Here is a 47,258-nt window from a genome sequence, read left to right as displayed (position 1 = left end):
GGCGCGGTGCCGCCTCGAATGCAGTGCGAATTATACCGAACTCGCACGCCGTCGCTTGCGCGACCGGAAAATTAATTGAGAAACATCTGTTGCAAGTCGTTCAGGAAACGCCGGCCGAGTTCGGTCGGGCGGATCAGCTTGTGGTCGCGGTACAGCAGGCCCTTCGCTTCCGCCGCGTTGAGCGGCTTTTCGATCGCGTTCAGCGGCACGCCGGTGCGCTCGGCGAACAGGTTCGGGTCGAAGCCGCCGGTCAGCCGCAGCACGTTGAGCATGAATTCGAAACCGAGGTCGCCGCGCTCGATCTCGAACTCTTCCTGGATCGGCGCCCCGAGCCGGACCTGCTCCAGGTAAGCCTTCGGCTGCTTGTAGCGCATCTGGCGCACGATGCGGTGCGGGAAGGAAATTTTCGAATGGGCGCCGGCGCCGATGCCCAGATAATCGCCGAATTCCCAGTAATTCAGGTTGTGGCGCGCCTGGCGCGTCGGTTTCGCGTAGGCGGAAACCTCGTAGTGCTGGTAGCCGGCGTCCGTGGTGAGCGCCTCGACCATGTCCTGCATTTCGGCGCTGGTGTCGTCGTCCGGCACCTGCGGCGGGTACTTCGCGAAATAGGTGTTCGGCTCCAGCGTCAGATGGTACAGCGACAGGTGCGGCGGCGCGAAGCCGATCGCGGTCGCGACGTCCCGGCGCGCTTCGTCCACCGTCTGCGACGGCAGCACGTACATCAGGTCGAGGTTGAAGTTGTCGAAGTTCGCCTGCGCGATCTCGACCGCGCGGCGCGCCTCGCCGTCGTCGTGGATGCGGCCGAGCGCCTGCAGGTGGCGGGCATTGAAGCTCTGGATGCCGATCGACAGCCGGTTGATGCCGCTGGCGCGGTAAGAGCGGAACTTGTCCGCTTCGAAGGTGCCTGGGTTCGCCTCCATCGTGATTTCCGCCGCGCCGTCCAGCGGCAGCAGCGTGCGGATGTCGGACAGCAGGCGGTCGATGCCGGCGGCGGACAGCAGGCTGGGCGTGCCGCCGCCGATGAACACGGTGTAGATCTTGCGGCCCCAGATCAGGGGCAGCGCGTTCTCCAGGTCGCTGCGCAGTGCGCCAAGGTATTCCTCTTCGGGAAAACCGTCCTTCGCTTCATGCGAATTGAAGTCGCAGTACGGGCACTTGCGCACGCACCAGGGGAAATGCACATACAGCGACAGCGGCGGCAGGGCTTTCAAATGCAGCGCGCCCGGCTTGAGGAAGGCGGATGCCGCTTGCACCGGGGTCGCGGCGCTTGTGCCGCTTACGCTACTTGTGCCGGTGACCGGCTTGATGGGAATCATCGCAGTTTCTCGACCAGCGCGCGCAAGGCCTGGCCGCGGTGGGACAGGCGGTTCTTTTCTTCCGCAGTCAGTTCGGCAACGGTCTTGCCGAGGGATGGCACCAGGAAATACGGGTCGTAGCCGAAGCCGCCCTGGCCGCGTGCATGGCCGATGATTACGCCGTCCCAGCGCCCTTCCGCGATCACCGGCTGCGGATCGTCCGCGTGCCGCACGAACACCAGCACGCAATAGTAATAGGCCGATTTGTCCGCATGCGGTTCCAGGTCGGCGATCAGTTTTTCATTGTTGCGCGCATCGGATTTCGGCTCGCCCGCGTAGCGCGCCGAATAGACGCCGGGCGCGCCGCCGAGCGCATTGGCGCAGACGCCGGAGTCGTCGGCCAGCGCCGGCAGGCCGGTCAGGCGCGACGCATGGCGCGCCTTGGCCAGCGCATTCTCGACGAAGGTGATGTGAGGCTCTTCCGCTTCCGGCACGTTGAATTCGCGCTGCGCATGGACTTCGAAGCCGATCGGCGCGAGCATCTCGCCGAATTCCTTCAGTTTGCCGCCATTGTTGGAGGCGAGTACGAGTCTGGTGGTCATGGTTCTGTAAAAGACAAGCGGCGCGAGCTGGGATGCCGGCGCCGCGGTTGGAGCGATTGCCGGCTCAGGCGTTCAGGCCGAGCGTCTTCTTTTGCAATGCGATCAGGTCGGCGATGCCTTGCTGCGCGAGATCGAGCAGCTGGTTCATGGTCGCGCGGTCGAAGGCTGCGCCTTCGGCGGTGCCCTGCACTTCGATGAAATGCCCGGCGTCGGTCATCACGATGTTCATGTCGGTGTCGCAATCCGAATCCTCGAGGTAGTCGAGGTCGAGCACCGGCATGCCGCGGTAGACGCCGACCGACACGGCGGCGACAAAATTCCGCAGCGGAATGGCGGCGACCACGCCGGATGCGGCCAGTTTCGCAAAGGCGTCATACGCGGCGACCATCGCGCCGGTGATCGATGCGGTGCGGGTGCCGCCGTCGGCCTGGATCACGTCGCAGTCCAGGTGCAGCGTGCGTTCGCCGAACGCGTCGAGGTCGAAGGCGGCGCGCAGCGAGCGGCCGATCAGGCGCTGGATTTCCTGGGTGCGGCCGGACTGCTTGCCCTTGGCCGCCTCGCGGTCCATGCGGCTGTGGGTGGAGCGTGGCAGCATGCCGTATTCGGCGGTCAGCCAGCCCTGCCCCTTGCCTTTCAGGAAGCCGGGCACCTTCTCTTCGATACTGGCGGTGCAGATCACCTTGGTGTCGCCGAATTCGACCAGCACCGAACCTTCGGCATGCTTGGTGTAATGGCGGGTCAGGCGCACGGGGCGCAATGCATCAGCGGCGCGTCCGCTGGGACGGTTCTCGAACGACATAAATGGGCTCTTAATTTTTTGAGGTGACGCGCGACGTCTTTTCGATCGCCTCGCGGATTTCTTCGATCGCTTTTTCGATCTCGCTTTCGTCGAACACGTCGGCCTGCTCAAGGTCGGCGTGGCGCGGTGCCTGGATGGTGGTGGTAACACTGCCTACCGGCAAGCTGTGCGTGACGATGGTGGAAGGCGAATCCGCCGTCAGGCCGGTGCCTTCCCACATCACCGCCAGCGCGGTGACATTATCGCTGGTTTTGCCGGCGATGCCAGTAGCCATGGACAGCAGTTCGGGCACGGCGCGCACGACAGTATTGCTGTGCAGGCTTTGCGAGATCACGTGCTCGGGCAGCACCGACCACAGGCCGTCGGAACACAGCAGCAGCACGTCGCCCGGCTGCAGGCTGGCGCGGCGCGACAGTTCGACGATCGGCAGGCTGGGCGCGCCGAGGCAGTTGAACAGCTTGTTGCGTTCTGGATGCGTGTCGCGCTCGGACGGGTCGACCTTGCCCTGCGCGATCAGGGTTTCGATGCGCGAATGATCGCGGGTGCGCGCCAGCACCTGGCCGCGCCGCATCCAGTACAGCCGGGAGTCGCCGCAATGCGCCCAGTAGGCGCTGTTGTGCTGGATCAGGCAGCCGACGATGGTGGTGCGCGGCGTTTCGGGAAGGTTGTTGATCGCGCGGTAACGGTGGATTTCGCGATGGGCAGCGAAGAAGCTGTCCTCGAGGAATTTTTCCGGCTTCTTGATATACGGGTTCGCGTTCTGCTGGAATAGTGCGCCGATCGTCTGCAGCGCGATGGTGGCCGCCATTTCACCCTGGATATGCCCGCCCATGCCGTCGGCCAGCAGCAACAGCAGCGCATCGCGGGTGAAGCAGTACCCCATGCGGTCCTGGTTGTTCTTGCGTCCGCCGATGTGGCTTTCCTGATAGACAGAGAATCGCATGCTGGCCGGTTAGCGAGTGTTGTTTTGAATGGTGGTATTGCCGAGGGAATTCCGTTTGCCGAGCCCGCTGAAAAAACCGCGCACCCGTGACGACAGCTTTTCGACCAGGTCGGGCTCCTTCTGCTCGGGCACCGGTTCGCGCAACGCCTTTTGCAGCGCGAACACGCTTTGCGGGCGTTCGAGCGGATCGACGCGCAGCGCCCAGCGGATCACCTGGATCAGTTCCCGCGAATACATGCTTTCGAGCTTGCGGAAATGGTCTTCCATCTTGTCGTTGGTCTTGCGCTGGTCCGCCGGCTGCGGCGGCGCGCCGACCATGCAGGCGAACATCGAGGCGCCGATGCTGTAGATGTCGGTCCAGGGGCCGAGGTTTCCGTTTTTGGAATAGAGTTCGAGCGGCGCAAAGCCGGGGGTGTACATCGGGTACAGCTTGGACAGGTCGCTCTTGAGCGTCTGCCGTGCCGCGCCGAAATCGAGCAGGATCGGCGTGCCGTCCATGCGCAGGTAGATGTTCGCCGGCTTCAGGTCCAGGTGCAGCAGCTTGTTCGCATGCACCTCGCGCAGGCCGTTCATCACCTGGTTGAACATCTTGCGGATGAAACGCTCCGACACCAGCGGCCGCTCGCCTTTTTCGCGGCGGCGCAGGATGTGGTCCTGCAGCGAACGCCCGGACTCGTAGGCCATCACCATGTAGACGGTGTCGTTGGCGCGGAAGAAATTCACGACGCTCACCACGTTCGGATGGGAGATGCGCGCCAGCGCCCGGCCCTCTTCGAAGAAGCACTTGAGGCCGATGCGGAACACCGACAAGTTTTCCGCTGAAATCGCCGGCACCAGCTCGCCCGGCCGGCGCAGCACCAGCGAACTCGGCAGATATTCCTTTATTGCAACAGCGTTGCCATCTTCGTCATAGGCCAGGTAGACGATACTGAACCCGCCGGACGCAATCTTCTTTACAATGCGGTATCCGGCGATTTCGAGTCCATCGGGCAATGGAGCGTTGTTTTGCGATGCCATGAGTAACCTGGTCGACTTCCCTGATTGACACTGGTTTTTTCACAATGGCATGCTTCCTTGCCATGGTGAAAGGGTTCTACGATTGTGTGGATAAATCACTGATTTGTAAAGCAAGGAAACATCTTGACGATCTCTAGCATGACCGGTTACGCGGTCCACACCCGGGAAACCGCCGCAGGCACGCTTACGGTGGAACTGAAAAGCGTCAATTCCCGCTTCCTCGACCTGCAATTCCGCATCAATGACGAGTTCCGCAGTTTCGAACCGGTGTTGCGCGAAGCCATTATGACGCGGGTGAACCGTGGCAAGGTAGAGTGCCGCCTCAGTTTCGGCCGCAAGGCCGCGACCGGCGCCGCGCAGAAACTGAACGGCGAGCTGCTGGATGCGTTGGCGAAAATGCAACAGGAGGTGCGCGCGAGCTTCCCCGAGGCGCCGATCATGAGCGTCAACGAACTGCTGCGCTGGCCGGGCGTGATCGAGGATGCGGAGGCCGGGCAGGAAACCCTGCAGGCGGACGTGCAGGCCGCAATCGCGGAGGCGCTCGGCGCCTTCATCGAGAGCCGGGCGCGCGAAGGCGCGGCATTGCAGGCGATGCTGCTGTCACGCGTGGACGACATGGAAGCCATCGTCGGCCGCATCACGCCGCTGATTCCGCAGGCGATCGCGCAGTTCCAGCAGAAAGCCACCGACAGGATGAAGGAAGCGCTTGGCCTGGCCGCCTCCAACGGCGGCGCGACGACGGTATCGCGCGAAGAGGCGCTGGAGCGCATCCGCCAGGAAGTCACGCTGTACGGCATCCGCATCGACGTGGCCGAAGAACTGTCGCGCCTGTCGGCGCACCTGACCGAAACCCGGCACATCCTGAAAAAAGGCGGCCAGGTCGGCAAGCGCCTCGATTTCATGATGCAGGAACTGAACCGCGAGGCGAACACCGTCGGCTCGAAGGCGGCGCTGAAGGAGCTGTCCGACGCCTCGATGGCGATGAAGCTCCTGATTGAGCAGATGCGGGAACAGGTCCAGAATCTGGAATGACCGTCACGCATTGCGTTTTTACCATTAAAAGACGAACGATATCCCTATGACCGAAGCCTTCCATTCCTCCGGCAGCCTGTTCATGGTGGTCGCGCCCTCCGGCGCGGGCAAGTCCACGCTGGTCAACGCGCTGCTGGCGCAGGAGCCGGCGATCAAGCTCTCGATTTCCTACACCACCCGCCAGCCGCGCCCGGGCGAGGTGCACGGCCGCGAATATTTCTTCACGTCCGTCGACGATTTCCTGAAACGGCGCGAAGCCGGGGAATTTCTGGAATCGGCGGAAGTCCATGGGAACTACTACGGCACATCGCGACTCGTCATAGAGAAGGATATGAAAGCCGGCAGCGATGTCCTGCTGGAGATTGACTGGCAGGGCGCGCAGCAGGTCAAGAAGCAGTTCCCTGATGCCGTCGAGATTTTCATCCTGCCGCCATCGATCGCCGCATTGGAGGAACGATTGAAGAAGCGCGGGCAGGACGAACCCCATGTGATCACGCGCCGGATCCTGGCCGCCGGCGGGGAAATCGCGCACGCGCCCGAGTCCGAATATGTTATTATTAATCAAGAGTTTGCGACCGCTTTGTCGGAATTGACCGCCATTGTCAAAGCGACCCGTTGCCGCTTTGCACAGCAGGCAGCGCGCAACGCTTCCCTCTTCGCCCAGCTGGGCATCCACGCTACGTTAAGCTGACACCGTTTTTTCAGGAGCATTTATGGCCCGTATCACGATTGAAGACTGCCTCAAGAACGTCCCCAACCGCTTCCAGCTGACGCTGGCCGCCACTTACCGCGCCCGCCAGCTGCTGCAAGGTCACACCCCGAAGGTCGAAGCGAAGGACAAACCGACGGTGATCGCGCTGCGCGAAATCGCCTCCGGCAAGGTCGGGATCGAAATGCTGAAAAAAGTCCCGAGCTAAAGTAGCACCAACAGCCATGCGACTGATAAGCTTACAGTATGAGCCTGACACAAACAGATTCAAGCGTATCAGTCGCCCCGAATAACCGGGCGAATGCCGACCGCCCGGCGTCGAAGAACCCTGATTCCCCCCAGAAGTCCGACCAGAACGTCGCCCAGACTGCCGGCGTCGCGTCCGTCGCCCATCTCAACGCCAAGCTCGCCGAATACCTGACGCCTTCCGAAATGAAGAAGGTGAAGGAAGCCTATCGCTTTTCGGATGAAATGCACCTTGGCCAGATCCGCAAGTCCGGCGAGCCTTATATTTCGCACCCGATTGCCGTCGCGGAAATCTGCGCCGACTGGAAGCTGGATGCGCAAGCCATCATGGCCGCGCTGCTGCATGACGTGATGGAAGACCAGGACGTCAAGAAGGAAGAGCTGATCGAGCGCTTCGGCGCGCCGGTGGCGACCCTGGTCGATGGCCTGTCCAAGCTGGACAAGATCGAATTCCAGAGCCAGATCGAGGCGCAGGCGGAAAACTTCCGCAAGATGCTGCTGGCGATGGCGCGCGACGTGCGCGTCATCCTGATCAAGCTGGCCGACCGCCTGCACAACATGCGCACCCTGGGCTTCATGTCCGCGGAAAAGAAGCGCCGCATCGCCCGCGAGACGATGGAAGTGTATGTGCCGATCGCGCACCGCCTCGGCCTGAACAACATCTACCGCGAGCTGCAGGACCTGGCGTTCTCGCATCTGTTCCCGCTGCGCTACCGCACCCTCACCAAGGCGGTCAAGGCGGCGCGCGGCAACCGGCGCGAGGTGGTCAGCAAGATCCTCGAATCGGTCAACAACACGCTGGCCGCGACCGGCATTCAGGCCCAGGTCTACGGCCGCGAAAAAACCCTGTACGGCATCTACCGCAAGATGCGCAACAAGCACCTGTCGTTCTCGCAGGTGCTCGACGTGTACGGCTTCCGCATCGTGGTCGACAGCTTCGCCAACTGCTATGTCGCGCTCGGCACCCTGCATGCGCTGTACAAGCCGATGCCGGGCAAGTTCAAGGATTACATCGCGATCCCGAAGCTCAACGGCTACCAGTCGCTGCACACCACCCTGATCGGCCCGTACGGCACGCCGGTCGAATTCCAGATCCGCACCCAGGAAATGCACCGCGTCGCCGAAGCCGGCGTCGCCGCCCACTGGCTGTACAAGGACGAGGATGCAAGCCTGACCGACCTGCAGCAGCGCACCCATGCGTGGCTGCAGTCGCTGCTCGACATCCAGAAACAGACCGGCGACTCCGCCGAGTTCCTGGAACATGTGAAGGTCGACCTGTTCCCGGATTCCGTTTACGTATTCACCCCGAAATCCAAGATCATCGCCCTGCCCCGCGGCGCGACGGTGCTGGACTTCGCGTACACCATCCACACCGACATCGGCGACCAGGCGATCGGCGCACGCGTCAATCACGAGCACGCCGCGCTGCGCACGGAATTGCGCAATGGCGATATCGTCGAAATCGTCACCGCGCCCACCTCGCGCCCGAGTCCGAACTGGCTCAGCTTCGTGCGCACCGGCAAGGCGCGCTCCGCGATCCGGCATCACCTGCGCACCATCAATCTCGCCGAGTCCATCGAGACCGGCAGGCGGCTGCTGAACCAGGCGCTGACGGCGGTCCATATCGAACCGCAGCTGCCGGAAGCGCTGGTGGACAAGCTGCTCAATGAATCGAGCGCCAAGTCGCTGGATGAGCTGTATGCCGACATCGGCGTCGGCAAACGCATGGCGACCCTGGTGGCGCGCCACATCCGCACCCTGATGGAATGCGATACCTCGATCGCGCTGCCGCCGCTGGACAACGAAAAGAAAACCAGCAAGCTCGACCCGGTCGCGATCAGCGGCAACGAAGGCGTGTCGGTGCAGCTTGCCCAATGCTGCCATCCGATTCCGGGCGACAGCATCACCGGCCAGTTGCGGCGCGACCAGGGCATCGTCGTGCATGCGGTGGATTGCGACATCGCCAAGCGCCAGCGCGGCAAGGAGCCGGACCGCTGGATCGAGGTGGTGTGGGACGCCGAGCTCACGCGCCGCTTCGACTGCCGCATCAAGGTACTGGTGGAAAATGAAAAAGGCGTGCTTGCGCGGGTGGCCGCCGAAATCGGCGAATCCGACGCCAACATCACCTATGTCGGCATGGACGACGACCGCGACCACCTGATGAAGCAGCTGCACTTCACGATCCAGCTGGAAGACCGGATCCACCTGGCGCGATTGATGCGCAACGTGCGCAAGATCCCGGGCGTGGCAAGGATACTGCGCGAACGGGGCTGAGGCCGGCAGCCTATTGCGCTTGCCGGCGACCTATCCCCCATCAGGGGGAACTCCATACTGAGCATCTTCGATCATCCCCCGCATGGATTCCCGCCTGCGCGGCAGGCCTTCGGCATTCGACCGGCGGCCCGGCATACGTGCACCGGAAATACGCTCCCCTGCCCCCGCGTGCCTGCGGGAGGCCGCGCTTACGGCGCCGGATAACTGACTTCGAGTATCGTGAGCTCGTCCATGCCGGACGGCGTCTTGAGCACCACCGAATCGCCCGCGCGCGCTTTCGTCAGCGCGCGCGCGACCGGGGAGATCCAGCTGATCTTGCCGTTGAGCGGATCGAGTTCGTCGATGCCGACAATCGTCACCGTGTGCTCTTCGCCGGCCTGGTTTTCATAGGTGATGGTTGCGCCGAAAAACACCTGGTCGCTGCCGTGGTGCACGCTCGGGTCCACCACCTCGGCAAGGTCGAGACGCTTGGTGAGGAAGCGGATGCGGCGGTCGATTTCGCGCAGGCGGCGCTTGCCGTAGATGTAGTCGCCATTCTCCGAGCGGTCGCCGTTGGAAGCGGCCCAGGAGACCACCCGCACCACTTCCGGGCGCTCGACGTCGATCAGGCGCAACAGCTCCTCCTTCATGCGCTTGTGCCCCTGCGGCGTCATGTAGTTCTTCGTGCCCGCGGGAATTGGGGGCGCACCGGCGTCGAGGTCGTCGTCGTCGCTGTCGCTTTCTTTGACAAATGCCTTGTTCATAAGCGCCTATTGTAACGGCGCGCCGGACGCGGCGGAATCGTCCGGCGGCTATCCGATTGTTTAACAGCCGGAAACAATTCAGGCGGCCACCGGAGTGGAAATGGCGTCGCTCCATTCGAACGCCTCGAGCTGGAGCGCATACAGCTGTTCCGCCGACAGCCCCAGTTTCTGCAGCAGCGGCGCAAGCTGCGGGCGGGCGCTGTCGATCTGCTCGATGCATTCGGCCAGATTCAGCATGTCGCCATACATGCCGGCGCGCGCAAGCAGCGCGTCGCGCACCGGGTCGGCGACGGCGAGCTGCTTCAGGATCTCTTCCAGCGGCAGGCCGAACAGCGCATCCATGAGCGACATCATGCCGACGGTGAATGCGATGCAGGCCATGTTGCGGTCGCCCGGGCGGATTTTTTCGGCCATCAGTTCCAGCAGGCGGCCCCGGCAAGCGGCGAGCGCCAGCAGAGGCGATGCCGCCGTGCGCGACTTGTCGCATTCGGCATACAGCAGGATCTGCAGCCAGCGCTGGATCTGCTGCCTGCCCAGCACCTTCAATGCCTGTCCGAGCGATTCGATGCGTTCGGTCACCCCGCCGCTCGGCGCGTTCGCCAGGCGCAGCAGGCTCAGGCCGAGCGACGCATCCTGCTTGATGCTCTGTTCGATCTTGGACAATTCGGCATCCGACGCAAGCTGCGCCATCAGCTGCATGATCGCGATCTGCGAGGGCGTCAGCCTGCGACCGGCAAGGATCGTCGGGCGCGCGAAGTAATAGCCCTGGAAGTAGTCGAAACCGAGTTCCAGGCATTGCCTGAACTGCGCGTGCGATTCGACCTTCTCCGCCAGCAGCTTCTTGCCCGCCCGTTTGAATTTCCCGCTCAGCTGCGTCAGCTCGCCGGGGGTGAGCTCGCCGATGTCAACCTTGATGATCGCCGCCAGCGGCAGCAGTTTTTCGACATTGGCGGAATCGGCGACGACATCGTCGAGGGCGAAGGTATAGCCCGCGCGGCCGAGTTCTTCCACCCGCGCGACCAGTTCCTCCGTTACCTCCACCGTTTCGAGGATTTCGAGCACGACATGGTGCCGCGGCAGGAACTGGATGAAATCGCTCATCAGCACGGCGGCGTCGACATTGATGAAACCGAGCGAGGTGCCGATCACGTTGCCCATGCCAAGCTCGGCCGCATGCGCGATCACCGATGCGGTGGCGGAGAGATCGTTGGTGACGTTGGCGTCACCGGTGCCGGCAGCGCGGAACAGCAGCTCGTATGCATACAAGTCCTGGTTCCTGTCGAGGATAGGCTGGCGGGCCAGAAAAAAGTCCCGGAAGCGCCTGCCGCCGTCTGGAGCCGGCTGAGAAACATTCCGAGCGAGATTCTCCATTGATGGATCACCGTTTTCCTGATCGACACCACGCGGGCACGCGCCGACGCTGCATCGCTGTGTTGATGGCACAACCGTACCGCGTCTCGTTGATTGTACGAGGCGCAGGCCGGGGCCGCTTGGCTAAACTTCAAACTGATACATCCGCGCGACACCCGGTGACGTAAGGAAAACCGGGATCAGGCGCGGCGTGGACCTTGGGAGGATGCAATCGGCGTGCCTGTTTCGAGAGTGAAGCGGGCGCCGTCATCGCGCGCCAGCGCCTTTACCAGAAACGGCATCAGTTCGCGCAGCATCGGCTCCAGCGTCCACGGCGGATTGAGCACGAACATGCCACTGCTGTGCAGACCGAAGCCATCCGGCGCGGGCGTACCGATCGACAAGGTCACATGCAGCCAGTCCTTGCATGGCAGGCGCTTGAGTTTGGCCGGGAACTCGCGCGATTCCATGCGCTGCAATACCGGATACCAGACCGCATAGGTGCCGGTGGCAAAGCGTATCAGCGCGTCGGCGAGTGTATTTTTGACCTGCCGGTAATCGTCCTTTACCTCATACGGCGGGTCGATCAGTACCAGGCCGCGGCGCGACGGCGGCGGCAGCAGGGCCTTGAGGCCGCTAAAACTGTCCGCCTTGGTGATCATCACCCGCTTGCCGCGGGCGCCGGCGCGCTCGCCTTGCGCCGCCGCATGCGCTTCCAGCTTGCGGAAATTCTCTTCGAGGATCTTGCTGTCGCTCGGATGCAATTCGAACAGGCGCAGGCGATCCTGCTCGCGCGCGATCCGTTCGGCGCAATACGGGGAACCCGGGTAATAGCGCATCTTGCCGCTTGGATTCATGTCCTTTACGAGTTGCACGTACTCGGCCAGCGGCGGCGGCAGGTCGTCACGCTCCCACAGGCGCGCGATTCCGGTTTCATATTCGCGGCTTTTGTCCGCGTAGCCGGTATCGAGCGCGTACACGCCGGCGCCCGCATGGGTGTCGATGTACATGTACGGCGTGTCCTTCTGGCCGAGGTAACGCAGCAATTGGATCAGCACGACGTGTTTCAGCACGTCGGCATGGTTGCCCGCGTGAAAGGCGTGGCGGTAACTCAGCATGGGATCGTTTCGTGATGGTTGGAAAGGGCGGTCATTTTACCGCGCCGCCCGCATGTGAATGACTTCCATGGCACACGCAGCCGCTTTCGTTGGCCGCGCTTTCGAGATTGCGCAGGATGCCGCACTGCCGCGCGCTCAACTGCGAGTGACAGGTATTGCGCAGCATCTGCAGCTGTTCCTGCAGGCGTTGCAAGGACGCGATCTGCTGCTCGGTCTGTTCGAGGTGGCGGTCCAGCATCGCATTGATTTCATCGCAAGCCAGCTCCGGCTGCGCCTGGAAATGCTGCAAGGTGCGGATATCGTCGAGCGACATGCCAAGCGAGCGGCAGTGACGGATGAACAACAGCCGCTCCGCATCCTGCTCGCTGTAGTGGCGATAGTTCCCTTCCGTCCGCGGCGGCATCGGCACCAGCCCTTCCCGCTCGTAGTAGCGGATGGTTTCGACCTCGCAACCCGTCCTTTTTGCCAATTCGCCTATCTTCATCGCATTCCTTTCACGCTTCACTTGACCCTATACTAGCTACAGGGTCTGTAATAGGCAAACTTCTTCAGGAGATTTGCCATGTCGGACCATTGCTGCAGCCACGGCTGCTCATCCAATTCGGCGCCGGCGCCGCGCTACCGCCGCGCGCTGTGGGTCGCGCTGTTTGTCAATGCGGCCATGTTCGGGGTCGAGATCGCCGGCGGCATGCAGAGCGGGTCCGCCTCGCTGCTCGCCGATGCCGTGGATTTTTTCGGCGATGCGGCCAATTACGCGGTCGCGCTCGCGGTACTGTCGATGGCGCCGGTCTGGCGCAGCCGCGCCGCCCTGCTCAAGGGCGTGTGCATGGGGGCCTTCGGTTGCTTTGTGCTGGCCAGGGCGGCCTGGAGCATCGCGGCCGGCGTGGCGCCGGAACCGGTAACGATGGGCGCGATCGGGATGCTGGCACTGTGCGCGAACCTCGGCGTCGCGGCGCTGCTTTACGCATTCCGCAGCGGCGATGCCAACATGCGTTCCGTCTGGCTGTGTACCCGCAATGACGCGATCGGCAACGTCGCGGTCATGCTGGCGGCAGCCGGCGTGTTCGGTACCGGCAGCGGCTGGCCGGACTGGATGGTGGCAGGCCTGATGGGCACGCTGGCGTTGAGCGCCTCGTTCAGCGTGATCCGGCACGCGCGAGCGGAGCTGGACGGCGGAGAAGCAGCCATCGGCGCGCATGCCGGCCATCGTCACTGATCCACACCTTGCGCCGCGCGCAAAAAAAAACCGCACCCGAGGGTGCGGTTTTTTGTGCCTGGAAGATCAGTGGAACTGTTCTTCTTCGGTCGAGCCGGTCAGCGCCTTCACCGAAGAGGAGCCGCCCTGGATCACGGTGGTCACTTCGTCGAAGTAGCCGGCACCGACTTCCTGCTGGTGCGACACGAAGGTGTAGCCCTTTTCGCGTGCTGCGAATTCCGGCTCCTGCACCATGTTCACATAGTGCTTCATGCCTTCACCGCGTGCATAGGCATGCGCGAACTGGAAGGTGTTGTACCAGTTGATGTGGATACCCGCCAGCGTGATGAACTGGTACTTGTAGCCCAGTTCGGACAGCTTCTGCTGGAATTCGGCGATGGTCTTGTCGTCGAGGTTCTTCTTCCAGTTGAACGACGGCGAGCAGTTGTAGGACAGCAGCTTGCCCGGGCACTTCTCATGCACCGCCTGCGCGAACTCGCGGGCAAAGCCCAGGTCCGGCGTACCGGTCTCGCACCACACCAGGTCGGCGAACGGTGCGTAGGCGACGCCGCGGCTGATCGCCTGCTCCAGGCCGTTCTTGACGCGGTAGAAGCCTTCGTTGGTGCGCTCACCGGTCAGGAAAGGCTTGTCGTTGGCGTCGTGATCGGAGGTGATCAGGTTGGCAGCTTCTGCATCGGTGCGTGCCAGGACGATGGTGGGCACGCCCATGACGTCGGCAGCGAAGCGCGCAGCGGTCAGCTTCTCGATCGCTTCCTGGGTCGGAACCAGCACCTTGCCGCCCATGTGGCCGCACTTCTTCACGGCAGCCAGCTGGTCTTCGAAGTGCACGCCTGCAGCGCCGGCGGCGATCATGTTCTTCATCAGTTCGAAGGCGTTCAGCACGCCGCCGAAACCGGCTTCCGCGTCGGCGACGATCGGCAGGAAGTAGTCGATGAAGTTTTCATCGCCGGGGTTGATGCCACGCGACCACTGGATTTCGTCCGCGCGCTTGAAGGTGTTGTTGATGCGGCGAACCATGGTCGGCACCGAGTCGTATGCGTACAGCGACTGGTCGGGATACATGGTTTCGGAGGTGTTGCCGTCGGCGGCGACCTGCCAGCCGGACAGGTAGACGGCTTCCAGGCCGGCCTTGGCCTGCTGCATTGCCTGGCCTGCGGTGATGGCGCCGAAGGCGTTCACATAGCCCTTCTTCGCGCCGCCGTTGATCTTCGACCACAGTTTCTCGGCGCCTTCCTTTGCCAGCGTGTACTCGATTTGCTTGGAGCCGCGCAGACGAACGACGTCTTCTGCGGTGTAGTTGCGCTTGATGCCCTTCCAGCGCGGGTTTTCGGCCCACTCTTTTTCCAGTGCTTTGATTTGCTGTTCGCGAGATGCCATGTCGTTCTCCTGAGATAACGCAAGTGAAAAGAAAAATGAAAAGTCGATGGGTGAATAATATGACGGTTTTTGCGGGGCAACAAGGTCTTATATAAGACATATAACCGATTTTTTCACTTTTATTTTCAAATACTTATACATTTGATTTTGCGATCTGAAATGATTTTTCTCAAAATGAAACGAATCGATGATGCTGTGCGTCGTGATTTTTCACAATACAAAACGCAAGTTCCGGTATATGAAAATGCTTAACCATCGGCAAGAGGAACATGCACCAAGCGCGATACGACCCGGGCACCATCAGAACGTTCCTGTTGCGCGCCAGCCTTTTCCCCGATGCCCCATTCCATCACTTATAAGTAGATGTCGTAACAGTATTTGTTGATATCACTTCCCGGGCTTAGAATCCGGACCATGGAAAATGCGAGCACCCCATGGCTGCTGTTGATCGTCAGCCTTCCCACGACAAGCAATGCCGGTCGCATGCGCGTGTGGCGCGCACTGAAGGCTTGCGGCAGCGCCGCCTTGCGCGACGGCGCCTACCTGCTGCCCAACACTCCGGTCAACCACCAGTTGATGCGTGAACTGGCGGACGATACCCGCCGCGAGGGCGGCAGCGCGTGGCTGCTGGGCATACAGCGCGGTCATGCCGAGCAGCTTGCGGCGTTGCGCGCACTGTTCGACCGCCACGCCGAGTATGGGGAACTGCTGAAGGCGCTCGCCGAAGCGCGCGCAGCGCTGCCGGGACTCGAGCAGCAGGCGATTTCCCGTCTGCTGCGGCGGCTGCGCCGCGACTACGAAACTGTGCGCGCGATCGACTATTTTCCAGGCGCGGCCAGCATCAGCGCGGAAGCGGCATGGGCCGAATTCGAGGGCGCCGCGGAAAAAGCCATGTCGCCTGGCGAGCCAAGCACCGTAGCCGGCATCATCCAGTTCCTCGACAAGAATGACTTCCAGAACCGCGTATGGGCCACCCGTCGCCGATTATGGGTGGACCGTGTCGCCAGCGCCTGGCTGATCCGGCGCTTCATCGACCGGGAAGCGCGGTTTCTGTGGCTGGATTCACCGGCCGACTGTCCCGCCGGCGCGCTCGGCTTCGACTTCGACGGCGCGGCCTTCACCCACGTCGGCGAACGCGTGACCTTCGAAGTGCTGCTCGCCAGCTTCAGGCTGGAACAGGACCCGGGCCTGCAGCGGATCGCGGCCATGGTCCACGCGCTCGATGTCGGCGGCCGGCACGTGCCGGAGGCGGCGGGCTTCGAAGCGATGCTGTCGGGGGCGCGCCAGCGCGGACTTCCGGATGACCAGTTGCTGGCGGAAGCCGGCATCCTGCTCGATTCGCTGCACGCGCATTTCTCCAGCCAATCCCAAGCCTGACCCCATGGAACATCCGCAGACATTGCCCGCCGCGCCCGGATACACGCTCTGGCAGCTCGTGCTGTACATGCTTCGCCTCGGTGCCCTTGGCTTCGGCGGCCCGGTGGCGCTGGCCGGCTACATGCACCGCGACCTGGTCGATACCCGCCAATGGATCACCGAAGCGGATTACAAGGAAGGACTCGCCCTCGCGCAGCTTGCGCCGGGGCCGCTGGCCGCGCAGCTGGCGATCTATCTCGGCTATGTCCATTACCGCGTGCGGGGCGCGACGCTGGTCGGCATCGCATTCGTGCTGCCCTCCTTCCTGATGGTGGTCGCACTGGGCTGGTCGTATGTGCGCTTCGGCGGCATCGGCTGGATGCAGGCGGTCTTCTATGGCGTCGGGGCGGCGGTGATCGGCATCATCGCGATGAGCGCCCACAAGCTGACAGTCAAGAGCGTCGGCCGGGACAAGCTGCTGTGGGCGATCTACCTGCTGCTCGCCGCAGTCACGGTCGTCACCGAGTCGGAAATCGCCTGGCTGTTCCTTGCGGCCGGCATCCTCGTCTGGTTCCTGCGCGCACCGCCGAAATGGCTGGGCGGCGCCGGCATGCACGCGGCGGCAGCAGCCCCGCTTTCGGTTCCGGCGCTGAACGGCATGGACGCCTCGCTGCTTGTCCAGATCGCCGTATTCTTCGCCAAGGCCGGCGCCTTCGTGTTCGGCTCGGGACTGGCGATCGTGCCCTTCCTGTATGGCGGCGTGGTGACCGAGCACCAGTGGCTCAACGACAAGCAGTTCGTCGACGCGGTGGCGGTGGCAATGATCACGCCGGGCCCGGTCGTGATCACGGTCGCCTTCATCGGCTATCTGATCGCCGGATTGCCCGGCGCCTGCGTCGCCGCGCTGGCCACCTTCCTGCCCTGCTATCTGTTCACCATCATCCCCGCGCCCTACTTCAAGAAGTATGGCCGCCTGCCCGGCATCATCGCATTCGTCGACGGGGTGACCGCGGCGGCGGTCGGCGCGATCGCCGGCGCGGTGATCGTGCTGGCCAAGCGTTCCATCACCGACCTGCCGACCGCGCTGCTGGCGCTTGTCACCGTCCTGCTGCTGTGGCGGTTCAAGAAACTGCAAGAACCGGTGATTGTCGCCGGCGCGGCCGCGGTCGGCCTGCTGGTGTATCCGCTCCTGCACGGCTGACAAAGGACAACGGCGCGGCGCGGCTGCTTCCACTCACGAAGAGGCCGTTGTTTCTATTTCTGCGGGGGGTTGGGAAAACGCTTGCAATGCTCACATCCGCGCCTATACTGCCGATGTGAGCATTGATTACATAAAGACCATGCCAACAGAAATGACTGCCGGAAGCACTGCCTTTCCATTGGAAACCTCGATCCGGCACTGCTTTTCCCGCACCGACCTCGCGGACGCATTCTCGATCCTGCTGCCGGCGGGAGCCTCAAGTGATCCCGAGCGCCTTGCTCACGTCGTGTTCGGCGCCCAGGCGCCGTGGGTAGGCGCGCTGATGCGCGTGAGGGATCTGGTGATGGCGCGCTTCGGGGTGAAAACGAGTGCCGAACTGCAGGCGGATGCAGGCAGCAGCGCCGGCCGGCGACTCGGCATTTTTCGCATCTACCGCAGGAGCGACACGGAAATCGTGCTCGGGGAAGATGACGGCCACCTGGACTTCCGGCTCTCCGTGCTGGTCCGCGCGCAGCCATCCGGCGCAGTACGTGAGCTGGTGGTATCGACCGTCGTGCATTGCCATAACCGGCTCGGGCGTGCCTACCTCGCGGTCATCAAACCCTTCCACAAGCAGGTCGTCCGCTCGTCGCTGAACCGCGCCGCGCGTGCGGGATGGCCGGCATGACTAGCGCCGGCAGGTGTTGATGCCGAACAGCGTGTACAGCGGGCACCAGTTGATCAGTCCGGTGACGAGCGGGATAAAGCCCGCCAGCGCGAGCCAGCGTTCGTCGCCCGGCAACAGGAAAAACAGGCTGAACAGGGCCAGCGCGAGGATCAGGCGGACGATCTTGTCCACGGTTCCGACGTTTGCATTCATGACGCTCTCCATGGGTTGAATGAACGGCGTCAGGATAGCCGGGCACCGGCACGAGGTATGTAACCCCGGTTACATAACCGCCGCTAGCGCTGCGCCGCGAGCGCTAGCAGCTTCGCCTCGTCACAGATCTCGATACGGCCGCGTCCGGGTTTCAGCATGCCCTGGCTGGCGAAGTCATCCAGCACGCGGCTGATCATTTCGCGCACCGTACCCAACTCGTCCGCCAGCTCCTGATGGGTGATCGGGATCACGCATACGCATGAACCATCCGGTGCCGGCACGGCGGTCTCTCCGTGGGCAAGCAAGGCCTTCGCCAGCCGCACATCCAGGCGCAGGGTGGCGACCTCTTCCACCAGTTCCATCGTGCGCACCAGCCGGTCGCCAAGCGAGCGGAATACCGCCGTGCGAAAGTGTTCGTCGCTGGCCAGGCAAGCATTGAACAGCGCCGGCGGCATCACCACCAGGCGCGTCGGCCCCAGGGTGACGCCGTCGGCCGGATACTGGCCGTCGCCGAGCAGGCATCCGAGCGAGAGGATGCAAACCTCGTCCGGCGTGACCCGGTACAGTTCGATGCGCCGGCCGTTGGCAAGGTAGCGGAAGACGCGGACCGCGCCCGACAGGATGATCGGAAATCCGGGGCAGCGCGCACTGGCAGCGAAAACCGGCGTATTGGCCGGCAGTTCGAGCACCGGCAAGTCCTCCAGCTGCTTCCTGATCGCCGGCGGCAGCAATTGCAGCACCGTCGCCCCGGCCTGCTGCGCATCGGTACTCATTCCGGGCCCGCTCAATCGAGTTTCTGCGTCGAGACAAGAACGCCGTCCGCGTCCGCGTAGATCCAGTCGCCCGGATTGACCGCGACGCCGGCGATCGACACCCGCAGTTCGCGCTCCCCCACCCCTTTGCGCACGCTGCGCTGCGGATGCGTCGCCAGCGCGCGCACGCCGATGTCGCAGCCATTGATTTCCTCGGAATCGCGAATGCAGCCATTGACGATGATGCCCGCCCAGCCGTTCTTTTCCGCGAGCACGCCGAGGTTGCCGCCCACCAGCGCGCAACGCAGGCTGCCGCCGCCGTCGACAACGAGGACGCGGCCGTTGCCCGGCGTTTCGAGCGTCGAGCGCACCAGGACGTTGTCCTCGAAGACCTTCAGCGTGGCCGCCTGGCCGCAAAAGCTCAGCCGCTTGCCGTACTTCTGGAACACCGGCGGCAGGACCGCCAGCGTGCCGTTACCCAGCTTGTCTTCGTTCGCATCGCAGATGTCGCATGTCGCAAAAGTCATGTTGTCTCCCCCCGTCAAAAACCAGCATTGTAAGCCCGCCGGAAAAAACCGCGGGCCGCCGCCGGGAGGAGCCAGGATCAGGCTACCTGTGCGGCCGTGCTGCGCGCCGTGTTGCTTCCCACGCCGACCGCGGTCAGCAGCGCCATCACCTGAAACACGCCGATTCCGATGAACACCCAGGCTGGATGGTTGTTGTCCATCAGCGCGCCGAACAGCAGCGGCGCAACCGCCAGGCCGATATCCAGGCCGGAATACACCACGCCGTACACCCGCCCGGTGGCATTTTTCGGCGCGGCGGCACGGATCAGCAGGTCGCGCGACGGCCCGGCGACGCCGGCGCCGAAACCGACCGCTCCCATCAGCGCCACGGCCATCAGCGGCGCCACCCATCCGGTCGCCAGCAGGATCGCCATCAGGCCCGAGGCGGTAAACGCAACGGCGATGGTGTAGTCATGACGCGCCGCCTTCGCGGCGAGGAAGCCGCCCCATACCATGCCGCAGGCGGAAGCCAGCATGTAGGCGGAATAGCCGGCGGTCGCCCAGGCGAGGGACATGTCGTACAAGGCGCGCAGGCTGGCCGTCGAAAAGCTCTGGATGCCGCCGAGCGCCATCGAGGTGATGAAGAAGAACGCGAAGCACATCCACACCGCCGGCAGGCGCATGAAGGACAGCACGCTGCCGCCGGCGGCGTTCGCCTTGTGCGCGCTTGCCGGCGATGCATGCACATCGTGCGTATGCAGCAGGTCCCGGTTCAGCACCAGCAGCAGCAATACGAACGCAGGGATGAAGGCGGCGGCGAGCAAGGCGGTGCGCCAGCCGGCGAGGCCGGCGATGGCGGTCAGGAAGACCGGCGCCGCGGCCCAGCCGAGATTGCCGGTCAGTCCGTGCACCGAAAACGCGTGGCCCAGCCGGGCCGGCGACACCCGCTTGTTGAGGATCGTGAAGCACGCCGGGTGAAACACGCTGTTGCCGACGCCGGCAAGCATCGAGCCCAGCAGCAGCACCCCATAGCTGGGCGCGACCGCCAGCACCAGCGCGGAGGCGCCGAGGCAGCCCATGCCGAAGAACAGGACGGCACGCGCGCCGATACGGTCGACGACGAAGCCGGAGGCCGCCTGGCCGACGCCGGAGATCACGAAAAACACCGTCATCAGCAAGCCAAGCTCCGCATAGCTGACGCCGAACGCATCCTTGAGCCATGGAAAAAGCGGTGCAAGAATCAGGTGGAAGAAATGGGACACGCCATGCGCCAGTCCCTCGAGGCTGATGATCCGGGCATCCTGGCGGAAGGTTTGCGGATCGGGTGCGATGGCGGCTGCAGTCATTTCTACCTCGTGCAATGTTCGATGGAAGAAGTGTAAGCAAATCCATCGCGTCTGTTTTAAGATAGAAAGACAATCTTTATCGAATTTACGCCAACCACCCTGCTTTCATGGCAACCCTGCCCGTCACCCATACCCGCCTGCACCTGCCCGGCTTGGCGCCGACGCCGAAACGCCCGGTCCGGCTGGTCGCGCGCGACCTGGATGCGTCCGAACTGCTGGCCGCCCATTCCCACGCCTGGGGACAAGTCACCTACGCGCTGGACGGCGTGGTGCGCGTGACGGTTGGCAACAGCAGCTGGATCGTGCCGCCGCTGCGCGCGATCTGGGTGCCGCCGAAGCAGGTGCATGAAGTCGCCACCCTTGAAAAGGCGCGGCTGCGCGCGGTCTACGTGCATGCGGATTCCGCCCCTTTCCATGGCAGCCAGTGCGAAGTGCTGGAAGTCTCCCCGCTGTTGCGCGAGCTGATCGTGGCGCTCACCCAGGTCCATGCCGGGGAACCGCGCGAAGCGATGCTGTCGGCGCTGATCCTCGACGAACTGTCGCGCTCCGTCACGCAGCCGATCCGCGTCGCCCTGCCCGACGACAAGCGCCTGAAACAGCTGTGCGAGCTGCTGATCGCGGAACCTGCTTCGCCGCTCACGCTCGACGACTGGGCGCAGCGCGTGGGTGCATCGGCGCGCACGCTGGCGCGGCTGTTCGAGCGCGAGCTGGGGATGAGCTTCGGGCAGTGGCGGCAGCAGGTGCGCCTGGCGCACGCGGCGCCGCTCATCAGCCGCGGCATGCCGCTGTCGCGGGTGGCGGCGGAACTCGGCTACGCCAGCCAGTCGGCGTTCTCCGCGATGTTCAAAAAGACCTTCGGCCAGTCACCGAGCGCATTCTTCTCGCGCCGTGCGGGCTGAAAAAAAGGCCGCCCGCGGGCGGCCTTGACTTAAGGAGCAGGAGCGGATCAGAGCGTGCCGGTTTTCTCGAACACCAGCTCGCCGCCGCCCACCGTCACCCCGATCACGTCCTTCGGGCCGAAGCGGCCTTCAAGGATGCGCTTGGACAGCGGATTCTCGATCTCCTGCTGGATCGCCCGCTTCAGAGGCCGCGCGCCGTAGACCGGGTCGAAACCGGCTTCCGCGATCTTCTGCAGCGCGGCATCGGTGACTTCGAGCTTCATGTCCATCTTCGCCAGGCGCTTTTCCAGCACCGCAAGCTGGATGCGCGCGATCGAGCCGATATGCTTCTCGTCGAGAGCGTGGAATACCACGATCTCGTCGATGCGGTTGACGAACTCCGGCCGGAAATGCGCCTTCACCTCGGCCATCACCGCCAGCTTCACCAGCTGCGGATCGCTGTCCTCCATCGACTGGATCTTGTGCGAACCCAGGTTCGAGGTCATCACGATCACAGTGTTCTTGAAGTCCACCGTGCGGCCCTGGCCGTCGGTCATGCGGCCGTCGTCGAGCACCTGCAGCAGCACGTTGAACACGTCCGCATGCGCCTTCTCGATCTCGTCGAGCAGGATTACGCTGTACGGCTTGCGGCGCACCGCCTCGGTCAGGTAGCCGCCTTCCTCATAGCCGACATAGCCCGGCGGCGCGCCGATCAGGCGGGCCACGGAATGCTTCTCCATGAATTCGCTCATGTCGATGCGGATCAGCGATTCCTCGGTATCGAACAGGAAGGACGCCAGCGCCTTGCACAGTTCCGTCTTGCCGACGCCGGTCGGCCCGAGGAACATGAACGAGCCGTACGGCCGGTTCGGGTCGGACAGGCCGGCGCGCGAGCGGCGGATCGCATCCGACACCGCGACGATCGCCTCGTGCTGGCCGACGACGCGCTTGTGCAGCTCCTCTTCCATGTGCAGCAGCTTGTCGCGCTCGCCTTGCATCATCTTTGACACCGGGATGCCGGTGGCGCGCGACACCACTTCGGCGATTTCCTCGGCGCCGACCTGGGTGCGCAGCAGTTTGCGCTCGGTCTTCTTCGCTTCACCGGCATCGGCCTGGCTGAGCTGCGCTTCCAGCTGCGGCAGTGTTCCGTACTGCAGCTCGGACATCTTCTGCCAGTCGCCGCGGCGCTTGGCTTCCTCCATCTGCAGGCGGACCTTTTCGATCTCTTCCTTGATGTGCTGGCTGCCCTGCACCGCCGCCTTTTCCGCCTTCCACACTTCCTCGAGGTCGGCATACTCGCGCCCGAGCTTGTGGATCTCTTCCTCGATCAGGCCGAGGCGTTTCTGCGACGCTTCGTCGGTTTCCTTCTTCACCGCTTCGCGCTCGATCTTCAGCTGGATCAGGCGGCGGTCGAGGCGGTCCATCACCTCCGGCTTGGAGTCGATCTCGATCTTGATCTTGGACGCGGCTTCGTCGATCAGGTCGATCGCCTTGTCCGGCAGGAAGCGGTCGGTGATGTAGCGGTGCGACAGCTCGGCCGCGGCGACGATCGCCGGGTCGGTGATGTCCACGCCATGGTGCACCTCGTATTTTTCCTGCAGGCCGCGCAGGATCGCGATGGTCGCCTCGACGCTCGGCTCGTCCACCAGGATCTTCTGGAAGCGGCGCTCCAGCGCGGCATCCTTTTCGATGTACTTGCGGTATTCGTCCAGCGTGGTCGCGCCGATGCAATGCAGCTCGCCGCGCGCCAGCGCCGGCTTGAGCATGTTGCCGGCATCGATCGCGCCTTCGGCCTTGCCAGCGCCGACCATGGTGTGCAGCTCGTCGATGAAGACGATGGTCTGGCCTTCATCCTGCGCGATCTCCTTGAGCACCGCCTTCAGCCGCTCCTCGAATTCGCCGCGGTACTTCGCGCCGGCCAGCAGGGCTGCCATGTCGAGCGACAGCACGCGCTTGGACTTCAGGCTGTCCGGCACCTCGCCGTTGACGATGCGCTGCGCCAGCCCTTCCACGATCGCGGTCTTGCCCACGCCCGGCTCGCCGATCAGCACCGGGTTGTTCTTGGAACGCCGCTGCAGCACCTGGATCGCGCGGCGGATCTCGTCGTCGCGTCCGATCACCGGGTCCAGCTTGCCGGCACGCGCGCGCTCGGTCAGGTCGAGCGTGTATTTCTTCAAGGCTTCGCGCTGGCCCTCGGCATCCTGGGAGTTCACGTTGCCGCCGCCGCGCACCGCGATGATCGCCGCTTCCAGCGCCTTGCGCGTCAGGCCGTTGTCGCGCGCCAGCTGGCCGGCCGTGGACTTGTCCTCGGTCAGCGCCAGCAGCACCATCTCGCTGGCGATGAACTGGTCGCCGCGCTTTTGCGCTTCCCTGTCGGCCAGGTTGAGCAGCGCCAGCGATTCGCGGCCGACCTGTACCTCGCCGCCGGTGCCGGACACCTTGGGCAGGCGCTCGACCGCCGCTTTCAGCGCCGACGACAGGCCGCCGACGTTGACCCCGGCGCGCTGCAGCAGCGATTTCGCGCCGCCGTCATCCTGCGCCAGCAGCGCCGACAGGATATGCACCGGGTCGATGTATTGGTTATCATTGCCGACGGCCAGACTCTGGGCATCGGCAAGGGCTTCTTGCAATTTGGTTGTCAGTTTGTCGAGACGCATGGCAATCTCCGGAATTCATATTGACAACAAGGTAGGGTCGGGAAACCACATTTCAAGAAAGGATTCTTGATTCTGCGCGCCCCGGGATCGGAAAGTAATGGAATTACATCAAATTCAACTCACTTACCAGCCGGAGGAAGACCGCGTGCTGTGGCGGACCTCGTTCCGGGCCGACGACGGCAGCCTGCAGGAAATCCGGGCCTGGCTGACGCGGCGCATGACCGGGCAGCTCTGGGGCGGCCTGGTCGAAGTGATGGAAAGGCAGGTCGCGCTCGACAAGCCGCATGCCGCTCACGCGCGCAGCGATATCGTCGGGATGGAGCACCACGCCAGCGTCGACGCGATGCGCGAGAGCGGCAGCTTCGGCAGCGCCTTCCAGGAGGATGTCGCCGGGTTTCCGCTGGGCGCCGCGCCGTTCCTCGTTACCACGGTCAATTTCGGGCAGGAAGCAGGCAAGCCGATCCGCATGAACCTGGTACCGACCGAAGGCCATGGGTTTGAAGTCGCGTTGCCGGCGCAGGTACTGCACGGCTTTTGCTCGCTGCTGCGCGATGCGGTGGCCAAGGCCGATTGGGACCTGGAGCTGGAGCTGCCCGGCGCGTCGGCGCCAGGTGGCGGCGTATTGAACTAGCAGTGCCAGTAGATCCTCCAGATGAACCTGTAGGGTGGCTAGAGCATAGCGAAACCCACCGGCACCGCCCCCTGGAGCGCATGGTGGGTTTCGCTGCGCTCTACCTCGGCGGCCCCACCCACCCTACGATCCTCTACGTGCCAAATTTATCTGGATGGCCTACTAGGAGAGGGCTTTGTAAGTCGCGAAGCCGGCGATGCACAGCGCCACCGAACCGGCCAGGTGCAGCGCCGAGTGGCCGAACGCCCAGGCGTAGTCGCCACGCTGCAGCAGCGCCATGGATTCGGCGGAAAAGGTGGAAAAGGTGGTCAGGCCGCCGAGGAAGCCGGTGATCGCCAGCAGGCGCCATTCCGGCGGCAGCGCCGGATTCCCGGAAAAGAAGCCGGCGGCAATGCCTATCAGGTATCCGCCACCGAGGTTGGCGATCAGGGTTCCCAGCGGTAACTGCGGAAGCATGGCATTGAGCCAGGTGCCAAGCCCCCAGCGCAGCCATGCGCCGAGCGCCGCGCCGGCGCCGACCGCGACCCAGCTCATTCCGGCGTGCCGGTATTGGATGACCGGATGCCCCACTTCGCCAGCGCCTGGTCGTCGGTCACGCGTGCATCGACCCAGCGGGCGCCGTGCGGCGTCTGTTCCTTTTTCCAGAACGGCGCCTCGGTCTTGAGATAATCCATGATGAATTCGCAGGCGTCGAACGCCTCCCCGCGATGGGCCGAGGTCACCGCGACCAGCACGATCTGGTCGAGCGGCCGGAGCGGGCCGACCCGGTGGATCACCAGCGCATCGAAGATGTTCCAGCGCGCCCGGGCCTGCGCCACGATGTCTTCCAGCGCCTTCTCCGTCATGCCGGGATAGTGTTCCAGCTCCATCTCGCTGACACCGGCGCCTTCGTTCATGTCGCGCACGGTGCCGACGAAGGCGACCACCGCCCCCACCTGCGGCTGGCCGGCGCGCAGCGCCGCCACTTCGGCGCCGAGGTCGAAATCCTGGGTTTGCACGCGGATCGGCATCCTGCCCTCCCTAGCCGCCGGTCACCGGCGGGAAGAACGCGATTTCGCAGCCTTCGCTGATGCGGGCGCCGGCGTCGGTCATCTGCTGGTTGCAGGCCATGCGCAGCGCCCGGCCTTCGGCCAGCGCTTCCGCCCAGGCGCCGCCGCGCTCGCGCAGCCAGGCGCGCACCTCGCCGACGGTCTGCACGGTGGCAGGCAGGGCCACGGTTTCCTGGCTGGTGCCCACGGCCTCGCGCACGCTGGCAAAAAAGCGGAGTTGGATGTTCATGATCTAGTAAAGCAGTTCGCTGAAGGGAATGAAGCGTACCGTGTCGCCGGGTGCGATCGTCTGCCCGGGCGGATTGTCGATCAGGCCGTCGCCCCACACGGTCGAGGTCAGCACCGCCGAGCCCTGGTTGGGAAACAGCTCGAGGCCGCCGGCAGGATTGATCCGTGCGCGCAGGAATTCATTGCGCCGGTCGGCCTTGGGCCAGGCGAAGTCGGCGCGCATCGCAAAAGCCTTTGGCGCCACTTCCGCCACGCCCTGCAGGCGCAGCAGGAAGGGCCGCACGAACAGCAGGAAGGTGACGAAGCTCGACACCGGGTTGCCCGGCAGCCCGATGAAAAAGGCGCGGCCGGCGTTGGCCTTGCCGGCGCCCCCGGCCCGGTCGACCTCGCCGAACGCGAGCGGCTTGCCGGGCTTGATCGCGATCTGCCACATGTTCAGCCGCCCTTCCGCCTCGACCGCCGGGCGGATGTGGTCTTCCTCGCCGACGGAAACGCCGCCGGAAGTGATGATCAGGTCATTGCCGGCGGCCGCCTTGCGCAGGGCGTCGCGGGTCGCCGCGAGCGAATCGGGCACGATGCCGTAGTCGGCGATGTCGCAGCCGAGGTTTTCCAGCAGGCCGCGCAGCGTGAAACGGTTGGAGTTGTAGATCGCGCCGGGCTTGAGCGGCTCGCCCGGCATGGCCAGTTCGTCGCCGGTGAAAAATACCGCGACGCGCGGCTTGCGCACCACCGGCAGCGCCGCAAGGCCGACCGATGCCGCCAGTCCCAGCTCCTGCGCGCGCAGGCGCGTGCCTGCCCGCAGGATTTCGCTGCCCGCGCGGATGTCCTCGCCGGTGCGCCGTATCCATTCACCCGCCTTCGGTGCGTGGCGGATCGTGACCTGGTCGCCGTCGGCTTCGCACTGTTCCTGCATCACTACCGCGTCCGCGCCTTCCGGAATCATTGCGCCGGTGAAAATGCGGGCGGCGGTGCCGGGCTGCAGGGGCTGGCCGACCTGGCCTGCGGGAATGCGCTGCGATACCGCCAGCGTCGCTTCGCCGCCGGCGCAATCAGCCGCGCGCACCGCGTAGCCGTCCATCTGGGTATTGTCCATCGGCGGCACGTTGAGCTGCGAGGCCTGGGAGGCGGCCAGGATGCGGCCGTTCGCCTCCAGCGTCGCCACCGTTTCGGCGTCGGCAAGCGGCCGCACCGCCGAAAGGAGGAAATCGAGTGCCTGCGCGGCGCTCAACATCGGTTTCTTCTCAGTCATGGTCGGCCCGGTATCGAGTATTACAAGCCGGTGCGCGCCGCGATGTAGGCCTTCATCTCCTCGACATCCGGCGGCAGCACGTCGAAACGCTGCGGCAGGCTTTCGATGTTCTCGAAGCCGGCGGGGCGCTCCGCATCCCGGCCCAGCGCTTCGCGTATCGTTTCGTTGAACTTCGCCGGCAGCGCCGTTTCCAGCACGATCATCGGCACGCCGGGCGACAGGTGCTCGCGCGCGACCTTCACGCCGTCGGCGGTATGGGTATCGATCATCACGCCGTATTTTTCATGGACGTCGCGGATGGTCGCCACGCGGTCGGCATGCGCCGACCTGCCGGAAACGAAACCGTACTGCGCCACCTTCGCGAATTCGTCGCCATCGCTGTCCGGCTTGCCGGACAGGTCGAAACCGCCGTGCGTTTCCACCTTCCTGAACAAGGCGCGCACCCGGGCCGCATCGCGGCCCAGCAGATCGTAGATGAAGCGCTCGAAATTGGACGCCTTGCTGATATCCATGCTCGGGCTGCTGGTATGGTAAGTCTCGGCCGACTTGCGCACGCGGTACACGCCGGTGCGGAAGAACTCGTCGAGCACGTCGTTTTCGTTGGTCGCCACCACCAGCTTGTCGATCGGCAGCCCCATCATGCGTGCGATGTGACCGGCGCAGATGTTGCCGAAATTGCCCGACGGCACCGTGAACGATACCTTCTGGTCATTGCGGGAGGTCGCGCTCAGGTAGCCGCGGAAGTAATACACGACCTGCGCCACCACCCGCGCCCAGTTGATCGAGTTGACCGTGCCGATCTTCTGGCGCGCCTTGAATTCCAGGTCGTTCGACACCGCCTTGACCATGTCCTGGCAATCGTCGAACACGCCCTTGACCGCGATGTTGAAGATGTTCGGATCTTGCAGGCTGAACATCTGCGCGGTCTGGAAGGCGCTCATCTTCTGGTGTGGAGACAGCATGAACACGCGGATGCCCTTCTTGCCGCGCATCGCATATTCGGCGGCGCTGCCGGTATCGCCCGAGGTTGCGCCGAAAATGTTCAGTTCCGCATCCTGTTTCGCGAGCGTGTACTCGAACAGGTTGCCCAGCAGTTGCATCGCCATGTCCTTGAACGCCAGCGTCGGCCCGTTAGACAGCGCCTGCAGCACCAGCTGCGTACCGTTCCTTTCCTCCAGAACATGCAAGGGCGTGATCTGCGATGCATCGTCGCCGGCCCGCGCGTTACGGTACACCGCGGCCGAATAGGTCTTGTGCGCCAGCGACTTCAGGTCTTCCTGCGGGATGTCGGTCGCGAATTTCTTCAATACTTCCACCGCCAGGTCGGCATACGACAGCTTGCGCCAGGCGTCGAGTTCGGCGCCGGACACGCGCGGATACTCGATCGGCAGGTACAGGCCGCCGTCCGGCGCGAGGCCGCCCAGCAGGATCTCGGAAAACGATTGCGCCGGCGCCTGACCGCGTGTGGAAACGTATTGCATAAGGTCGTTGAAAATGGATTAATGACAGGGCAACCACCCTTTCCCCAGCAAGGCGAAAGGGTTAATCAACCGCAATCCTGCATTATAACTGCCGACCCGCCCCCGAGGGGTGTTCCGCGCTTACGCCGCGTGGTGCAATCTTCCCCGCTGCGGCCGGATATGAGCCAGCATGTCATCCACCAGTTCCTGCAGCCCGATCCTGGCCTTCCAGCCCCAGTCGGCCCGCGCGTAGGTGTCGTCCAGGCTGTGCGGCCAGGTGTCGGCGATCGCCTGGCGGTGGTCGGGCCGGTAGCGGATCTCGAACTGCGGCAGCCGCTGGCGGATCGCGTCGCCCAGTTCACGCGGGTTGAAGCTGATGCCGGCGACATTGTAGGCGGAGCGGATGCGCACCTGTTCCGCCGGCGCGTCCATCAGCTCGATGGTGGCACGGATCGCGTCAGGCATGTAAATCATCGGCAGCATCGTTTCCGCGCCGAGATAGCAATCGTAGGTCTCGCCGCGCGCGGCGGCATGGAAGATCGCGATCGCGTAATCCGTGGTGCCACCGCCCGGCGGCGACTTGTGGCTGATGATGCCGGGGTAGCGGATGCTGCGCACATCGACGCCGAACTTGCTGAAATAGTATTCGCACAGGCGCTCGCCGGCCTGCTTGCTGATGCCGTAGATCGTGGTCGGGTCCATCACCGCCAGCTGCGGCGTATCGACTGCCGGCGTGTGCGGGCCGAAGGCGGCGATCGAGGACGGCCAGAATACCTTCAGCGGATTCCCCTGCTGGCCGCGCTCGCGCGCCAGTTCGAGCACGTTCAGCAAGCCGTTCATGTTCAGCGTCCAGGCCTTCAGCGGCGCCTGCTCGCCGGTCACCGACAGCAGCGCGGCCAGCTGGTAGACCTGGGTGATGCCGTGGTGCTCGACCAGCTGCGCGACGCGGCCGGCGTCGAGCACGTCCACCGTTTCATAACATGCCGCATCGAACAGGCTGCGCGGCCCGATATCCGCCGCGATCACATTGCCGGCGCCGTGCTGCGCCGCCAGCGCCTCCACCAGTTCGCTGCCGATCTGCCCGTTCGCACCGATGACCAGAATGCGTTCCATCGTTTTCGCTCCTTCAGTTCTTCAAGATGCCGAGTTCCCGCCCGGCCTGGTCAAATGCGGCAAGCGCACGCTCAAGCTGCTCCCTGGTATGCGCCGCCGACAGCTGCACCCGTACCCGCGCCTGCCCCATCGGCACCACCGGGTAGAAGAAGCCGGTGACCAGCACGCCGAGCTCATACAGGCGCTGCGCAAACCGCTGTGCCAGCGGTGCATCGAACAGCATCACCGGCACCACCGGATGGGTCCCCGGCTTGATCGTGAAACCGAGCTCGCCGATCGACTGCCGGAAGTACGCCGTGTTCGCATGCAGCCGGTCGCGCAGCTCGGTGGAGTTCGACAGGCGCTGCAGCACCGCCAGCGAGGCGCCGGCGATCGACGGCGCGAGCGAATTCGAAAACAGATAGGGCCGCGACTTCTGGCGCAGGGTCTGGATCACTTCCTTGCGTCCCGCCGTGAATCCGCCCATCGCGCCGCCCAGCGCCTTGCCGAGCGTGCCGGTGATGATGTCGATGCGTCCCATCACGTTGTGGTGCTCGTGCGTGCCGCGTCCGGTCCTGCCCATGAAGCCGCTGGCATGGCATTCATCGATCATCACCAGCGCGCCGTAGCGGTCGGCGAGCTCGCAGATCTTGTCGAGCTGCGCAATCGTGCCGTCCATCGAAAACACGCCGTCGGACACGATCAGCTTGTGGCGCTTGCCGGCAGCCGCCTTCAGCTGCACTTCCAGGTCGGCCATGTCGTTGTGGGCGTAACGGAACCGGGCCGCCTTGCACAGGCGGATGCCGTCGATGATCGATGCATGGTTGAGCGCGTCGGAAATGATGGCGTCGTTCTCGTCGAGCAAGGGCTCGAACACGCCGCCGTTGGCATCGAATGCCGCCGCATACAGGATTGCGTCTTCCATCCCGAGAAAATCCGCCAGCGCCCGTTCGAGTTGCTTGTGCACCGTCTGCGTGCCGCAGATGAAGCGCACCGAGGACAGGCCATAGCCGTACTCTTCGGTCGCGTCGACCGCCGCCCGCACTGTCGCCTCGTCGCCGGACAGGCCGAGGTAATTGTTGGCGCACAGGTTGAGCAACGTGCGGCCGTCGTCGCACACGACCTCCGCCCCCTGGCGCGACGCAATCACGCGTTCCGGCTTGTACAAGCCCTGTTCACGCAAGCCGTCCAGGCCGGCGGCCAGTTGCGCGTAGAAGCCTTCCCTTGAATTCTGTTCACTCATCGTCATCCCTTCTCGCCGTCGTACCGCGGCAGGTATTCAGCCGTCGCCGCATCTGCTACGATGCAGTTTCAATATACTTCACCAGATCCATTATTTCGAACTCATGTTCAATATATTGAATATTATCGATAGCCATTGAACAATGCAAGCGCCCGTCCATGAAAAACATCAACTCGCCTGACACGCCGCCGGAAGTCGGCGCCATGCTGCAAAAGATCCGCCTGAAAAGAGGTTTGACACTGGAAGACTTGTCTCGTGCCGCCGGGGTGTCGAAGTCGATGCTGTCGCAGATCGAGCGTGAAAAGGCCAATCCGACGATTGCGGTCGCCTGGCGGCTGGCGAATGCGCTGGGTGTTGGTATTGAAGAACTATTGACAGGCGAAAAGAAGGAGGCGGAACTGATCCATGTGCTCGAGCCGCATGAGACCCCCACCCTGCCCGGCAACCATGCCGGTTATGTGCTGCGCATCCTCGGGCCGATGGAACTGGCGGGAAAATACGAATGGTATGAGTTGACGCTGGCGCCGGAAGGGGCGCTGGTGTCGAACCCGCACGATCCCGGGACGATGGAATATGTGACCCTGCTGCATGGCGCGGCCGAGGTCGAGGTGGACGGCGTCACGAAGAAACTCAAGGCCGGCGGCAGCGCGCGTTATCAGGCGGACCGCAACCATGCGATCCGCAATATCGGCAAGACCGAAGCGAAGGCGCTGCTGGTCGTGACGCATCGCTAGCGCAAGCAAAACGGCCCGCGGGCATCACACCCGCGGGCCGTTTTTCTCGCCGCCGTCCCCGTCCCGGGGAAACGTCAGCTCAGTGCTTCCAGGCGGATCTTCGTCACTTCGCCGACGACGGTTTGCAGGGATTCGATTTTCGCGATCGCCGCGACGATGTTCTTTTCCTGGGTCTCGTGGGTCAGCATGATGATGTCGGTCATCTTCTCGCCTTCCGCCGGCTCCTTCTGCAGCATCGCGTCGATCGAGATGCTGGAATCGGCCAGGATGCGCGTCACGTCGGCCAGCACGCCCGGCTGGTCCGCCACCTTCATGCGCAGATAATAGCTGGTCGTGACTTCCGACATCGGCAGGATCGGGATATCGGTCATCGAATCCGGCTGGAACGCGAGATGCGGCACGCGGTGCTCCGGATCGGCGGTTGCCAGGCGGGTGATGTCGACCAGGTCGGCAATCACGGCCGAGGCGGTCGGCTCCGAGCCGGCGCCCTTGCCGTAGTACAGCGTCGCGCCCACCGCATCACCCTGCACCAGGACCGCGTTCATCGCGCCTTCCACGTTGGCGATCAAACGCTTTGCCGGGATCAGCGTCGGATGCACGCGCAGTTCGATGCCACCCGCGGTGCGCTTGGCGATGCCCAGCAGCTTGATCCGGTAGCCGAGCTGCTCCGCGTAACGGATATCGGTTGCCTGCAGCTTGGTAATGCCTTCCACATGCGCCTTGTCGAACTGCACCGGAATGCCGAATGCGATCGCCGACATGATCGTCGCCTTGTGCGCCGCATCGACGCCTTCGATGTCGAAGGTCGGATCGGCCTCCGCGTAGCCGAGGCGCTGCGCCTCTTTCAGTACCACGTCGAAGTCGAGGCCCTTGTCGCGCATCTCGGACAGGATGAAGTTGGTCGTGCCGTTGATGATGCCGGCGATCCACTGGATCCGGTTCGCGGTCAGGCCTTCACGCAGCGCCTTGATGATCGGAATGCCGCCGGCCACCGCCGCTTCGAACGCGACCATCACGCCCTTTTCCTGCGCCGCCTTGAAGATCTCGTTGCCGTGCGTGGCCAGCAGCGCCTTGTTCGCGGTCACCACATGCTTGCCGTTGGCGATCGCCTTGAGCACCAGGTCCTTGGCGATGCCATAGCCGCCGATCAGCTCGATGACGATATCGATTTCCGGATTGGCCACCACCAGGTTCGCATCGCTGACCACTTCGCATTTCCCGCCGGTCAGCTCCTTGGCGCGCGCGGTGTTCAGGTCGGCCACCATCGTGATTTCGATGCGGCGCCCGGCGCGGCGCATGATCTCTTCCTGGTTGCGCTGCAATACGTTGAATGTGCCGGAACCGACGGTACCGATGCCTAACAAGCCGACTTTGATGGGTTTCATAATCTTCAGAAAAATAGAACGCTGCTGGGTTCCGGCTGGCCGGAACAGGAAAAACTGCTATGGAGAAATCTAGACCGCGTGGCGCCGGCGGTAGCCGTCGAGGAAACGCGCAATCCGCGATACCGCTTCGGTCAGGTCATCCGAGTTCGGCAGGAACACGACACGGAAATGATCCGGGGCGATCCAGTTGAAACCGGTGCCCTGCACGATCAGCACCTTCTCTTCCGCCAGCAACTCGTACGCGAACTGCTGGTCGTCCTGGATCGGATAGATCTTCGGATCGAGCTTGGGGAACATGTAGAGCGCGGACTTGGGCTTGACGCAGGATACGCCGGGAATATCGGTGAGCAGCTTGTGCGCCAGGTCGCGCTGCTTGAGCAGGCGCCCGCCCGGGCCGACCAGGTCGTTGATGCTCTGGTAGCCGCCGAGCGCGGTCTGGATCGCATACTGTCCGGGCGCATTCGCGCACAGGCGCATCGACGCGAGCATGTTCAGCCCTTCGATGTAGTCCTTGGCCGGCTTCTTGTTGCCCGACACCACCATCCAGCCGGCGCGGTAGCCGCAGGAGCGGTAATTCTTGGACAAGCCGTTCAGGGTGATGAACAGCACATCGTCGGCGAGCGATGCGATCGACGTATGCGTTTCACCGTCGTACAGCGTCTTGTCGTAGATCTCGTCCGCGAACACGATCAGGTGGTTCTGGCGCGCAACCTCGACGATCTGCTGCAGCAGATCGACCGGATACAGCGCGCCGGTCGGGTTGTTCGGATTGATCACCACGATCGCTCTGGTATTCGGCGTGATTTTTTTCTTGATGTCCTCGATATCCGGCATCCAGCCCGATGCCTCGTCGCAGACATAATGCACCGGTCTGCCGCCTGACAGGCTCACCGCGGCAGTCCACAGCGGATAATCCGGCGCCGGTACCAGCACCTCGTCGCCGCTGTTGAGCAGCGCGTTCATGCCCATCACGATCAGCTCGGAGGCGCCATTGCCGATATAGATGTCGTCGATGGTCACGCCGGAAATCTTCTTTTCCTGCGTGTAATGCATGATGGCCTTGCGCGGCGCGAACATGCCCTTGGAATCGGTGTAGCCGGCCGCACTTGGCATGTTAAGGATCATGTCCTGCACGATCTCGTCCGGCGCATCGAAACCGAACACGGCCAGGTTGCCGATGTTCAGCTTGATGATCTTGTGGCCCTCCTCCTCCATCTGCTTGGCTTTTTCCAGGACGGGGCCGCGAATGTCGTAACAGACATCTGCCAGTTTCTTGGATTTCTGAATCGGTCGCACAGGAGCAATCCCTTGTAGTTTAGACAAAAGTTGGGATGCAATGCTGCACCGCCAAAAATCCCATTTTGCCGAAAGCAAACCGTTTTATCAATGTACAGCGGGATGTTTTAACGGGGAAAACGCTACAATGCCCGATCTTTTTCATTCAATTGCCGGAAATTCACGCATCTTCGCTTGTCTATACTGTCATGAAGCTCCACTCTACCCCTACCCAGCATTACCAGACTGTCACCGCGTACGATGAGGCGGGCGTGGAAATCAATGCGGTACGCTTTGCGCACAGCCTGATCGTTCTGCCCGAAGTGGCGCCGGCCGCGTGGCCACCGCGGTCCTTCGACGAGCTGACGGCGGAACATTTCGCCCAGATCGATGCGATGTCGCCCGATGTCGTGATCCTTGGGACCGGAGCGCGGCAGCGTTTCGTGCATCCGCGCCTGACCAACGTGCTGACGTCGCGCCGCATCGGCGTCGAATGCATGGACAGCCGCGCGGCCTGCCGCACCTACAACATCCTGATGGCGGAAGGGCGCAAGGTCGTGCTCGCGCTGATTTTCGAGAATGCCTGAGGTCCCGCAATTGCGTTCCTGTAACCAGCGGTTCCCAACGGGGTGAACATTCGCTAACATCTGTGTGCGCCCTCTACGCCGGGGAAGCAATTTTCGCCACAAGCGACAACCACTCAAGACTCAGGAGAACAGCGTGGCCGAAAGCCCATCCGCACTGAATTTGACCGTCCCGGAATTTTCCGCGGAAATGACCGGCAACAAGACCTTCAAGTTGTCCGATTACAAGGGTAAGACGCTGGTGCTGTACTTCTACCCGAAGGACAACACGCCAGGCTGCACCACCGAAGGCATGCAGTTCCGCGACCTGCATCCGCAGTTCCGCGCCGCCAACACCGAGATTTTCGGCATCAGCCGCGACAGCATCCGCTCGCATGAAGGCTTCAAGGCCAAGCTCGACATGCCTTTCGACCTGATATCGGATCCTGATGAAACGCTGTGCAACATGTTCAATGTGATAAAGATGAAAAGCATGTACGGCAAGCAGGTGCGCGGTATTGAACGAAGTACATTTGTGATTGACGCCAGCGGGAAATTGGTGAAAGAATGGCGAGGAGTAAAGGTGCCTGGGCACATCGATGAAGTGCTCGAGTATGTGAAGGCTCTTGCGTAACACCCCAAATACATTGAATTTAAAAGAATTTCCTCACCGAAGGCCGTTTGTGGAAGAGGCAGCAAGCCTCCCCCTCAAACGGCTTTTTTGCTTTGCAATCCCCATCCCTCCACGTTGTCCAACCTCCAAGCAACCGTCCGGCCCCCTGAGCGTAGCCTGTTCAACACATTTCTTAGATTGAGGTACTGATGCCACTGCCCAAATTGCCGACCAAGCCAGCAACATTGCTCTCCACCCAGGACTATCCCAAGGCAGAGAAAGGAAAATCGGTAAAGCCCGTCATGACGCTGGTTGAAGCACCTGCGCCAGCGCCCGAAGCCACGCCGCAGGCACGCGCAAAGACGGAAAAAGCGCCAGCTGCGAAACGTGCGGTCAAGCAGAAGGATGTCGAAAGCCTGATCAAGTCGAGCGCCAGCCGGATCGGCGACAAGATGGGCGTGACCAAGATGTTCGTGCTCGACACGAACGTGCTGATGCATGATCCGACGTCACTGTTCCGCTTCGAGGAGCACGACGTGTATCTGCCGATGATGACGCTGGAAGAGCTCGACAACCACAAGAAAGGCATGTCCGAAGTGGCGCGCAACGCCCGCCAGGTGTCGCGCTCGCTGGACGCGCTGGTGGCTGGCGTGGAGGAATCGGCAATCGAGGAAGGCATCCCGCTGGCGAAGCTTGGCAACAAGGACGCCAAGGGGAGGCTCTACTTCCAGACCCGGCTGCAGATCAGCGCGTTGCCGGAAGGCCTCCCGATCGGCAAGGCGGACAACCAGATCCTCGGTGTGGTGCGCGCGCTCGAAGAACAGCATCCGGGACGTCCTATCGTGCTGGTGTCCAAGGACATCAACATGCGCATCAAGGCGCGCGCGATGGGGCTGCCGGCGGAAGAATATTTCAACGACCATGTGCTGGAAGACACCGACCTGCTCTACTCCGGCATCCTGCAGCTGCCGGACGACTTCTGGCACAAGCACGGCAAGGGCATTGAGTCCTGGCAGGAGAACAAGCACGGCACCGGCTACACCTTCTACCGCCTGACCGGCCCGCTGGTGCCGAGCTTCCTGGTCAACCAGTTCGTGTTCATGGAGCCGCAGAACGGCGAGCCTTCGTTCTACGGCCAGGTGAGGGAGATCAACGGCAAGACCGCGGTGATCCAGACCCTGCGCGACTACAGCCACGGCAAGAACAGCGTATGGGGCATCACCGCTCGCAACCGCGAGCAGAACTTCGCGCTGAACCTGCTGATGAACCCGGAATGCGACTTCGTCACGCTGCTCGGCCAGGCCGGCACCGGCAAGACCCTGCTTGCGCTCGCGTCGGGCCTGGCGCAGGTGCTCGAGACCAAGCTCTACAATGAAATCATCGTCACGCGCGTCACCGTGCCGGTCGGCGAGGACATCGGCTTTTTGCCCGGCACCGAGGAAGAAAAGATGTCGCCGTGGATGGGCGCCTTCGACGACAACCTTGAAGTGCTGAACAAGTCGGACAACGATGCCGGCGAATGGGGCCGGGCGGCGACTCAGGACCTGATCCGTTCGCGCATCAAGATCAAATCGCTCAACTTCATGCGCGGCCGCACCTTCGTCAACAAGTTCCTGATCATCGACGAGGCGCAGAACCTGACGCCGAAGCAGATGAAGACGCTGGTCACGCGCGCCGGCCCGGGCACGAAGATCGTCTGCCTCGGCAACATCGCGCAGATCGACACGCCCTACCTCACCGAGGGATCGAGCGGCCTCACCTATGTGGTCGACCGGTTCAAGGGCTGGTCGCACAGCGGCCATGTGACTCTTGCGCGCGGCGAACGTTCGCGTCTCGCCGACCACGCGAGCGACGTGCTCTGACGCGCGCGAAAGCTTGCGCGGAAAGCAAAAAAGCCTGCATCGCAGGCTTTTTTGTTTTATGCAGAAGAACGGCTTAGAGAATCTTGGTGCCGATCCACCAAGCGACTGCGGCGACAAATGCCGATGCCGGAATGGTCAGGACCCACGCCCAGACGATATTGCCGGCGACGCCCCAGCGCACCGCCGACATTTTCTTCGCCGAGCCGACCCCGACGATCGCACCGGTAATCGTATGCGTGGTGGACACCGGAATACCCATGCTGGTAGCCAGGAACAGCGTAATCGCGCCGCCGGTCTCGGCGCAGAACCCGCCAACCGGTTTCAGCTTCGTGATCTTCTGTCCCATGGTCTTGACGATGCGCCAGCCGCCGAACAGCGTGCCCAGGCCGATCGCCGCATAGCAGCTGATGATGACCCAGGAAGGCAGCGGATCCTTCGCCGTCGAGTAGCCGGCGGCGATCAGCAGCATCCAGATGATGCCCATGGTCTTCTGCGCGTCATTGCCGCCGTGGCCGAGGCTGTACAGTGAAGCCGAGACGAGCTGCATGCGGCGGAACCACTTGTCCACCTTGCGCGGCGTCGAGCGCACGAACAGCCAGGACACGATCACCATCAGGATGGAGCCGAACACGAAGCCGAGCAACGGCGACAGCAGGATGAAGGAAATCGTCTTGATGAGGCCGGAGGAAATCAGCGATCCGGTGCCGGCCTTGGCAACCGCCGCGCCCACGAGGCCGCCGATCAGCGCATGCGAAGACGAGGACGGGATGCCGTAATACCAGGTCAGCACGTTCCAGAAGATGGCGCCGACCAAGGCGCCGAACACGACATAGTGGTCGATGACGGCCGGTTCGATTGTCCCCTTGCCGACCGTGCTCGCCACTTTCAGCTGGAAGAAAAAGATGGCGATCACGTTGAAGAACGCTGCCATCGCCACCGCGTGTTGCGGCTTGAGCACTCCGGTGGAAACGACCGTAGCGATTGCGTTCGCGGCATCGTGGAAGCCGTTCATGAAGTCGAACGCCAACGCCAGTAACACCAGGAACGCCAGGACGTAAATGCTAATGTGAAGGGTTTGCATGAGTTTCTTGTTCTGGTCGGTTCAAACGCCGCCCAGTCCGCACCTCCCAGGCTGCGCGGACGCGGCAGTACTTCATGGACTGCCCGGCATCGCGGCGGGCAATCCCTGCACGTCAGGCATTCTCGACGATGATGCCTTCGATGATGTTGGCGACGTCTTCGCAGCGGTCGGTCACCGTTTCCATGATCTCGTAGATCGCCTTCAGCTTGATCAGGTTGCGTACGTCAGGCTCGTCGCGGAACAGCTTCGACATCGCCGCGCGCATCACGTGGTCGGCGTCGGATTCGAGGCGGTCGATCTCTTCGCACACGGCGAGGATCTGGCCGGAATTGTCCATATTGTGCAGCAGGGCTACCGCGGTCTTGACCTTGTCGGTGCAGGACAGGCAGAGCTCGGCCAGGCGCTTGGCTTCCGGCGTGACCGCCTTGATGTCATACAGGGAGATGGTCTGAGCGGCATCTTCGAGCAGGTCGAGGATGTCGTCCATGCGGGTAATCAGCTTATGGATGTCGTCGCGGTCGAGCGGCGTGATAAAGGTCTTGTGCAGCAGGTCGAGCGTTTCGTAGGTGATCTTGTCGGCCTGCTTTTCCACGCTTTCGATCGCATGCACACGGTTTTCCAGGTCATCGAAGTTGGTCATCAGCGCGACCATCTCCTTCGCCCCCTTCACGCACAGATCCGCATGCTGCTCGAAGAGATCAAAGAACTTGCCTTCATTAGGCATCAATCGTCCAAACATAGTTGTACTCTCGTAATGTTGAATCGTTAAGCTTTTTTTACTCGCACGTAGAGTGCCATCGCCCGCATCCGGGACGAATCCGCCGGTATTCCTTATTCGTTGTCGAAGTGCGCGTTGCCGCCGGTGTAATTGTCGAACTTCGTGTACTCGCCGAGGAAGGTCAGGCGCACGCCGCCGATCGGGCCGTTACGCTGTTTGCCGATAATGATTTCGGCAGTTCCCTTGTCGGGCGAGTCCGGGTTGTACACCTGGTCGCGGTAAATGAACAAGATGACGTCCGCGTCCTGCTCGATAGCGCCGGATTCGCGCAAGTCGGACATCACCGGGCGCTTGTTGGGGCGCTGTTCCAGCGAGCGGTTCAGCTGCGAGAGCGCAATCACCGGGCAATTCAGCTCCTTCGCAATACCTTTCAGGCTTCGCGAGATTTCGGAAATTTCGGTTGCGCGGTTCTCGCCGCTGCTGTTGCCGGACATGAGCTGCAGGTAGTCGACGATGATCAGGCCGAGGCGGCCGCACTGGCGCGACAGGCGGCGCGCGCGGGCGCGCAATTCAATCGGGCTCAGCGCCGGCGTCTCGTCGATGTAGAGCTGCGCATCGTTCATTTTCTGAATTGCGTGCGTCAGCCGCGGCCAGTCGTCGTCATTCAGCTTGCCCACACGCAGGCGGCTCTGGTCCAGCCGGCCGACCGAGCCCAGCATACGCATTGCCAGCTGGGCGCCGCCCATTTCCATCGAAAACACGGCGACAGGCAGTCCGCTGTCGATGGCGACGTTTTCACCGATGTTCAGCGAGAATGCAGTCTTACCCATCGACGGACGGCCGGCGACAATGATGAGATCGCCCGGCTGCAGGCCGGACGTCATGCGGTCGAGGTCGATGAAGCCCGTCGGCACGCCGGTGATGTCGTTCTGGTTGTCGCGGTTATACAGTTCGTCGATACGTTCGACCACCTGCGTGAGCAAGGGCTGGATCGCCACCCAGCCCTGCGCCCCGCGTGCGCCCTCTTCGGCGATGGCAAAGATCTTCGACTCGGCCTCGTCAAGCAGCTGCTTGACTTCCTTCCCTTGCGGATTGAATGCCTGGCTCGAAATCTCGTCGGAAACGGTAATCAGCTTGCGCAGCACGCCGCGTTCCCGGACGATCTCTGCGTAGCGGCGAATGTTGGCGGCGGACGGCGTGTTCTGTGCAAGCGCATTCAGGTACGGCAGTCCGCCGGCTTCCTCTGCCTTGCCACTGGTGCTCATCGCCTCGTAGACGGTGATCACGTCAGCCGGACGCGAGCTGTTGATCAGTTTGACGATGTGCTGGAAGATGATGCGGTGATCGTATCGGTAGAAGTCGTCTTCGCTGATGAAGTCGGCGATACGGTCCCACGCTGCGTTATCGAGCAGCAATCCGCCGAGAACGGACTGTTCCGCTTCGATCGAATGAGGCGGAACGCGGAGTGCTTCGATTTGCGGGTCGGCGCGGTTATTCATGGCGCGAATTATACCCGTTTAAGCTTTCGCTTTTCTGCCCCAAGCAGGCGCAACAACGCTTTATTTTTTCTCAAAAGGATCGCTTTTTAGAACCACTTGAAACAATTGCAGCAGGCAACAAAAAAGGCCGGCAATGCCGGCCTTTTTGCGTGCAGGAAAACAACGCTTACGCTTGTTCGCCGAGCACGGAAACGTGGATTTCCACAACAACGTCGGTGTGCAGCGCAACCGAGATCGGGTAGTCGCCAACCGTCTTGAGCGGGCCTTGCGGCATGCGGATCTGCGCCTTTTCAACCGGGAAACCTTGCTTGGTCACAGCTTCGGCGATGTCGGCATTGGTCACGGAACCGAACAGACGACCGTCGACGCCGGCCTTCTGCGCGATCTGGACGGTGGTGCCGGCCAGCTTTTCGCCTTGTGCCTGGGCTTGCGCCAGCTTCTCCGCTGCGGCCTTTTCCAGCTCGGCGCGCTTGGCTTCGAATTCAGCCACGGCGCTTTCGGTGGCACGGCGTGCCATGCGCTGCGGGATCAGGAAGTTGCGTGCGTAACCATCCTTGACCTTGACCACATCGCCCAGGTTGCCGAGGTTGACGACTTTTTCCAACAGAATGACTTGCATGTTTTTCTCCTATTCTTCAGTCGTCAATCAGGCGTTATGCAGATCGGTGTACGGCAGCAGCGCGAGGTAGCGTGCGCGCTTGATCGCGGTGTCGACCTGGCGCTGGTAGTGCGCCTTGGTGCCGGTCAGGCGTGCCGGCATGATCTTGCCGTTTTCCTGGACGAAGTCCTTCAGGGTGTCGACGTCCTTGTAGTCGACCTGCTCAACGCCGGCGGCGGTGAAGCGGCAGAATTTCTTGCGCTTGAACAGCGGGTTCTGCTGCTGGCGCTTTTGCTTGAGTTTGCTCTTGTCAAATTTTTTACCGAATGCCATGTTTGGCTCCTGTATCTAGTGATCTGATGTATGAGTCTCGAAATCCGTGACGTGGAACACGAGGCTCTTGCTGTTGCGGTTCTTGCGCGCCAGGAATCCGGTGAACAGAAAAATCTTTCCCAGTTCCGCCTGGTTGAACCTTCCCGAAATTTCGCCTGCGGCTACCGCGGCAATTTCAAGGTCGATCCGGCGCGGGATATTCGCTTCCACCTGCTCCGATGCGTGCTGCAGCCTTGCGGCGACGATCGGGATGCCTGCCGGGGTGTAGCGCACTGCTTCGCGCTCGGCGATGGCGGCAATCAGGCGAAGCTGGTTCACTCTCCCTGGCGATGCAATTACGACGCGGACGCCTCGGCGCGCTGCGACTTCGCAGCGTCTTCCTTCTGCACGGCCTTCATCATCGGCGACGGCGCGGTCTCGGCCTTCTTCATCTTGACGGTAAGGTGGCGCAGGACGGCGTCATTGAACTTGAAGCCGGTTTCGAGTTCGGCCAGGGTCTCGTTGTCGCACTCGATGTTCATGCAGACATAGTGTGCCTTGGCCAGTTTCTGGATCATGTACGCCAGTTGACGGCGGCCCCAGTCTTCGACACGGTGGACCTTGCCGTTGCGGGCGGTCACGATGCCCTTGTAGCGTTCGATCATCGCGGGCACTTGCTCGCTCTGATCCGGATGGACGATAAATACGATTTCATAATGACGCATGAATTCTCCTTTTGGACGGATTAAACAATCGCCCACCCCGGCGTCAAGACGGGTGTGGGAAGAGGAAAGCCCGCAATGATAACCCGAAAATCGGGAAACCTCAATTCATTCAAGCCCTTAACGCACCTCTTCCCGGCATGTCGCGTCGGCGGGCCGCATTTTTTCGCTCAAGCCGCAGATGTCGCTTGCAATCACCCATAGCCTGTATAAAAATACAGGCTGTTTATAAGCACAGGCGCACCCGCGCCGCATACGGCCATGATCAAACTTACCGCCCGCCAGGAACAGATCCTGAACCTGATCAGGGAAGCGATCGAAAACACCGGCTTCCCGCCGACCCGCGCCGAAATCGCTGCTGAACTCGGCTTCCGTTCCGCCAATGCCGCAGAAGAACATCTGCAGGCGCTGGCCCGCAAGGGTGCGATCGAAATTTCTCCCGGCACTTCGCGCGGCATCCGGCTGCGCGATACCGGCATGGACGGCCGGATGCGACAGGGCGCGGGCCAGATGCCGCTTCCGCATCCCGCCCTGATGCAGCTCAGCCTGCCGCTGGTCGGCCGGGTTGCCGCCGGCTCGCCGATTCTCGCTCAGGAACATATCGAATCGACATACAACGTTGATCCCTCGCTGTTTTCTGCGAAGCCGGATTACCTGCTGAAGGTGCGCGGCCTGTCGATGCGCGATGTCGGCATTCTTGACGGCGACCTGCTGGCGGTGAAAAAAACCGATACGGCGAAAAACGGGCAGATCGTGGTTGCGCGCATCGGCGACGACGTGACAGTAAAGCGCTACCGCAAAACCGGGTCGGTAATCGAATTGCTTCCCGAAAACCCCGACTTCGAGCCGATCCGTGTGGAAGGCAATGAAGACAGCTTTGCACTCGAGGGCCTGGCCGTCGGCCTGCTGCGCGCCTGGGGCTGATTGAAACCGGCGTGGCGCGCCGGCGGGGGACGGTCTTTAGTTCCGTCCCAGTTTTTGCAATATCTGACGTGCGATGCCGCGCAGGATATTGACCTCTTCCGTCTCGAGCCCGGTGCGCGAAAAGAGGCGCTTGAGGCGGGGCATCAGCTTTTTCGGGTTGCCTGGATCCAGGAAGTCGATCGCGACCAGCGCCTGTTCCAGGTGAGCGTACATGCCCTCGATCTGCGCCAGCTTGGCTGCCTCGCCCTGGAAGCCGACCGGCGTCTGCGGCACCGCGCCGCCGGTTTCAGCCACTCTCGCCTCGTAGGCCAGCAATTGCACCGCCTGCGCCAGATTCAGCGATGAATAATCCGGATTGGCCGGAATATTGATCAGGACGTTGCAGCGCTCGATGATGTCATTCGGCAGGCCGTACCGCTCGCTGCCGAATACCAATGCCGCATCCAGTCCTGCATCGGCGCACAATTGCGCAGCCAGCGCGCGCGGCGTCACCACCGGCGGCGAAAATTCCCTGAGCCGCGCACTCAGCGCTGCCGCAAAATTGCAGCCTTCCAGCGCCTCCTCGATTGTCCCGACCACCCTCGCCGCTGCCAGGATATCCTGGGCCCCGCTTGCGAAGGCGATCGCTTCTTCATGATGCACCGCGTCGGGAAAGCGCGGATTCACCAGCACGAGCTGTGAAAATCCCATGGTTTTCAGGGCGCGCGCGGCCGCGCCGATATTCCCGGGATGACTGGTGCCGACCAGGACAAAACGCAGGCGGCTGAAAAGAGAAGTACTGGTTTGCGACGGGTTCATTTAAAATAGCGCCAATGCGCGGCAAATGGCAGGTCTGCCAGGATTGCCGCATCGCTCATTAATTTTGAATTCATGCGGTTCCGCGCGGTATGCACGGTACCGCAATTTTAACGGAACCCCTATGCATCCCATGCTGAATACGGCGGTGAAGGCAGCGCGCCGCGCCGCATCCATCATCAACCGCGCTTCGTTCGACGTCGAACGCGTCAAGGTCACGACGAAGAACCACAACGATTTCGTCACCGAAGTCGACCAGGCCGCCGAACAAGCCATCATCGAAGTCCTCAAGACCGCGTACCCTGACCACGCGATCCTTGCCGAAGAATCCGGCGCCTCCTCCAACCTGCACGACGAAAACGAGAACGTCTGGATCATCGATCCGCTGGACGGCACCACCAATTTCATCCATGGTTTCCCGCAGTATTGCGTTTCGATCGCGTTGCAGCAGAAAGGCCAGATCACGCAGGCGGTGGTGTACGACCCGACCCGCAACGACCTGTTCACCGCGACCAAGGGGGCCGGCGCCTACCTGAACGATAAGCGCATCCGGGTGAGCCGCCGCGACAAGATGGCCGAAGCGCTGATCGGCACCGGCTTCCCGTTCCGCAGCACCGAAGGTATCGAAGAATACATGAAGATGTTCAAGGTCATGACCGAAAGATGCGCAGGCCTGCGCCGTCCAGGGGCCGCCGCGCTCGACCTGGCCTACGTCGCCGCCGGCCGTCTCGACGGCTTCTTCGAGAAAGGCCTGCAACCGTGGGATGCGGCTGCCGGCGCGCTGCTGATCAGCGAATCCGGCGGCATCGTCGGCGACTTCAGGGGCGAGTCCGATTATCTCTACAAGGGCAACATCATCGCCGGCACGCCGAAGATCTTCGCGCAAATGGTGAATCTGCTGTCGCCGTACGCATAACCGTTTTTCCGTTCGTACCATCCGGGAGCGGCGCCGGCGCGCGCCCTCCAGCCTGCGCCCCCAGTCCCGCGCAGCAGCGCCGGCCGGTCCATTCCATTCATCTGCCTGCGACTGGCGCCCTACCCCGGCGGCAGGCTCATGCTTTTTTCCGAGAACACATGTCTTTCAATGAACTTGGCCTGGCCGATGAAATCGTCCGCGCCGTCACAGAACAAGGCTACAACAGCCCGACCCCGATCCAGACACAGGCGATTCCCGCGGTGCTGCGCGGCGGCGACCTGCTGGCCGGCGCGCAGACCGGCACCGGCAAGACCGCCGGTTTCACGCTGCCGATCCTGCAACGCCTGGCGGCCCGGAAGCCCGCCGGCCCCGGCACGCCTATCCGCGCGCTGATCCTGACGCCGACGCGCGAGCTCGCCGCGCAGGTCGAAGAAAGCGTACGGGTGTACGGCAAGTATCTGAAACTGCGCTCCGCCGTGATCTTCGGCGGAGTCGGCATCAACCCGCAGATCGACCTGCTGCGCAAGGGCGTCGACATCCTCGTCGCCACGCCTGGCCGCCTGCTGGATCACATGCAGCAAGGCACGGTCAACCTGAACCATGTCGAGATCCTGGTGCTGGACGAAGCCGACCGCATGCTCGACATGGGCTTCATCCGCGACATCCGCCGCATCCTTGCCGTCCTGCCGCAGAAGCGCCAGAACCTGCTGTTCTCCGCGACGTTTTCCGACGAGATCAAGGCCCTGGCCGACGGTCTGCTGAATTCGCCAGCAACGATTGAAGTCGCGCGCCGCAATTCGACGGTGGAGGTGATCGAGCAGAAAATCCATCCGGTCGACCGCAACCGCAAGCATCCGCTGCTTTCCCACCTGATCCGGACCAACGACTGGTCACAGGTGCTGGTGTTTACCCGTACCAAGCACGGTGCCAACAAGCTGGTGGAACAGCTTGGCAAGGACGGCGTCCCGGCCATGGCAATCCACGGCAACAAGAGCCAGTCGGCGCGCACGAAGGCGCTGGCCGAGTTCAAGGACGGCAGCCTGCGGGTGCTGGTCGCGACCGATATCGCCGCACGCGGCATCGACATCGACCAGCTGCCGCACGTAGTGAACTACGACCTGCCGAACGTGCCGGAAGACTATGTGCATCGCATCGGCCGTACCGGCCGCGCCGGCGCGACCGGCGAAGCAGTCTCGCTGGTATGTGTCGACGAGCACGACATGCTCAAGGGGATCGAGAAGCTGATCAAGCGCTCGCTGCCGCGGGAAGTGGTACCCGGCTTCGAGCCGGACCCGAATGCAATACCGCAGCCGATCCAACTGCGCAGCGGCGATCACCGTGCGGGCGGCCGCAATCGTCCGCCGCAACATGCCAAACCGGCGGGTGCACCGAAAGCCGCACCGGCGAAGTCGGCGCAGGTAAAGTCCGCGCCGATGAAACCGGTTCAGGCGAAGGCTGCTCCGGCGAAGACCGCCGCGCCGAAAACGGCGGCGGTGAGGCACGCCCCCGGCCACTCGCTGACCGGCAAACCGCCGGCGCAGAACCGCGGCTCCGGGCGCGGCCGATAAGGATGCAGACGAAACGCCCGCATTCGCTGCGGGCGTTGCCTTCATAACGTCAATTCAGCCCCGTTCCCCATTAAAATGCGGGTTTGCGCGCAACGCGCATGCCTCATCATCATGGAAAGAATGGAATGGCTTTGAAACCCGCGCTGAAACCGGATAACGACGCACCGCCCGCCGGCCTGGACATTGTGCTGGAAAAGCACACTCCGATGATGCAGCAGGGTCTTCACCAATGAAGATAGACTTCGCCTTCTAGGAGTTACGCCAAAAGCTACGCCATCCCTTCACTAAAAGTCGTGTAAATTAGCCTATTTCCCCTTGGCAAATTAGAATTACGCCACTATAAGTGACCAAAAAGGGGAATGGGATGCATCTCGGAAAGTTTCATCGCGCCATCCATCTGCTCGTTCAGGACTATGAGCAAAGCGCCACTGCCGAAAAACTTAAGGCTCTAATCGATCAGCTGAC

At 62.7% G+C, this 47,258-nt stretch carries 49 protein-coding genes; 17 read left to right on the top strand and 32 right to left on the bottom strand.

All coding sequences use genetic code 11. From position 1 onward, the window contains the following. Positions 1-71: 71 nt before the first annotated feature. The 5 genes from hemW to VEC01_RS09065 all read right to left on the bottom strand — a co-directional run bounded on the left by hemW (position 72) and on the right by VEC01_RS09065 (position 4,656). Positions 72-1,316: a radical SAM family heme chaperone HemW gene (gene hemW / locus VEC01_RS09085; protein ID WP_324900491.1), complete on the bottom strand. Its 1,245-nt coding sequence runs from the start codon at positions 1,314-1,316 to the stop codon at positions 72-74. Further along, entirely contained in the window at positions 1,313-1,897 is a 585-nt protein-coding gene (rdgB, locus tag VEC01_RS09080) for an RdgB/HAM1 family non-canonical purine NTP pyrophosphatase (RefSeq protein ID WP_324900490.1), read from the bottom strand. Before rdgB ends, hemW begins: the two co-directional genes overlap by 4 nt. 64 nt (positions 1,898-1,961) lie before the next feature. Then, positions 1,962-2,696 (bottom strand): ribonuclease PH, encoded by a 735-nt coding sequence (rph, locus tag VEC01_RS09075; RefSeq protein ID WP_324900489.1) that lies wholly within the window; start codon positions 2,694-2,696, stop codon positions 1,962-1,964. A gap of 10 nt (positions 2,697-2,706) precedes the next feature. Then, positions 2,707-3,639 (bottom strand): PP2C family serine/threonine-protein phosphatase, encoded by a 933-nt coding sequence (locus tag VEC01_RS09070; RefSeq protein ID WP_324900488.1) that lies wholly within the window; start codon positions 3,637-3,639, stop codon positions 2,707-2,709. Between the two features lie 9 nt (positions 3,640-3,648). After that, the gene (locus VEC01_RS09065; RefSeq protein ID WP_324900487.1) at positions 3,649-4,656 is read right to left on the bottom strand and encodes a serine/threonine-protein kinase; all 1,008 of its coding nucleotides are present in this window, start codon (positions 4,654-4,656) and stop codon (positions 3,649-3,651) included. Positions 4,657-4,794: 138 nt separating this feature from the next. Here VEC01_RS09065 and VEC01_RS09060 point away from each other — a divergent pair, with 138 nt between their 5' ends. From VEC01_RS09060 to VEC01_RS09045, 4 genes are read left to right on the top strand one after another with little or no spacing between them, the layout of a single operon-like run. Then, positions 4,795-5,688: a YicC/YloC family endoribonuclease gene (locus tag VEC01_RS09060; RefSeq protein ID WP_324900493.1), complete on the top strand. Its 894-nt coding sequence runs from the start codon at positions 4,795-4,797 to the stop codon at positions 5,686-5,688. Between the two features lie 46 nt (positions 5,689-5,734). Next, positions 5,735-6,379 carry a guanylate kinase gene (gene gmk / locus VEC01_RS09055; RefSeq protein ID WP_324900486.1) on the top strand — a complete coding sequence of 215 codons (645 nt, stop codon included), beginning with the start codon at positions 5,735-5,737 and terminating at the stop codon, positions 6,377-6,379. Between the two features lie 22 nt (positions 6,380-6,401). Further along, complete coding sequence (gene rpoZ / locus VEC01_RS09050) at positions 6,402-6,605, top strand: DNA-directed RNA polymerase subunit omega (RefSeq protein ID WP_324900485.1); 204 nt, start codon at positions 6,402-6,404, stop codon at positions 6,603-6,605. Between the two features lie 38 nt (positions 6,606-6,643). Beyond that, a complete protein-coding gene (locus tag VEC01_RS09045) occupies positions 6,644-8,917 on the top strand; it encodes a bifunctional (p)ppGpp synthetase/guanosine-3',5'-bis(diphosphate) 3'-pyrophosphohydrolase (RefSeq protein ID WP_324900484.1) in 2,274 nt (757 codons plus the stop codon). Positions 8,918-9,105: 188 nt separating this feature from the next. On the opposite strand, the gene greB is transcribed toward VEC01_RS09045, so the two are convergent. From greB to cadR, 4 genes are all read right to left on the bottom strand, one after another. Further along, the gene (gene greB / locus VEC01_RS09040) at positions 9,106-9,660 is read right to left on the bottom strand and encodes a transcription elongation factor GreB (RefSeq protein ID WP_324900483.1); all 555 of its coding nucleotides are present in this window, start codon (positions 9,658-9,660) and stop codon (positions 9,106-9,108) included. 78 nt (positions 9,661-9,738) lie between these two features. After that, positions 9,739-10,926: an EAL and HDOD domain-containing protein gene (locus tag VEC01_RS09035; RefSeq protein WP_324900482.1), complete on the bottom strand. Its 1,188-nt coding sequence runs from the start codon at positions 10,924-10,926 to the stop codon at positions 9,739-9,741. 284 nt (positions 10,927-11,210) lie between these two features. Next, complete coding sequence (locus VEC01_RS09030) at positions 11,211-12,128, bottom strand: 23S rRNA (adenine(2030)-N(6))-methyltransferase RlmJ (RefSeq protein WP_324900481.1); 918 nt, start codon at positions 12,126-12,128, stop codon at positions 11,211-11,213. A gap of 31 nt (positions 12,129-12,159) precedes the next feature. Next, positions 12,160-12,612, bottom strand: a complete 453-nt coding sequence (gene cadR / locus VEC01_RS09025; protein ID WP_324900480.1) for a Cd(II)/Pb(II)-responsive transcriptional regulator — start codon at positions 12,610-12,612, stop codon at positions 12,160-12,162. Between the two features lie 78 nt (positions 12,613-12,690). Here cadR and VEC01_RS09020 point away from each other — a divergent pair, with 78 nt between their 5' ends. Beyond that, entirely contained in the window at positions 12,691-13,344 is a 654-nt protein-coding gene (locus VEC01_RS09020) for a cation transporter (RefSeq protein ID WP_324900479.1), read from the top strand. A gap of 66 nt (positions 13,345-13,410) precedes the next feature. Here the strand turns inward: VEC01_RS09020 and aceA are convergent, their stop codons facing one another. After that, positions 13,411-14,721, bottom strand: coding sequence for an isocitrate lyase (gene aceA / locus VEC01_RS09015; protein ID WP_324900478.1), 1,311 nt, complete (start codon positions 14,719-14,721; stop codon positions 13,411-13,413). A 414-nt stretch (positions 14,722-15,135) separates the two neighbouring features. On the opposite strand from aceA, the gene VEC01_RS09010 reads away from it, so the two are divergent. From VEC01_RS09010 to VEC01_RS09000, 3 genes are all read left to right on the top strand, one after another. Beyond that, entirely contained in the window at positions 15,136-16,098 is a 963-nt protein-coding gene (locus VEC01_RS09010; RefSeq protein WP_324900477.1) for a chromate resistance protein ChrB domain-containing protein, read from the top strand. 4 nt (positions 16,099-16,102) lie between these two features. After that, positions 16,103-17,278 (top strand): chromate transporter, encoded by a 1,176-nt coding sequence (locus VEC01_RS09005; protein WP_324900476.1) that lies wholly within the window; start codon positions 16,103-16,105, stop codon positions 17,276-17,278. A 151-nt stretch (positions 17,279-17,429) separates the two neighbouring features. Beyond that, positions 17,430-17,945, top strand: coding sequence for a DUF2867 domain-containing protein (locus tag VEC01_RS09000; RefSeq protein WP_324900475.1), 516 nt, complete (start codon positions 17,430-17,432; stop codon positions 17,943-17,945). Here VEC01_RS09000 and VEC01_RS08995 read toward each other — a convergent pair whose 3' ends face one another. From VEC01_RS08995 to VEC01_RS08980, 4 genes are all read right to left on the bottom strand, one after another. Continuing rightward, positions 17,946-18,137: a DUF2892 domain-containing protein gene (locus tag VEC01_RS08995; RefSeq protein ID WP_324900474.1), complete on the bottom strand. Its 192-nt coding sequence runs from the start codon at positions 18,135-18,137 to the stop codon at positions 17,946-17,948. 83 nt (positions 18,138-18,220) lie between these two features. Next, a complete protein-coding gene (locus tag VEC01_RS08990) occupies positions 18,221-18,910 on the bottom strand; it encodes a Crp/Fnr family transcriptional regulator (RefSeq protein ID WP_324900473.1) in 690 nt (229 codons plus the stop codon). 11 nt (positions 18,911-18,921) lie between these two features. Beyond that, positions 18,922-19,416: a ribonuclease E activity regulator RraA gene (gene rraA, locus VEC01_RS08985; protein ID WP_324900472.1), complete on the bottom strand. Its 495-nt coding sequence runs from the start codon at positions 19,414-19,416 to the stop codon at positions 18,922-18,924. Positions 19,417-19,493: 77 nt separating this feature from the next. Further along, entirely contained in the window at positions 19,494-20,741 is a 1,248-nt protein-coding gene (locus VEC01_RS08980) for an MFS transporter (RefSeq protein ID WP_324900471.1), read from the bottom strand. 107 nt (positions 20,742-20,848) lie between these two features. Here VEC01_RS08980 and VEC01_RS08975 point away from each other — a divergent pair, with 107 nt between their 5' ends. Further along, a complete protein-coding gene (locus VEC01_RS08975) occupies positions 20,849-21,640 on the top strand; it encodes a helix-turn-helix transcriptional regulator (RefSeq protein ID WP_324900470.1) in 792 nt (263 codons plus the stop codon). 47 nt (positions 21,641-21,687) lie between these two features. Here VEC01_RS08975 and clpB read toward each other — a convergent pair whose 3' ends face one another. Next, positions 21,688-24,276 carry an ATP-dependent chaperone ClpB gene (gene clpB / locus VEC01_RS08970; RefSeq protein ID WP_324900469.1) on the bottom strand — a complete coding sequence of 863 codons (2,589 nt, stop codon included), beginning with the start codon at positions 24,274-24,276 and terminating at the stop codon, positions 21,688-21,690. 97 nt (positions 24,277-24,373) lie between these two features. On the opposite strand from clpB, the gene VEC01_RS08965 reads away from it, so the two are divergent. Next, the gene (locus VEC01_RS08965) at positions 24,374-24,907 is read left to right on the top strand and encodes a hypothetical protein (RefSeq protein WP_324900468.1); all 534 of its coding nucleotides are present in this window, start codon (positions 24,374-24,376) and stop codon (positions 24,905-24,907) included. 162 nt (positions 24,908-25,069) lie between these two features. Here VEC01_RS08965 and crcB read toward each other — a convergent pair whose 3' ends face one another. The 7 genes from crcB to kbl all read right to left on the bottom strand — a co-directional run bounded on the left by crcB (position 25,070) and on the right by kbl (position 31,228). Next, entirely contained in the window at positions 25,070-25,441 is a 372-nt protein-coding gene (crcB, locus tag VEC01_RS08960) for a fluoride efflux transporter CrcB (RefSeq protein WP_324900467.1), read from the bottom strand. Next, on the bottom strand, positions 25,438-25,917 hold the full coding sequence (gene moaE / locus VEC01_RS08955; RefSeq protein WP_324900466.1) for a molybdopterin synthase catalytic subunit MoaE: 480 nt from the start codon (positions 25,915-25,917) through the stop codon (positions 25,438-25,440). The genes crcB and moaE overlap by 4 nt, the downstream gene beginning before the upstream one ends. Before the next feature lie 10 nt (positions 25,918-25,927). Further along, on the bottom strand, positions 25,928-26,185 hold the full coding sequence (gene moaD / locus VEC01_RS08950; RefSeq protein WP_324900465.1) for a molybdopterin converting factor subunit 1: 258 nt from the start codon (positions 26,183-26,185) through the stop codon (positions 25,928-25,930). A 3-nt stretch (positions 26,186-26,188) separates the two neighbouring features. Further along, entirely contained in the window at positions 26,189-27,433 is a 1,245-nt protein-coding gene (gene glp / locus VEC01_RS08945; RefSeq protein WP_324900464.1) for a gephyrin-like molybdotransferase Glp, read from the bottom strand. Between the two features lie 20 nt (positions 27,434-27,453). Beyond that, positions 27,454-28,914: a threonine synthase gene (gene thrC, locus VEC01_RS08940; protein ID WP_324900463.1), complete on the bottom strand. Its 1,461-nt coding sequence runs from the start codon at positions 28,912-28,914 to the stop codon at positions 27,454-27,456. A gap of 120 nt (positions 28,915-29,034) precedes the next feature. Next, positions 29,035-30,006 carry an NAD-dependent epimerase/dehydratase family protein gene (locus VEC01_RS08935; protein WP_324900462.1) on the bottom strand — a complete coding sequence of 324 codons (972 nt, stop codon included), beginning with the start codon at positions 30,004-30,006 and terminating at the stop codon, positions 29,035-29,037. A gap of 13 nt (positions 30,007-30,019) precedes the next feature. After that, positions 30,020-31,228, bottom strand: coding sequence for a glycine C-acetyltransferase (gene kbl, locus VEC01_RS08930; protein WP_414691434.1), 1,209 nt, complete (start codon positions 31,226-31,228; stop codon positions 30,020-30,022). 158 nt (positions 31,229-31,386) lie between these two features. On the opposite strand from kbl, the gene VEC01_RS08925 reads away from it, so the two are divergent. Beyond that, positions 31,387-31,962 carry an XRE family transcriptional regulator gene (locus tag VEC01_RS08925; RefSeq protein ID WP_324900460.1) on the top strand — a complete coding sequence of 192 codons (576 nt, stop codon included), beginning with the start codon at positions 31,387-31,389 and terminating at the stop codon, positions 31,960-31,962. Positions 31,963-32,036: 74 nt separating this feature from the next. Here the strand turns inward: VEC01_RS08925 and VEC01_RS08920 are convergent, their stop codons facing one another. Together VEC01_RS08920 and VEC01_RS08915 are read right to left on the bottom strand one after the other, a co-directional pair. After that, positions 32,037-33,347, bottom strand: coding sequence for a homoserine dehydrogenase (locus tag VEC01_RS08920; RefSeq protein ID WP_324900459.1), 1,311 nt, complete (start codon positions 33,345-33,347; stop codon positions 32,037-32,039). 69 nt (positions 33,348-33,416) lie between these two features. Beyond that, the gene (locus VEC01_RS08915; protein ID WP_324900458.1) at positions 33,417-34,643 is read right to left on the bottom strand and encodes a pyridoxal phosphate-dependent aminotransferase; all 1,227 of its coding nucleotides are present in this window, start codon (positions 34,641-34,643) and stop codon (positions 33,417-33,419) included. A 188-nt stretch (positions 34,644-34,831) separates the two neighbouring features. Here VEC01_RS08915 and VEC01_RS08910 point away from each other — a divergent pair, with 188 nt between their 5' ends. The 3 genes from VEC01_RS08910 to VEC01_RS08900 all read left to right on the top strand — a co-directional run bounded on the left by VEC01_RS08910 (position 34,832) and on the right by VEC01_RS08900 (position 37,660). Continuing rightward, a complete protein-coding gene (locus VEC01_RS08910; RefSeq protein ID WP_324900457.1) occupies positions 34,832-35,209 on the top strand; it encodes an Mth938-like domain-containing protein in 378 nt (125 codons plus the stop codon). Positions 35,210-35,342: 133 nt separating this feature from the next. Continuing rightward, positions 35,343-35,819 (top strand): peroxiredoxin, encoded by a 477-nt coding sequence (locus tag VEC01_RS08905; protein WP_324900492.1) that lies wholly within the window; start codon positions 35,343-35,345, stop codon positions 35,817-35,819. Between the two features lie 188 nt (positions 35,820-36,007). Further along, positions 36,008-37,660, top strand: coding sequence for a PhoH family protein (locus VEC01_RS08900; RefSeq protein ID WP_324900456.1), 1,653 nt, complete (start codon positions 36,008-36,010; stop codon positions 37,658-37,660). Between the two features lie 73 nt (positions 37,661-37,733). On the opposite strand, the gene VEC01_RS08895 is transcribed toward VEC01_RS08900, so the two are convergent. From VEC01_RS08895 to rpsF, 7 genes are all read right to left on the bottom strand, one after another. Continuing rightward, positions 37,734-38,741 carry an inorganic phosphate transporter gene (locus VEC01_RS08895; RefSeq protein ID WP_324900455.1) on the bottom strand — a complete coding sequence of 336 codons (1,008 nt, stop codon included), beginning with the start codon at positions 38,739-38,741 and terminating at the stop codon, positions 37,734-37,736. A 112-nt stretch (positions 38,742-38,853) separates the two neighbouring features. Beyond that, on the bottom strand, positions 38,854-39,480 hold the full coding sequence (locus VEC01_RS08890) for a DUF47 domain-containing protein (protein ID WP_324900454.1): 627 nt from the start codon (positions 39,478-39,480) through the stop codon (positions 38,854-38,856). Between the two features lie 92 nt (positions 39,481-39,572). After that, entirely contained in the window at positions 39,573-40,958 is a 1,386-nt protein-coding gene (locus VEC01_RS08885) for a replicative DNA helicase (RefSeq protein ID WP_324900453.1), read from the bottom strand. A 166-nt stretch (positions 40,959-41,124) separates the two neighbouring features. Beyond that, complete coding sequence (rplI, locus tag VEC01_RS08880; RefSeq protein ID WP_324900452.1) at positions 41,125-41,577, bottom strand: 50S ribosomal protein L9; 453 nt, start codon at positions 41,575-41,577, stop codon at positions 41,125-41,127. Between the two features lie 27 nt (positions 41,578-41,604). Further along, positions 41,605-41,889, bottom strand: a complete 285-nt coding sequence (rpsR, locus tag VEC01_RS08875; protein ID WP_007882558.1) for a 30S ribosomal protein S18 — start codon at positions 41,887-41,889, stop codon at positions 41,605-41,607. Between the two features lie 15 nt (positions 41,890-41,904). Next, positions 41,905-42,207, bottom strand: coding sequence for a primosomal replication protein N (gene priB / locus VEC01_RS08870; RefSeq protein ID WP_324900451.1), 303 nt, complete (start codon positions 42,205-42,207; stop codon positions 41,905-41,907). A 17-nt stretch (positions 42,208-42,224) separates the two neighbouring features. Beyond that, a complete protein-coding gene (rpsF, locus tag VEC01_RS08865; protein ID WP_324900450.1) occupies positions 42,225-42,593 on the bottom strand; it encodes a 30S ribosomal protein S6 in 369 nt (122 codons plus the stop codon). 258 nt (positions 42,594-42,851) lie between these two features. On the opposite strand from rpsF, the gene lexA reads away from it, so the two are divergent. Then, positions 42,852-43,514 carry a transcriptional repressor LexA gene (gene lexA, locus VEC01_RS08860; protein WP_324900449.1) on the top strand — a complete coding sequence of 221 codons (663 nt, stop codon included), beginning with the start codon at positions 42,852-42,854 and terminating at the stop codon, positions 43,512-43,514. 36 nt (positions 43,515-43,550) lie between these two features. Here the strand turns inward: lexA and VEC01_RS08855 are convergent, their stop codons facing one another. Then, a complete protein-coding gene (locus VEC01_RS08855; RefSeq protein WP_324900448.1) occupies positions 43,551-44,312 on the bottom strand; it encodes an RNA methyltransferase in 762 nt (253 codons plus the stop codon). Between the two features lie 121 nt (positions 44,313-44,433). Here VEC01_RS08855 and VEC01_RS08850 point away from each other — a divergent pair, with 121 nt between their 5' ends. Both VEC01_RS08850 and VEC01_RS08845 read left to right on the top strand, forming a co-directional pair. Continuing rightward, complete coding sequence (locus VEC01_RS08850) at positions 44,434-45,225, top strand: inositol monophosphatase family protein (protein ID WP_324900447.1); 792 nt, start codon at positions 44,434-44,436, stop codon at positions 45,223-45,225. Positions 45,226-45,383: 158 nt separating this feature from the next. Then, complete coding sequence (locus VEC01_RS08845) at positions 45,384-46,793, top strand: DEAD/DEAH box helicase (RefSeq protein ID WP_324900446.1); 1,410 nt, start codon at positions 45,384-45,386, stop codon at positions 46,791-46,793. The last annotated feature ends 465 nt before the right edge of the window (positions 46,794-47,258 follow it).

It is taken from the genome of Noviherbaspirillum sp., from assembly GCF_035627455.1.
GTDB lineage: Bacteria > Pseudomonadota > Gammaproteobacteria > Burkholderiales > Burkholderiaceae_D > Noviherbaspirillum.
Note: the sequence above shows the minus strand (reverse complement) of the source record. Positions and strands in the feature narration are given on the sequence as shown.

Bases quoted from the DNA above. Each gene is read 5' to 3' on its own strand.
- greB (WP_324900483.1), bottom strand. From the start codon at position 9,660: ATGAACAAGGCATTTGTCAAAGAAAGCGACAGCGACGACGACGACCTC.
- VEC01_RS09030 (WP_324900481.1), bottom strand. From the start codon at position 12,128: ATGCTGAGTTACCGCCACGCCTTTCACGCGGGCAACCATGCCGACGTG.
- VEC01_RS08895 (WP_324900455.1), bottom strand. From the start codon at position 38,741: ATGCAAACCCTTCACATTAGCATTTACGTCCTGGCGTTCCTGGTGTTA.
- VEC01_RS08850 (WP_324900447.1), top strand. From the start codon at position 44,434: ATGCATCCCATGCTGAATACGGCGGTGAAGGCAGCGCGCCGCGCCGCA.
- VEC01_RS08845 (WP_324900446.1), top strand. From the start codon at position 45,384: ATGTCTTTCAATGAACTTGGCCTGGCCGATGAAATCGTCCGCGCCGTC.
- VEC01_RS08965 (WP_324900468.1), top strand. From the start codon at position 24,374: ATGGAATTACATCAAATTCAACTCACTTACCAGCCGGAGGAAGACCGC.
- aceA (WP_324900478.1), bottom strand. From the start codon at position 14,721: ATGGCATCTCGCGAACAGCAAATCAAAGCACTGGAAAAAGAGTGGGCC.
- VEC01_RS08920 (WP_324900459.1), bottom strand. From the start codon at position 33,347: ATGAAACCCATCAAAGTCGGCTTGTTAGGCATCGGTACCGTCGGTTCC.
- rpoZ (WP_324900485.1), top strand. From the start codon at position 6,402: ATGGCCCGTATCACGATTGAAGACTGCCTCAAGAACGTCCCCAACCGC.
- VEC01_RS08910 (WP_324900457.1), top strand. From the start codon at position 34,832: ATGAAGCTCCACTCTACCCCTACCCAGCATTACCAGACTGTCACCGCG.
- clpB (WP_324900469.1), bottom strand. From the start codon at position 24,276: ATGCGTCTCGACAAACTGACAACCAAATTGCAAGAAGCCCTTGCCGAT.
- VEC01_RS08900 (WP_324900456.1), top strand. From the start codon at position 36,008: ATGCCACTGCCCAAATTGCCGACCAAGCCAGCAACATTGCTCTCCACC.
- VEC01_RS09065 (WP_324900487.1), bottom strand. From the start codon at position 4,656: ATGGCATCGCAAAACAACGCTCCATTGCCCGATGGACTCGAAATCGCC.
- VEC01_RS09000 (WP_324900475.1), top strand. From the start codon at position 17,430: ATGACTGCCGGAAGCACTGCCTTTCCATTGGAAACCTCGATCCGGCAC.
- moaE (WP_324900466.1), bottom strand. From the start codon at position 25,917: ATGCCGATCCGCGTGCAAACCCAGGATTTCGACCTCGGCGCCGAAGTG.
- glp (WP_324900464.1), bottom strand. From the start codon at position 27,433: ATGACTGAGAAGAAACCGATGTTGAGCGCCGCGCAGGCACTCGATTTC.
- kbl (WP_414691434.1), bottom strand. From the start codon at position 31,228: ATGAGTGAACAGAATTCAAGGGAAGGCTTCTACGCGCAACTGGCCGCC.
- rplI (WP_324900452.1), bottom strand. From the start codon at position 41,577: ATGCAAGTCATTCTGTTGGAAAAAGTCGTCAACCTCGGCAACCTGGGC.
- VEC01_RS08980 (WP_324900471.1), bottom strand. From the start codon at position 20,741: ATGACTGCAGCCGCCATCGCACCCGATCCGCAAACCTTCCGCCAGGAT.
- rph (WP_324900489.1), bottom strand. From the start codon at position 2,696: ATGTCGTTCGAGAACCGTCCCAGCGGACGCGCCGCTGATGCATTGCGC.
- VEC01_RS08855 (WP_324900448.1), bottom strand. From the start codon at position 44,312: ATGAACCCGTCGCAAACCAGTACTTCTCTTTTCAGCCGCCTGCGTTTT.
- VEC01_RS08935 (WP_324900462.1), bottom strand. From the start codon at position 30,006: ATGGAACGCATTCTGGTCATCGGTGCGAACGGGCAGATCGGCAGCGAA.
- VEC01_RS09070 (WP_324900488.1), bottom strand. From the start codon at position 3,639: ATGCGATTCTCTGTCTATCAGGAAAGCCACATCGGCGGACGCAAGAAC.
- gmk (WP_324900486.1), top strand. From the start codon at position 5,735: ATGACCGAAGCCTTCCATTCCTCCGGCAGCCTGTTCATGGTGGTCGCG.
- hemW (WP_324900491.1), bottom strand. From the start codon at position 1,316: ATGATTCCCATCAAGCCGGTCACCGGCACAAGTAGCGTAAGCGGCACA.
- rpsR (WP_007882558.1), bottom strand. From the start codon at position 41,889: ATGGCATTCGGTAAAAAATTTGACAAGAGCAAACTCAAGCAAAAGCGC.
- VEC01_RS09020 (WP_324900479.1), top strand. From the start codon at position 12,691: ATGTCGGACCATTGCTGCAGCCACGGCTGCTCATCCAATTCGGCGCCG.
- VEC01_RS08990 (WP_324900473.1), bottom strand. From the start codon at position 18,910: ATGAGTACCGATGCGCAGCAGGCCGGGGCGACGGTGCTGCAATTGCTG.
- VEC01_RS09005 (WP_324900476.1), top strand. From the start codon at position 16,103: ATGGAACATCCGCAGACATTGCCCGCCGCGCCCGGATACACGCTCTGG.
- VEC01_RS09045 (WP_324900484.1), top strand. From the start codon at position 6,644: ATGAGCCTGACACAAACAGATTCAAGCGTATCAGTCGCCCCGAATAAC.
- VEC01_RS08975 (WP_324900470.1), top strand. From the start codon at position 20,849: ATGGCAACCCTGCCCGTCACCCATACCCGCCTGCACCTGCCCGGCTTG.
- VEC01_RS08925 (WP_324900460.1), top strand. From the start codon at position 31,387: ATGAAAAACATCAACTCGCCTGACACGCCGCCGGAAGTCGGCGCCATG.
- VEC01_RS08890 (WP_324900454.1), bottom strand. From the start codon at position 39,480: ATGTTTGGACGATTGATGCCTAATGAAGGCAAGTTCTTTGATCTCTTC.
- lexA (WP_324900449.1), top strand. From the start codon at position 42,852: ATGATCAAACTTACCGCCCGCCAGGAACAGATCCTGAACCTGATCAGG.
- rdgB (WP_324900490.1), bottom strand. From the start codon at position 1,897: ATGACCACCAGACTCGTACTCGCCTCCAACAATGGCGGCAAACTGAAG.
- cadR (WP_324900480.1), bottom strand. From the start codon at position 12,612: ATGAAGATAGGCGAATTGGCAAAAAGGACGGGTTGCGAGGTCGAAACC.
- VEC01_RS09010 (WP_324900477.1), top strand. From the start codon at position 15,136: ATGGAAAATGCGAGCACCCCATGGCTGCTGTTGATCGTCAGCCTTCCC.
- VEC01_RS08995 (WP_324900474.1), bottom strand. From the start codon at position 18,137: ATGAATGCAAACGTCGGAACCGTGGACAAGATCGTCCGCCTGATCCTC.
- thrC (WP_324900463.1), bottom strand. From the start codon at position 28,914: ATGCAATACGTTTCCACACGCGGTCAGGCGCCGGCGCAATCGTTTTCC.
- rraA (WP_324900472.1), bottom strand. From the start codon at position 19,416: ATGACTTTTGCGACATGCGACATCTGCGATGCGAACGAAGACAAGCTG.
- crcB (WP_324900467.1), bottom strand. From the start codon at position 25,441: ATGAGCTGGGTCGCGGTCGGCGCCGGCGCGGCGCTCGGCGCATGGCTG.
- VEC01_RS09060 (WP_324900493.1), top strand. From the start codon at position 4,795: ATGACCGGTTACGCGGTCCACACCCGGGAAACCGCCGCAGGCACGCTT.
- VEC01_RS08885 (WP_324900453.1), bottom strand. From the start codon at position 40,958: ATGAATAACCGCGCCGACCCGCAAATCGAAGCACTCCGCGTTCCGCCT.
- rpsF (WP_324900450.1), bottom strand. From the start codon at position 42,593: ATGCGTCATTATGAAATCGTATTTATCGTCCATCCGGATCAGAGCGAG.
- moaD (WP_324900465.1), bottom strand. From the start codon at position 26,185: ATGAACATCCAACTCCGCTTTTTTGCCAGCGTGCGCGAGGCCGTGGGC.